Origin of the sequence: Pantoea septica, from assembly GCF_002095575.1 — a bacterium.
Classification (GTDB): Bacteria; Pseudomonadota; Gammaproteobacteria; order Enterobacterales; family Enterobacteriaceae; genus Pantoea; species Pantoea septica.
On record NZ_MLJJ01000008.1, the window covers coordinates 55,445 to 113,115 of the forward strand.

At 59.7% G+C, this 57,671-nt stretch carries 51 protein-coding genes, 3 tRNA genes and 1 pseudogene (1 of these 55 cut by a window edge); 17 read left to right on the top strand and 38 right to left on the bottom strand.

The window, feature by feature from the left end; genetic code table 11:
• Positions 1-63: 63 nt before the first annotated feature.
• Entirely contained in the window at positions 64-735 is a 672-nt protein-coding gene (locus tag HA46_RS06300; RefSeq protein WP_156943261.1) for an OapA family protein, read from the top strand.
• Between the two features lie 60 nt (positions 736-795).
• Here HA46_RS06300 and rplI read toward each other — a convergent pair whose 3' ends face one another.
• Genes rplI through rpsF form a run of 4 tightly spaced genes read right to left on the bottom strand, consistent with a single transcriptional unit; the run spans position 796 to position 2,236 of the window.
• On the bottom strand, positions 796-1,245 hold the full coding sequence (rplI, locus tag HA46_RS06305) for a 50S ribosomal protein L9 (RefSeq protein ID WP_033754882.1): 450 nt from the start codon (positions 1,243-1,245) through the stop codon (positions 796-798).
• A gap of 39 nt (positions 1,246-1,284) precedes the next feature.
• Entirely contained in the window at positions 1,285-1,512 is a 228-nt protein-coding gene (gene rpsR, locus HA46_RS06310) for a 30S ribosomal protein S18 (RefSeq protein ID WP_000135199.1), read from the bottom strand.
• A gap of 4 nt (positions 1,513-1,516) precedes the next feature.
• Positions 1,517-1,834 (bottom strand): primosomal replication protein N, encoded by a 318-nt coding sequence (gene priB, locus HA46_RS06315; protein WP_033754872.1) that lies wholly within the window; start codon positions 1,832-1,834, stop codon positions 1,517-1,519.
• A gap of 6 nt (positions 1,835-1,840) precedes the next feature.
• Positions 1,841-2,236 carry a 30S ribosomal protein S6 gene (gene rpsF / locus HA46_RS06320; RefSeq protein ID WP_033792326.1) on the bottom strand — a complete coding sequence of 132 codons (396 nt, stop codon included), beginning with the start codon at positions 2,234-2,236 and terminating at the stop codon, positions 1,841-1,843.
• A gap of 373 nt (positions 2,237-2,609) precedes the next feature.
• Between rpsF and HA46_RS06325 the strand changes: the two genes are divergently transcribed.
• Positions 2,610-2,816, top strand: a complete 207-nt coding sequence (locus HA46_RS06325; RefSeq protein WP_033754868.1) for a hypothetical protein — start codon at positions 2,610-2,612, stop codon at positions 2,814-2,816.
• Between the two features lie 46 nt (positions 2,817-2,862).
• Here the strand turns inward: HA46_RS06325 and yjfP are convergent, their stop codons facing one another.
• Positions 2,863-3,612, bottom strand: a complete 750-nt coding sequence (gene yjfP, locus HA46_RS06330; RefSeq protein ID WP_084883031.1) for an esterase — start codon at positions 3,610-3,612, stop codon at positions 2,863-2,865.
• Between the two features lie 155 nt (positions 3,613-3,767).
• On the opposite strand from yjfP, the gene HA46_RS06335 reads away from it, so the two are divergent.
• Entirely contained in the window at positions 3,768-5,699 is a 1,932-nt protein-coding gene (locus HA46_RS06335; RefSeq protein WP_033792328.1) for a methyl-accepting chemotaxis protein, read from the top strand.
• A 55-nt stretch (positions 5,700-5,754) separates the two neighbouring features.
• Positions 5,755-6,081, top strand: a complete 327-nt coding sequence (gene bsmA / locus HA46_RS06340; protein WP_033792329.1) for a biofilm peroxide resistance protein BsmA — start codon at positions 5,755-5,757, stop codon at positions 6,079-6,081.
• Here bsmA and HA46_RS06345 read toward each other — a convergent pair.
• From HA46_RS06345 to nnr, 15 genes and pseudogenes are all read right to left on the bottom strand, one after another.
• A complete protein-coding gene (locus HA46_RS06345) occupies positions 6,055-7,683 on the bottom strand; it encodes an isovaleryl-CoA dehydrogenase (RefSeq protein ID WP_033792330.1) in 1,629 nt (542 codons plus the stop codon). The genes bsmA and HA46_RS06345 overlap by 27 nt on opposite strands.
• An 85-nt stretch (positions 7,684-7,768) precedes the next feature.
• Entirely contained in the window at positions 7,769-8,503 is a 735-nt protein-coding gene (rlmB, locus tag HA46_RS06350; RefSeq protein WP_033754857.1) for a 23S rRNA (guanosine(2251)-2'-O)-methyltransferase RlmB, read from the bottom strand.
• A gap of 83 nt (positions 8,504-8,586) precedes the next feature.
• The gene (gene rnr / locus HA46_RS06355; protein ID WP_033792332.1) at positions 8,587-11,016 is read right to left on the bottom strand and encodes a ribonuclease R; all 2,430 of its coding nucleotides are present in this window, start codon (positions 11,014-11,016) and stop codon (positions 8,587-8,589) included.
• A gap of 16 nt (positions 11,017-11,032) precedes the next feature.
• A complete protein-coding gene (gene nsrR / locus HA46_RS06360; RefSeq protein WP_033754853.1) occupies positions 11,033-11,476 on the bottom strand; it encodes a nitric oxide-sensing transcriptional repressor NsrR in 444 nt (147 codons plus the stop codon).
• 217 nt (positions 11,477-11,693) lie between these two features.
• The gene (locus tag HA46_RS06365) at positions 11,694-12,992 is read right to left on the bottom strand and encodes an adenylosuccinate synthase (RefSeq protein WP_033792351.1); all 1,299 of its coding nucleotides are present in this window, start codon (positions 12,990-12,992) and stop codon (positions 11,694-11,696) included.
• Between the two features lie 165 nt (positions 12,993-13,157).
• The gene (locus HA46_RS06370) at positions 13,158-13,355 is read right to left on the bottom strand and encodes a DUF2065 family protein (protein ID WP_033792334.1); all 198 of its coding nucleotides are present in this window, start codon (positions 13,353-13,355) and stop codon (positions 13,158-13,160) included.
• A 57-nt stretch (positions 13,356-13,412) separates the two neighbouring features.
• Entirely contained in the window at positions 13,413-14,417 is a 1,005-nt protein-coding gene (gene hflC, locus HA46_RS06375) for a protease modulator HflC (RefSeq protein WP_033792335.1), read from the bottom strand.
• 3 nt (positions 14,418-14,420) lie between these two features.
• Complete coding sequence (gene hflK, locus HA46_RS06380; RefSeq protein WP_033792336.1) at positions 14,421-15,656, bottom strand: FtsH protease activity modulator HflK; 1,236 nt, start codon at positions 15,654-15,656, stop codon at positions 14,421-14,423.
• Positions 15,657-16,080: 424 nt separating this feature from the next.
• On the bottom strand, positions 16,081-17,361 hold the full coding sequence (gene hflX, locus HA46_RS06385) for a ribosome rescue GTPase HflX (protein ID WP_084883034.1): 1,281 nt from the start codon (positions 17,359-17,361) through the stop codon (positions 16,081-16,083).
• An 81-nt stretch (positions 17,362-17,442) separates the two neighbouring features.
• A pseudogene (hfq, locus tag HA46_RS06390) lies at positions 17,443-17,741 on the bottom strand (RNA chaperone Hfq).
• A gap of 102 nt (positions 17,742-17,843) precedes the next feature.
• Positions 17,844-18,794 carry a tRNA (adenosine(37)-N6)-dimethylallyltransferase MiaA gene (gene miaA / locus HA46_RS06395; RefSeq protein WP_033792354.1) on the bottom strand — a complete coding sequence of 317 codons (951 nt, stop codon included), beginning with the start codon at positions 18,792-18,794 and terminating at the stop codon, positions 17,844-17,846.
• Complete coding sequence (mutL, locus tag HA46_RS06400) at positions 18,787-20,649, bottom strand: DNA mismatch repair endonuclease MutL (protein WP_033792355.1); 1,863 nt, start codon at positions 20,647-20,649, stop codon at positions 18,787-18,789. The genes miaA and mutL overlap by 8 nt, the downstream gene beginning before the upstream one ends.
• A 48-nt stretch (positions 20,650-20,697) precedes the next feature.
• Positions 20,698-22,341: an N-acetylmuramoyl-L-alanine amidase AmiB gene (amiB, locus tag HA46_RS06405; protein ID WP_084883038.1), complete on the bottom strand. Its 1,644-nt coding sequence runs from the start codon at positions 22,339-22,341 to the stop codon at positions 20,698-20,700.
• Positions 22,338-22,802 carry a tRNA (adenosine(37)-N6)-threonylcarbamoyltransferase complex ATPase subunit type 1 TsaE gene (gene tsaE, locus HA46_RS06410; RefSeq protein ID WP_084883042.1) on the bottom strand — a complete coding sequence of 155 codons (465 nt, stop codon included), beginning with the start codon at positions 22,800-22,802 and terminating at the stop codon, positions 22,338-22,340. Before tsaE ends, amiB begins: the two co-directional genes overlap by 4 nt.
• A gap of 6 nt (positions 22,803-22,808) precedes the next feature.
• Entirely contained in the window at positions 22,809-24,323 is a 1,515-nt protein-coding gene (nnr, locus tag HA46_RS06415; protein WP_084883045.1) for a bifunctional ADP-dependent NAD(P)H-hydrate dehydratase/NAD(P)H-hydrate epimerase, read from the bottom strand.
• Here nnr and queG point away from each other — a divergent pair.
• Positions 24,322-25,461: a tRNA epoxyqueuosine(34) reductase QueG gene (gene queG / locus HA46_RS06420; protein WP_084883048.1), complete on the top strand. Its 1,140-nt coding sequence runs from the start codon at positions 24,322-24,324 to the stop codon at positions 25,459-25,461. The two genes, nnr and queG, sit on opposite strands and share 2 nt — an antisense overlap.
• A gap of 348 nt (positions 25,462-25,809) precedes the next feature.
• Here the strand turns inward: queG and HA46_RS06425 are convergent.
• The 4 genes from HA46_RS06425 to orn form a co-directional block, all read right to left on the bottom strand.
• Positions 25,810-25,885, bottom strand: a tRNA-Gly gene (locus HA46_RS06425).
• A gap of 27 nt (positions 25,886-25,912) precedes the next feature.
• Positions 25,913-25,988, bottom strand: a tRNA-Gly gene (locus tag HA46_RS06430).
• A 27-nt stretch (positions 25,989-26,015) separates the two neighbouring features.
• Positions 26,016-26,091: transfer RNA gene (locus HA46_RS06435), tRNA-Gly, on the bottom strand.
• A gap of 154 nt (positions 26,092-26,245) precedes the next feature.
• On the bottom strand, positions 26,246-26,794 hold the full coding sequence (gene orn, locus HA46_RS06440; protein WP_033792359.1) for an oligoribonuclease: 549 nt from the start codon (positions 26,792-26,794) through the stop codon (positions 26,246-26,248).
• 102 nt (positions 26,795-26,896) lie between these two features.
• On the opposite strand from orn, the gene rsgA reads away from it, so the two are divergent.
• The 3 genes from rsgA to mscM all read left to right on the top strand — a co-directional run bounded on the left by rsgA (position 26,897) and on the right by mscM (position 32,331).
• Complete coding sequence (gene rsgA, locus HA46_RS06445; RefSeq protein WP_033792360.1) at positions 26,897-27,940, top strand: small ribosomal subunit biogenesis GTPase RsgA; 1,044 nt, start codon at positions 26,897-26,899, stop codon at positions 27,938-27,940.
• 138 nt (positions 27,941-28,078) lie between these two features.
• A complete protein-coding gene (gene asd, locus HA46_RS06450; protein WP_033754823.1) occupies positions 28,079-28,975 on the top strand; it encodes an archaetidylserine decarboxylase in 897 nt (298 codons plus the stop codon).
• A gap of 20 nt (positions 28,976-28,995) precedes the next feature.
• Positions 28,996-32,331 carry a miniconductance mechanosensitive channel MscM gene (gene mscM / locus HA46_RS06455; RefSeq protein ID WP_084883051.1) on the top strand — a complete coding sequence of 1,112 codons (3,336 nt, stop codon included), beginning with the start codon at positions 28,996-28,998 and terminating at the stop codon, positions 32,329-32,331.
• A 115-nt stretch (positions 32,332-32,446) separates the two neighbouring features.
• Here mscM and mdh read toward each other — a convergent pair whose 3' ends face one another.
• On the bottom strand, positions 32,447-33,385 hold the full coding sequence (gene mdh / locus HA46_RS06460; RefSeq protein WP_084883054.1) for a malate dehydrogenase: 939 nt from the start codon (positions 33,383-33,385) through the stop codon (positions 32,447-32,449).
• Positions 33,386-33,805: 420 nt separating this feature from the next.
• Here mdh and argR point away from each other — a divergent pair, with 420 nt between their 5' ends.
• From argR to yhcN (HA46_RS06480), 4 genes are all read left to right on the top strand, one after another.
• Complete coding sequence (gene argR, locus HA46_RS06465; RefSeq protein WP_033792363.1) at positions 33,806-34,276, top strand: transcriptional regulator ArgR; 471 nt, start codon at positions 33,806-33,808, stop codon at positions 34,274-34,276.
• A 484-nt stretch (positions 34,277-34,760) separates the two neighbouring features.
• Entirely contained in the window at positions 34,761-35,024 is a 264-nt protein-coding gene (gene yhcN, locus HA46_RS06470; protein ID WP_033792364.1) for a peroxide/acid stress response protein YhcN, read from the top strand.
• A 92-nt stretch (positions 35,025-35,116) separates the two neighbouring features.
• Entirely contained in the window at positions 35,117-35,383 is a 267-nt protein-coding gene (locus HA46_RS06475; protein ID WP_033792365.1) for a YdgH/BhsA/McbA-like domain containing protein, read from the top strand.
• A 94-nt stretch (positions 35,384-35,477) separates the two neighbouring features.
• Positions 35,478-35,741 carry a peroxide/acid stress response protein YhcN gene (yhcN, locus tag HA46_RS06480; RefSeq protein WP_033792366.1) on the top strand — a complete coding sequence of 88 codons (264 nt, stop codon included), beginning with the start codon at positions 35,478-35,480 and terminating at the stop codon, positions 35,739-35,741.
• A 62-nt stretch (positions 35,742-35,803) separates the two neighbouring features.
• Here the strand turns inward: yhcN (HA46_RS06480) and HA46_RS06485 are convergent, their stop codons facing one another.
• From HA46_RS06485 to aaeX, 5 genes are all read right to left on the bottom strand, one after another.
• Positions 35,804-36,073: a barstar family protein gene (locus tag HA46_RS06485; protein ID WP_033792367.1), complete on the bottom strand. Its 270-nt coding sequence runs from the start codon at positions 36,071-36,073 to the stop codon at positions 35,804-35,806.
• 50 nt (positions 36,074-36,123) lie between these two features.
• Complete coding sequence (locus HA46_RS06490; RefSeq protein ID WP_084883057.1) at positions 36,124-37,584, bottom strand: NAD-dependent succinate-semialdehyde dehydrogenase; 1,461 nt, start codon at positions 37,582-37,584, stop codon at positions 36,124-36,126.
• Between the two features lie 112 nt (positions 37,585-37,696).
• The gene (gene aaeB, locus HA46_RS06495; protein ID WP_084883060.1) at positions 37,697-39,652 is read right to left on the bottom strand and encodes a p-hydroxybenzoic acid efflux pump subunit AaeB; all 1,956 of its coding nucleotides are present in this window, start codon (positions 39,650-39,652) and stop codon (positions 37,697-37,699) included.
• Between the two features lie 11 nt (positions 39,653-39,663).
• Positions 39,664-40,596, bottom strand: a complete 933-nt coding sequence (aaeA, locus tag HA46_RS06500) for a p-hydroxybenzoic acid efflux pump subunit AaeA (protein ID WP_033792370.1) — start codon at positions 40,594-40,596, stop codon at positions 39,664-39,666.
• A 7-nt stretch (positions 40,597-40,603) separates the two neighbouring features.
• Complete coding sequence (aaeX, locus tag HA46_RS06505) at positions 40,604-40,807, bottom strand: p-hydroxybenzoic acid efflux pump operon protein AaeX (RefSeq protein ID WP_033792371.1); 204 nt, start codon at positions 40,805-40,807, stop codon at positions 40,604-40,606.
• 272 nt (positions 40,808-41,079) lie between these two features.
• On the opposite strand from aaeX, the gene aaeR reads away from it, so the two are divergent.
• The gene (gene aaeR / locus HA46_RS06510) at positions 41,080-41,997 is read left to right on the top strand and encodes an HTH-type transcriptional activator AaeR (RefSeq protein WP_033792372.1); all 918 of its coding nucleotides are present in this window, start codon (positions 41,080-41,082) and stop codon (positions 41,995-41,997) included.
• Positions 41,998-42,102: 105 nt separating this feature from the next.
• Here aaeR and tldD read toward each other — a convergent pair whose 3' ends face one another.
• From tldD to csrD, 8 genes are all read right to left on the bottom strand, one after another.
• Positions 42,103-43,548, bottom strand: coding sequence for a metalloprotease TldD (gene tldD / locus HA46_RS06515; protein ID WP_033792373.1), 1,446 nt, complete (start codon positions 43,546-43,548; stop codon positions 42,103-42,105).
• Positions 43,549-43,674: 126 nt separating this feature from the next.
• Positions 43,675-47,493 (bottom strand): AsmA2 domain-containing protein YhdP, encoded by a 3,819-nt coding sequence (gene yhdP, locus HA46_RS06520; RefSeq protein ID WP_084883063.1) that lies wholly within the window; start codon positions 47,491-47,493, stop codon positions 43,675-43,677.
• Between the two features lie 146 nt (positions 47,494-47,639).
• Entirely contained in the window at positions 47,640-49,109 is a 1,470-nt protein-coding gene (gene rng, locus HA46_RS06525) for a ribonuclease G (protein ID WP_033792375.1), read from the bottom strand.
• 1 nt (position 49,110) lies between these two features.
• Entirely contained in the window at positions 49,111-49,692 is a 582-nt protein-coding gene (locus tag HA46_RS06530; protein ID WP_033792376.1) for a Maf family protein, read from the bottom strand.
• A gap of 8 nt (positions 49,693-49,700) precedes the next feature.
• The gene (gene mreD / locus HA46_RS06535) at positions 49,701-50,189 is read right to left on the bottom strand and encodes a rod shape-determining protein MreD (protein WP_033754780.1); all 489 of its coding nucleotides are present in this window, start codon (positions 50,187-50,189) and stop codon (positions 49,701-49,703) included.
• On the bottom strand, positions 50,186-51,205 hold the full coding sequence (gene mreC / locus HA46_RS06540; RefSeq protein WP_033754778.1) for a rod shape-determining protein MreC: 1,020 nt from the start codon (positions 51,203-51,205) through the stop codon (positions 50,186-50,188). Before mreC ends, mreD begins: the two co-directional genes overlap by 4 nt.
• A gap of 147 nt (positions 51,206-51,352) precedes the next feature.
• Positions 51,353-52,396 (bottom strand): rod shape-determining protein MreB, encoded by a 1,044-nt coding sequence (mreB, locus tag HA46_RS06545; protein ID WP_003855260.1) that lies wholly within the window; start codon positions 52,394-52,396, stop codon positions 51,353-51,355.
• 311 nt (positions 52,397-52,707) lie between these two features.
• Positions 52,708-54,657, bottom strand: coding sequence for an RNase E specificity factor CsrD (gene csrD / locus HA46_RS06550; RefSeq protein WP_033792377.1), 1,950 nt, complete (start codon positions 54,655-54,657; stop codon positions 52,708-52,710).
• A 277-nt stretch (positions 54,658-54,934) separates the two neighbouring features.
• Between csrD and msrP the strand changes: the two genes are divergently transcribed.
• From msrP to accB, 4 genes are all read left to right on the top strand, one after another.
• Entirely contained in the window at positions 54,935-55,939 is a 1,005-nt protein-coding gene (gene msrP / locus HA46_RS06555; RefSeq protein WP_033792378.1) for a protein-methionine-sulfoxide reductase catalytic subunit MsrP, read from the top strand.
• On the top strand, positions 55,940-56,542 hold the full coding sequence (gene msrQ, locus HA46_RS06560; RefSeq protein WP_033754766.1) for a protein-methionine-sulfoxide reductase heme-binding subunit MsrQ: 603 nt from the start codon (positions 55,940-55,942) through the stop codon (positions 56,540-56,542).
• Positions 56,543-56,764: 222 nt separating this feature from the next.
• Entirely contained in the window at positions 56,765-57,217 is a 453-nt protein-coding gene (gene aroQ, locus HA46_RS06565) for a type II 3-dehydroquinate dehydratase (RefSeq protein ID WP_084883083.1), read from the top strand.
• Between the two features lie 21 nt (positions 57,218-57,238).
• Positions 57,239-57,671: the 5' portion of an acetyl-CoA carboxylase biotin carboxyl carrier protein gene (accB, locus tag HA46_RS06570; RefSeq protein ID WP_033792380.1), read on the top strand. It continues 35 nt past the right edge of the window; 433 of the gene's 468 nt are visible here — the first part of the coding sequence; it begins with the start codon at positions 57,239-57,241; the stop codon falls past the right edge of the window.

Sequence of the window (57,671 nt, forward strand, 5' to 3'; positions counted from 1 at the left end):
TTGCCCATACTATAACTCTGGACGAGGGCAACCTCGGCAGCGTACTGAAAGAAGAGAAGATACATGGGTCAAATCGCCCCACAACGCCGCAGGACGCGCGCGCCACGCACTTTGCGCACACTGCGCCAACGATTCGCCTGGCGGCCTGCTAAACCGTCGCGCGCCGCTGGCGATGAGGAGGATTCACGAATGGCTTCAGAGGCGCCTTCCCGCTTGCCCGCCTGGCTCAGCACGGTCTGGCACTATACGGATAATATTCGCTGGATGTCCCCGCTACCGCCCGCACACCGGCGCGGCATCGTTATCGCCCTGCTGGTGATGCTGCTGGCGTTTTTGTGGCCCTCCAGCTCGCCGCAGTATCCTGTTGAACGGCAGCAGACGGCAGGCGGCGAAAAAGAGGTGCCGATGCAGGCGGAGATTTACGACCAGAAAGCGCCGCAGCAAAACGCGCAGCCGCCGAAAGCAGATTCTCAGGGCGAGTGGCGCAACTACACTATCGCCTCAGGCCAGACGCTGGCGCAGCTGTTTCGCGACAATAATCTGCCGGTGGGCGACGTGTTCGCCATGGCGCGCGTAGAGGGCAGCGATCAGCCGCTGAGCGCGCTGCAGAGCGGGCAGCAGGTGAAAATTCGACAGAATGCACAGGGCGTGGTGACGGGACTGACCGTGGACGGCGCCAGCGGGCCGGTGCTCTTTACGCGTCAGCCGGATGGCAGCTTTATCCGCGCGCAGTAGCCGTGCGGCAAAAACAAAAAAGCCGGCGCAAGGCCGGCTTTTTCGCATTACCGAGTAAAATTACTCAGCAACTACATTCACAACCAGTTTAGCGAAAACTTCGCTGTGAACCTGGAAGTCAACTTCATGCTCACCGGTGGTGCGCAGAACGCCGTTCGGCAGACGAACTTCGCTCTTAGCCACTTCAACGCCAGCCGCAGTTACAGCGTCAGCGATGTCGCGAGTACCGATAGAACCGAACAGTTTACCTTCGTCGCCTGATTTAGAGGCGATGGTCACTGAACCCAGTGCATTGATTTTCTCAGCGCGTGCGTTGGCAGCAGCCAGAACGTCAGCCAGTTTGGCTTCCAGTTCAGCGCGGCGAGCTTCGAAATATTCAACGTTTTTCTTGGTAGCCGGGACAGCTTTGCCCTGCGGTACCAGGAAGTTGCGCGCGTAGCCCGCTTTAACGTTGACCTGATCACCCAGGCTGCCCAGGTTTGCTACTTTATCAAGCAGAATAACTTGCATTACCTTATCCTCTTAAAGTCGTTAATGGACAGTTGCCGATTACTGATGACGATCAGTGTACGGCAGCAGAGACAGGTAACGCGCGCGCTTGATAGCACGAGCCAGCTGACGCTGGTATTTTGCGCGAGTACCGGTGATACGGCTCGGTACGATCTTGCCGCTTTCAGTGATGTAGTTTTTCAGCGTTGCGATATCTTTATAATCGATCTCTTGAACGCCTTCCGCGGTGAAACGGCAGAACTTGCGACGACGGAAATAACGTGCCATTTGGCTAGTCTCCAGAATCTATCAATTCAATCTGCTCGGCATGCAGCACCATTTTACTCTGTCCATTTCGCGCCTGATGGCAGCTAATGAAGCCTTCGAGAATGAGCGGCGTGCCGACCGTTATATGTTGAGTAATCTCCTGATGAAGCGTGCCGCTGATAATCACGGGCATTCTGCACCAGGCTTGCCGGTGGAAACCGGCTTCTTCCTGCACTGAGCGGTGCTCAAGCACGAACTGACAGTGAGGAATTCCTGACGGGCTCACTTTTCGAACCGGCGTCTTGCACACGGTGCCAGACAGGCGCAGTCGATTGGCCGTCACGGATGATTACTCTTCAGAATCCCCAGCATCTGACTCGTCAGAGGTTTCGTTAGCAAAATCTTCACGACGCTCACGGCGCTCGTCTTTCGCTTTAACCATCGGAGATGCTTCGGTTACCGCGTGCTTAACGCGCATAACCATGCTGCGGATAACGGCGTCGTTGAAGCGGAAGTTCGTTTCCAGCTCGTCGATCACTTCCTGCGGCGCTTCTACGTTCATCAGAACATAGTGAGCTTTGTGCAGTTTGTTGATCGGGTAAGCCAGCTGACGGCGGCCCCAGTCTTCCAGACGGTGAATCGTGCCTTCTGCACCAGTGATAGCACCAGTGTAACGCTCGATCATGCCCGGAACCTGTTCGCTCTGGTCAGGATGGACCATAAATACGATTTCGTAATGACGCATCGAAATTGCTCCTTACGGATTATTCAGCCTCCTGTCAGGGTCAGCTGCGGCCCACGGAAGCAAGGAACGTTATAGGTCGTGAAACATTCGTTGAATGTAACGCGCCCCTGAATGCAGCTGAAAAATTGACGCGTAATCATACTGACGCAGGGCGCTAAACTCAAGCGCACATTTCATTAAATGGCAATTAAAGAGGCTTTGCGTGCTAAAGCATGAGATTCAGCGGGTTGCGCGGGCCTTTATCAATTTTTCTGATGAAGGCGTTCAACGCCGCCGTCTGGCATTGGCGGCGGCGCGCGCTAAAATTAACCATGATGGCGCTTTTTTAATCAGTAGCGTCGCAGAGTGTGTTCCCATCAGTGAGGAGTCGGGCATGAAAACGTTCGTCATCGCCACTTTACTGGGTCTCTTCCTGTCTCCACCCGCCCTTGCCAGCCAGACTGACTGTGCGCAGCAGATGAGAAGTAACAGCAGCAAAGCGGCCTCAGGCTATGTCTACGTCAATCGACTGGACGCGCCGGGCAATACGCACGCCAGCGCAACGACCAGCGCGGCGCAGCGATTGTCGAATCAGTTGTGATCTCTGCAGGGCAACGGGCTGACGGCTCGCCGCCAGCCCGGCTGCATCATAAATTCCGCTTAAAGAAGTCCACCAGCGCGCGCAGCGCGAAAGGGGTGATTTTGTGGCTGATGCCTTTTTCCGCGAAGAAGGTCATCTTCTCCGCCTGGCCTCTCCCCTGCAGCGCTTCCGCCAGCCGCGCGGTTTCCGCGAAAGGCACCACGTCGTCCGCTTCGCCATGCCACAGCAGCAGCGGCCGATTCGCCAGCGCGTCCAGCTTTTCGCTGGGATCGTAAGCCGCCAGCGGCGCCATTAGCCGATCGAACTGCGCCCGATCGTCAGGGGAGCTGACGCTTACCGGCGGAAAAAGCGAGTGGCTGAGCCGCATAAAGTAAGCCGATCCCATCAGGCAGGCGACGCTGCGGATCTGCGGATAGCGCGCCATCGCGCCCAGCGCGGTCATGCCGCCCAGCGACGCGCCCGCCACGGCGAAGCGGTCGCCGTCGACCAGACCCGCGGCGCGCAGCGCGTTCTCCAGCTGCGGCAGCTCGTCGATATTGCGCTGCAGAATCTGCCAGAAACGAGAAAGCCGCACCGCGTCGTTGCCGTTGTCGCGCGCGCCGTGCAGATCGGCGTCGGGCATCACGGCGCGAAATCCCGCCTGCGCCAGCGCCACGGCCAGATAGGCGTACACCTCTTTAGAAGAGGTGAAGCCGTGATACAGCAGCACCGTCGGCAGCGCCGCCTCGCGCTGGCCCGCTGGCGCGGCGTGCAGCACCTGAATGCCCGCCAGACGTTCCGTATTCAGTTCAATCATGCTCGCTCCGCTGTGGATGTCGTCTCCGCTGAGTTTACGTGCCCCGCGCTTAATCTGCGAACGACTTCACACATCCGCTGTTCGATTTAGGGCGTAAACCTTTTGCTGCCGATGCCGTTAATCGTATTTCCACTAAACCGATCCAAAGGTATTTTATGAAGCGTCTCTCTCTCAGCCCCATGAGTCTTGGAGTCAAGCTGTCTGTACTGACGTCTCTCAGCGTCGCGCTGCTGCTGTTCGTCCTGACACTGACTCAAAGCCACAACGCAGCCCGCCAGCTGGAAAGCCTCGCCACGGATGATATGCACAATCAGGTGCAGGGCATCAGCGAAATGGCGTCGATGTTCAACGCCACCCTCACCGAAGAGGTCAACAACTACACCCAGCTGTTCGCCAGCTTTTTGCCGCAGCGCTTTAGCCGCGACGACAGTTCGCGTATTCAGGTCGGAGAGTTTTCGACCCCGACCCTGCGCGCCGGTCTGAAAACCCTGAACCTCGATGAGGTCGCGGTCGACGACTTTTTACAGCGCACCACCGCCGTCTCCACCATCTTCGTGCGCGACGGCGACGATTACTACCGCATCTCCACCTCGCTGAAGAAAGAGGATGGCAGCCGCGCCATCGGCACCCGCCTCGATCGCGCCAGCGCGGCGTGGAAAAGCGTCAGCCGCGGCGAGATCTATCGCGGGCTGGCGACGCTGTTCGGCCACCGCTATATCACGCAGTATCAGCCGGTTAAAGACGAAAGCGGCGCGGTCGTCGGCATTCTGTTCGTCGGCGTGCAGATCGATAAGCAGTACGCGCTGATGCGCGATAAGGTGCTGGCGCGCAAGCTGGGCGACAGCGGACATTTCTACGTGCTGAACGGCGCGCCGGGCGCGGCGCAGGGACAATATCTTTTTGCCGCGCAGAATGAAGGCAAACTGCCAGGCTGGGACGCCAGCGTGCAGCAGGCGCTGCTGAGCCAGCCGCAGGGCGTGCAGGAAGCGGAGCTGGATGGCGAAAGCAAGATGCTGGCATGGCAGCAGCTGCCGGGCTGGAACTGGATTGTCGTGGGCGAGGTGAGCCGCGACACGCTGCTGGCGCCGATTACCCACAGCCGCAACCTGTTTATGCTGACCGGCCTGGTGCTGGTGCTGATTTTTGCGCTGGGCTTTGTGTTTTACAGCCGCCGCGCCATTACGCGTCCGCTGCAGCAGGTCATCCACCTGGCCGAAGAGTACGCGGCGGGCAACCTACGCGTTCACCTGGATACGCGCCGCCGTGACGAAGTCGGCCAGTTGATTACCGCCATCAACGGCATCGGCGACGGGCTGGAGAAGATTGTCAGCCAGGTGCGTGTCGCCGCACAGGAGATCAGCGACGGCACCGACACCATCGCCGCCAGCAGCCTCAATATCAGCGAGCAGATTGGCCGCCAGGCGAGCAGCGTCGAAGAGACCTCGGCGAGCATGGAGCAATTCGGCGCCACGGTGGAGCATACCGCCGACAACCTGCGCCAGGCGATGACGCTGGTGGCGGAGGCGAGCGGCCTGGTAACGCACGGCAGCCAGACGGTGAGCCGTTCGGTGAACACCATGTCGGCGATTCAGATCTCTTCCCAGAGCATTGCCGATATCACCCATGTTATTGAGTCGATCGCCTTTCAGACCAATATTCTGGCGCTTAACGCAGCGGTAGAAGCGGCGCGCGCCGGCGAACACGGTCGCGGCTTCGCGGTGGTCGCGGCGGAAGTGCGCGCGCTGGCGCAGCGCAGCGCGCAGGCGGCGAAGGAGATCGACAGCCTGATCGCCACCTCTATCAGCAACGTCTCGGAAGGGCATCAGCTGTCGCAGCAAACGCATGACGCCATGACACATATCGTGTCGCATATCGAGCAGGTGCAGGCGCTGATGAGCGAAATCAACGTCGCGGCACAGCAGCAGGCGGCAGGGATCGGTCAGGTGAATCAGGCGATGAACCAGATCAGCCAGGCAACTCATGAGAACAGCGAGCTGATGGCGCAGGCGGACGCGTCGGCGCAGAACCTGAGTCACAAAGGCCATCATCTGACGCAGCTGGTCAGCGTATTTCACCTGAAATCCTGACCCTCTTTGGGACGGTGGCTTACACTTATTGCACCGTCCCTCTGGAGTAAACCTTATGCGTTACGCTTACTTACTGACAATGGCGCTGCTGTTGAGCGGCTGTTCGGCACTGAAAACCACACCGCAGCCGCCGCCTGCGCCTACCCATCAGGCGCAGGAGATCACGCGCGCGCAGAGCGCCGGACTGCCGAGGCTCGGCAGCGTCAGCACCCAGGTGCGCGGCTCGCCGGATGACGCGCAGCGCGCGCTGGCAGCGGAAGCCAATCAGCGCGGCGCGGTCTACTATCAGGTCATTATGGTGGACGAAACGGTGACGCCGGGATACTGGTACGCCACGGCGATCCTTTACGGCGCGTCACCCGCCGCTGGCGCGCAGCAGTAAGCGCTCCGCCACCTGACTCTCCAACGGTCGGATGCCGCGCGCGTCGAGCCACTGCCGGCACCAGGCGTCCGCCAGCGGCGGCTCGGCATATTTCAGCAGCTGCGCGCCGGTGGCCAGCAGAAACAGCCGTTGGGCGATCTCCCGCGCCTGACTCTCCTGCAGTCGGTTCAGGCGCAGCTTTAGCTGTCGCCAGGCGGCGTCAAACAGGCGATTCACGCCTCTGACCGCTTCGAACTCCTGATGCAGCATCTCTGCCGCAGCGGGCTGTTTCCGCAGCACGCGCAGCACGTCGAGACACATTACGTTGCCCGATCCTTCCCAGATGCTGTTGACCGGCATGTCGCGATAGAGGCGCGGCAGTTCGCTCTCTTCGCAGTAGCCTACGCCGCCCAGCACCTCCATCGCCTCGGCGACGAAGGGCATGCCTGCCTTGCAGACGGCGTACTTGGCCGCCGGAGTGAACAGCCGGGCGAACGCGCATTCATGCGGCTGCGCCGGCTGCGACCAGGCGCGCGCCAGCCGCATTAACAGCGCCGTCTGTCCCTCAAGCTGCAGCGCCTGCGCCGCTAAAACCTGACGCATCAGCGGCTGATCCACAAGATTTTTGCCCATCACCTGGCGTTGATGCGCATGGTACAGCGCGACGGAGAAAGCGCGGCGCATCTGGCCGTGGCTGCCGAGCGCGCAGTCGAATCGGGTCATGCCGCCCATTTTCAGGATCAGCCGCACGCCGTCGCCCTCTTCCCCCACCAGCCAGCCGGTGGCCTCCTGAAACTCCGCTTCGCTGCTGGCGTTGGCGCGGTTGCCCAGCTTATCTTTGAGCCGCTCAAGGCGAATGGCGTTGCGCGTGCCGTCCGGCAACAGACGCGGCAGGAAGAAGCAGCTTAAGCCGCTGCCGCTTTGCGCGAGGATCAGATGCGCGTCGCTCTGCGGCACGGAGAAGAACCATTTGTGGCCGGTGATGCGCCAGATGGAGCCGGGCGCGCGATCCGCCAGCGGCTCCGCGCGCGTGGTGTTGGTCGTGACGTCGCTGCCGCCCTGCTTTTCCGTCATGCCCATGCCGATCAGCAGGCCGCGCTTCTGATCGCCAGGCAGCGCGTGGGTGTCGTAGCGATCGCTGAGCAGCGGGTCGCGCCAGCCGCTGAAGGCGTCGGGCAGCCAGCGCTGCAGCAGCGGTACGGCGGCGTGCGTCATGGTCGCCGGACAGAGCGTGCCGGCGTCGACCTGTGCGTGGAGGATAAAGCGCGCAGCGCGCGCCACCATGGCGCGATCGAGCACGTCGGGCTGCCAGCTGAGATTATGCAGTCGGCTGGCGCAGACGCCCTGCATCAACAGGTGCCACGCGGGATGAAAACGCACTTCGTCGATGCGTACGCCGCGCGCGTCGTAGCGCAGCAGCTCCGGCGGCGCGGCGTTGGCCAGCCTTCCCAACTCCAGCGACTCGGCCCCGCCAAGCTGCGCGCCTACCGAGGCCAGCCATTCGCGATCCCACTCGGCGCCTTCGCGCGCGAGCGCTTCGCGCAGCGGCGTGTCGGAAAGAAAGAGATTGCTGTTGCTGAGAGGCTGCGGCTGATTAAAAACGGTATGGGTTGTCCAGGTCATAACCACTCCTCGCGATGCGTATCCCGCTAAGTATGGGAGAGCGACGCGCAGTTATGCCTGGCACTGAGGGGTTTTGCGGCGGCGATCACGCCCCGCGCTGGCGTACCGCTTCGAACAGACAGACGCCGGTGGCCACAGAGACGTTAAGCGATGAGACGCTGCCCGCCATCGGAATGCTGATCAGCTCGTCGCAATGCTCGCGCGTCAGGCGGCGCATGCCTTCGCCTTCCGCGCCCATCACCAGCGCCATCGGCCCGGTCATTTTGCTCTGATAGAGCGTATGATCCGCTTCGCCAGCCGTGCCGACCACCCAGATGTTGTACTCCTGAAGCAGACGCAGCGTGCGCGCCAGGTTGGTGACGCGGATCAGCGGCACGTTCTCCGCCGCGCCGCTGGCGACTTTTTTCGCCGTGGCGTTCAGCGAGGCGGAGCGGTCTTTCGGCACGATCACCGCGTGCACGCCTGCGGCGTCGGCGCTGCGCAGGCAGGCGCCGAGGTTGTGCGGGTCGGTCACGCCGTCCAGCACCAGCAGCAGCGGTTTTTCCAGACTTTGCAGCAGATCCGGCAGGTCGCCCTCCTGGTACTGACGGCCGGGACGGATACGCGCCACGATGCCCTGATGCACGCCGCCTTCAACCTGACCGTCCAGCCACTGGCGGTTCGCCAGCTGGATAACGATGCCCTGAGCTTCCAGCGCCGCCACCAACGGCTGCAGGCGACGATCGTCGCGGCCCTTGAGGATAAAGACTTCCTGGAAGCGCTGGGGATCGCGCTCCAGCAGCGCCTGCACGGCATGGATACCAAAAATAATTTCGCTCATCGATCTGCTCAGTTAGGAATTGAATGGACTTCAGCGGACGCTCTCTGCGCGGCAGAAAGCGTCCGTTAACGCATCAGGCGGAATCAGGCCTGTTTTTTCGCGGCGCGCTTCGCCTTTGTGGCGGCGGCGATTTTACGGGTTTTTTCCGACGGGGTTTTGCTTTTTTTCTCTTTCTTCGCTTTAGCCGGTTTGTCCTTACCGTCGCGGAACGCTTCGTTCGGCTCGAAGTTGCCTTTTTTGCCGAGCTGACGACGGCGCTTCGGCGGCGCTTTGCCTTCGCGCTTCGCTTTTTCGCGCGCGGTTTTGCCTTCGCCGCGCGGCTGACGCTGGCTGGAGATCAGCGCGAAGTCGATCTTGCGCTCGTCGAGATGCACCGCCTCTACCCGCACTTCGACCGCATCGCCCAGGCGATAGGTGCGTCCGCCCGACTCGCCGATCAGACGCTGTCCCACCGCATCGAAACGGTAGTAGTCGTTGTCCAGCGTGGAGACGTGCACCAGGCCGTCGATAAAGAGATCGTTCAGGCGCACAAAGAAGCCGAAGCCGGTGACGCTGGAGATGACGCCGTTAAAGGTATTGCCGACCTGATCCTGCATAAAGTCGCATTTCAGCCAGTCGGCAACATCGCGCGTCGCCTCGTCAGCGCGGCGCTCGGTCATGGAGCAGTGCTGGCCGAGCTGCAGCATCTGCGCCATCTCGTAGTGGTAGCCGCCGGTCGCCGTGGTGTTGCCTTTCACCTCGCCTTCCGCCTGCGCCAGCAGATATTTAATGGCGCGGTGCAGCAGCAGGTCCGGATAGCGACGGATCGGCGAGGTAAAGTGCGCGTAAGACTGCAGCGCCAGGCCGAAGTGTCCGCGGTTTTCCGGATCGTAGACCGCCTGCTTCATCGAGCGTAGCAGCATGGTTTGCAGCATCTCCGCATCCGGCCGATCGGCGATCTGCGTCAGCAGTTCGGCATAGTCGACAGGCTCGGGTTTGGCGCCGCCCGGCAGCGAAAGGCCCAGCTCGTTGAGCACGGTGCGGAAGCTGGTGATGCTGTCGTCGCTGGGGCGATCGTGATCGCGGAACAGCGCCGGCTCCTGATGCTTCTCGACAAAGCGCGCCGACGCGATGTTGGCGAGGATCATGCACTCTTCGATCAGCTTGTGCGCGTCGTTGCGCACGGTGCGCTCTACGCGCTCGATGCGGCGTTCCGCATTGAAGATAAACTTCGCTTCTTCGGTCTCGAAAGAGATGCCGCCGCGTGATTCGCGCGCCTGTTCCAGCACCTTGTACATGTTGTGCAGCTCTTCCAGCGGCTTCACCAGCGGCGCGTACTGTTCGCGCAGCTCCGGGTTGCCCTGCAGGATATTCCACACTTTGTTGTAGGTCAGACGCGCATGAGAGTTCATCACCGCTTCATAGTGTTTGAAGCCGGTCAGCTTGCCTGTGGAGGAGATGGTCATCTCGCACACCATGCAGAGACGATCGACCTGCGGATTTAGCGAGCAGAGCCCGTTGGAGAGCACTTCCGGCAGCATCGGCACTACCTGCGACGGGAAGTAGACCGAGGTGCCGCGCTGCAGCGCTTCGTCGTCCAGCGGCGTGCCGGGACGCACATAGTAGCTGACGTCGGCAATGGCTACCCACAGGCGCCAGCCGCCGCCGCGCTTTTTCTCACAGTAGACCGCATCGTCGAAGTCGCGCGCGTCTTCGCCGTCGATGGTGACCAGCGGCAGCTGACGCAGATCGACGCGCCCTTTTTTCGCCGCTTCAGGCACCTCTTCGCTGAGCTTGCTCACCTGTTTTTCAACTTCCGGCGGCCAGCTGTGCGGGATTTCATGGGTGCGCAGGGCCATATCGACCGCCAGGCTGGTGCCCATGTCGTCGCCGAGTATCTCTGCGACTTTACCGATGGCTTTAGTGCGGCGCGTCGGGCGCTGCACCAGCTCTACCACCACGACCGATCCCATACGCGCCTGCAGGGTCTCTTCCGGCGGGATCAGGATGTCGAAGCTCAGACGGCTGTCGTCCGGCACCACGAAACCGGCGCCCGCATCGGTGAAGTAGCGGCCGACGATCTGGTTGTTGCGCGGCTCCAGCACGCGCACTACGCGCGCCTCGCGGCGGCCTTTGCGATCGGCGCCCAGCGGCTGCGCCAGGATGACGTCGCCATGCATGCACATTTTCATCTGCTCGGCGGAGAGATAGAGGTCATCTTTCTGCCCTTCCACGCGCAGGAAGCCGTAGCCGTCGCGGTGGCCGATAACCTTGCCGCGCAGCAGATCGAGACGTTCCGGCAGCGCATAACACTGGCGGCGGGTGAAGACCAGCTGGCCGTCGCGCTCCATGGCGCGCAGACGACGACGCAGCGCTTCAAGGTGCTCTTCGTCGGTGAGGTTCAGCTCTTGCGCCAGCTCGTCGCGGCTGGCTGGCTTTTCGCGTTTTTCCAGGTGAGCCAGAATAAATTCACGGCTCGGAATAGGGTTTTCATATTTTTCAGCTTCTCTTTGCTGAAAAGGATCGTTTGACATAGCGGTTCCTCCGATGTCATTTCAGATTCATTGCCACCGGCGGTTCGGACAATAAAATTTGGTATAAGGGTTCGTTCCCCTCGACTAAGTCTGCCAGCGTGTAGCTGTCCAGCTCTCGCAGGAACAGCTGTACCGCATCGTTTAGCGCCTTTTTTAAGCGGCAGGCTGGCGTAATGGCGCAGGTCGCGCAGTCTACTAACTGTAGCGGCTCCATTTTGCGCACTACATCGCCGATGACAATATTATGCGGATCCATCCCAAGACGGATGCCGCCGTTTTTGCCGCGCGTCGCGGCGATAAAGCCCGCCCGGCTGAGCTGGTTGATGATTTTCACCATATGGTTGCGCGACACGCCGTAGGTCTCGGTGACTTCAGTGATATTCGTCATTCTGCCTTGCGGCAAACTAGCCATATAAATCAAGGCCCGCAGACCATAATCGGTAAAACTTGTCAGCTGCACAATTACCTCGGTAGATCACCCATAGCGTGTTTATTCGTTCGTCCGCGTTGCGGTTGATTTTAATAGTAAACCGGCTTGCGGCTACTGTAGATGATAAACCAGAGTCGAATCCAGAGTGTGTTTTTTTCAGCCGGGCGGCGATGCAGCAAAGTGAAGGGAGAGTAAGCGGCTTGCTAAGCGGGAAACAGAGGCCGGCGCAGCGCCGGCCTCTGCAGGATTATGCGTCGAACGGATCGCGCAGAATCATGGTTTCGCTACGGTCCGGGCCGGTAGAGATAATATCAACCGGTACGCCCGTTACTTCTTCTACGCGCTTGATATAGTCGCGCGCGGCCTGCGGCAGACCTTCCAGCGTTTTCACGCCAAAGGTGGTTTCGCTCCAGCCTGGCAGGGTTTCATAGATCGGCTCGATGCCTTCCCAGTTCTCTGCCGCCAGCGGCGTGGTGGTCACTTCGCGACCGTCCGGCAGGCGATAGCCTACGCAGATTTTCACTTCTTTCAGGCCGTCCAGCACGTCCAGCTTGGTCATGCAGAAACCTGACAGGGAGTTGATCTGCACTGCGCGGCGCACGGCGACCGCATCCAGCCAGCCGGTGCGGCGACGGCGGCCGGTGGTTGCGCCGAATTCATTGCCTTTAGCGCACAGGAACTCGCCGATGTCGTCGAACAGTTCGGTCGGGAACGGGCCCGCGCCGACGCGCGTTGAGTAAGCCTTCACGATGCCCAGCACGTAGTCGACGCAGCGCGGACCGATGCCTGAGCCGGTCGCCACGCCGCCAGCGGTAGTGTTAGAGGAGGTCACATAGGGATAGGTGCCGTGGTCGATATCCAGCAGCGTACCCTGCGCGCCTTCGAACATGATCAGATCGCCGCGCTTCTGCGCCGTATCCAGCAGTTCGGAGACGTCAACCACCATGCTGGTCAGCACGTCGGCTACCGCCAGCACGTCGCTCAGCACTTTGTCGTAGTCGACCGCGTCTTCTTTGTAGTAGTTCACCAGCTGGAAGTTGTAGTAATCGACAATCTCTTTCAGCTTAACGGCGAAGGTCTCTTTGTTGAAAAGATCGCCGACGCGCAGACCGCGGCGTGCCACTTTATCTTCATAGGCCGGACCGATGCCACGACCGGTGGTGCCGATAGCTTTGGCGCCGCGCGCTTTTTCGCGCGCCAGATCCATTGCGACATGGTATTGCAGAATCAGCGGGCAGGCTTCAGAAATCAGCAGACGTTCGCGTACCGGTACGCCTCGCTCTTCCAGGCCTTTCATCTCTTTCATCAGAGCTTCAGGCGACAGCACCACGCCGTTACCAATGATGCTGGTGACGTTTTCGCGCAGGATGCCGGATGGAATTAAATGGAGGACGGTTTTTTCACCGTTGATGACAAGCGTATGGCCTGCATTGTGGCCACCCTGGTAACGCACCACGTAATTAGCGCGTTCAGTCAGCAGATCTACAATTTTACCTTTGCCTTCGTCACCCCATTGGGTGCCCAGTACGACGACGTTCTTACCCATTTTCAAAATCACCGATTGCTTAAAAATGGATTCTACCATCTGATCTTGCGGCTTTCAGCACTTTTAGCATACGTTTGCGCGCATTTTTCGCCTGGGTTTTGCGCACTACAACATCCTGGGGAATGGGCGCGCGCGAGGCACAATTTAGCGCTAACAGAAGAGAAATCAGCCGCCGTGCGCGCCAGTCATGTAGTAAATGACCACGCCCGCCACCACCAGTCCGCCGCCGAAACGGTGCAGCAGGCGATCGGGCAGCTGCGCCATGCTCAGGATCATACGACGCCAGATGCGCGGCAGAAACATCGGCCCCAGCCCTTCCAGCACCAGTACCAGCCCCAGCGCCATCCATATGGTGTTATTCATTTACCATTCCCAAAAAAAAGGCCGACATCATTGTCGGCCCGTAGGTTATAGCAGTTCTTATCGCGTCGCGTTAGAGGGCGCTTTCATATATCGGAAGAAATCGCTGTCCGGGCTGAGCACCATCACGTCCTGATTGTCGCTGAAGCTATTTTCATAGGCGCGCAGGCTGCGGATAAAGGCGTAAAAGTCCGGATCCTGGCTGAATGCGTCAGCAAAAAGCTTCGCTGCTTCAGCATCGCCGTCACCGCGCGTAATCAGCGCGGTGCGCTGCGCTTCCGCCAGCGTGCGTGTAACCTGATAGTCCGCCTGCGCACGCAGTTTTTCCGCCTCTTCCTGACCCTGAGAACGCTGGCTGCGCGCGACAGCTTCACGCTCGGCGCGCATACGATTGTAAATCGCGTCCGAGACCTCGGTCGGCAGATTGATCTGCTTGATGCGCACGTCGACGACCTGAATGCCCAGCGCCGCCATGCTGTTCGGGTTAATCGCCGGCTCTTTGCTGTTGGTTTCGCGCTCGACGCGCGCCGCCGCGCTGGCGATGGCGTCATCCGCCGCCGGCGTCTGCACTTCGTCGTCGCTGCCGGCGCTGCCGGTATTCAACGCGTCGCGCACGTCGGTGGTCAGACGGCCGCGAGAGTCCGTCACGATATCTTTCACATCAAGACGGCCCATCTCAGAACGCAGGCGGTCGCTGAATTTGCGCTTCAGCAGCACTTCCGCCTGGGAAACGTCGCCGCCGCCCGTCGCCAGGTAATAGCGGCTGAAGTCACTGATGCGCCATTTGATGTAAGAGTCGACAATCAGGTCTTTCTTCTCTTTGGTGACGAAGCGATCTGCCTGGTTGTCCATGGTCTGAATGCGCGCGTCCAGCGTTTTTACCGTTTCGATAAACGGCACTTTCATATGCAGACCCGGCGCGAACACCTGAGGTTTGTTTTCATCGTCGCGCAGCACTTTGCCGAAGCGCAGCACAATGCCGCGTTCGCCTTCCTGCACCACAAACAGTGAAGCGTAGAGCGCCACCAGTACAACAATAATGACTACAATTATGGGCTTACGCATCGATTACTCTCTCCCTTCGCGCTGGGTATCGTTGCGCAGAGCATTGGCCCGACGCTGATCCATGATGCTGTCTGGATTGTAGGCTGACGTATCGCTACGGCTGGCAGTGCTGCCAGGCGAAGCGGGCAGCGTGCTCAGACTCGCGCCTTTGTGGCCGCCCTGCGCTGCGCCGCTTGCGCCGCGCATCAGCTGGTCGAGCGGCAGCACCATCAAATTATTGCCGCGATCGTTAACCAGCACTTTGCGGGTATGGCTCAGCACGCGTTCCATGGTTTCGATGTAGAGACGCTCTTTAGTGATGTCCGGCGCCGCCTTGTACTCAGGCAGCAGCTTGGCGAAACGCGCCACTTCACCCTGCGCTTCCAGCACGGTACGTTCTTTGTAAGCGCGCGCCTCTTCGAGGATACGCTGCGCCTGACCATTCGCGCGCGGCTGCACTTCGTTCGCATAGGCTTCCGCCTCGCGCACGTACTGCTCGCGGTTTTCACGCGCGGCGATGGCGTCGTCGAAGGCCGCTTTTACCTCTTCCGGAGGACGCGCCGCCTGGAAGTTGACGTCAAGCAGCGTGATGCCCATGTTGTAAGGGCGGATGGTTTCGTCGATTTCGCGCTGCGTGTCGCTACGCACCACGGTACGGCCTTCGGTCAGAATGCGATCCATCGTAGAGCGGCCGATAACGCCGCGCAGCGCGCTGTCGGTCGCCTGGCGCAGGCTGTCGTCCGCGCTGGTGACGGCGAACAGGTAGCGTTCAGGATCGGTCACGCGGTACTGCACGTTCATCTCGACGCGCACCACGTTCTCATCCGAAGTCAGCATTACGCCGGAGGCAGCAAGCTCGCGCACCGCTTCGACGTTTACCGCTCGCACCTGGTCGATAAAGGTAGGTTTCCAGTTCAGGCCTGGCTCCACCAGATGACTGAACTTGCCGAAGCGCGTGACGACGCCGCGCTCCGCTTCTTTAATGGTGTAGAATCCACTGGCGGCCCAGATTACAACCGCCGCGACAGCGACGATTCCGAAGAGTTTGCCACCGCTGCCGCCGCTGCGCTGGCCATTGTCACTCTGTTTGCCACCGCCCAGTCCGCCGAGCTTTTTGCTCAACTTACGGAAGATATCATCCAGATCCGGCGGTCCCTGTTCACGACCGCCTTTGTTTCCCCCAGAGTTGCCGCCTTTATTATTGCTGCTTCCCCACGGGTCGCGGTCCTGTCCGTTATTACCGGGCTGATTCCACGCCATGTTCTACTCCATTTATTGTAAGTGCGCTGTTTACCCTGCAGCTTTCAGGCTGTAGCTGTGTTGGCCGCCTTCGCTCATCCCAGTCACTTACCGATGTAAGCTCCTGGGCATTCACTCAGTTGCCGCCTTGCTACAGCCTGAAATCTTTGGGTAAACCCTGCTTTTCGCGGCTGTAGCTGTGTGGGCCGCCTTCGCTCATCCCAGTCACTTACCGATGTAAGCTCCTGGGCATTCACTCAGTTGCCGCCTTGCTACAGCCTGAAATCTTTGGGTAAACCCTGCTTTTCGCGACTGTAGCTGTGTGGGCCGCCTTCGTTCATCCCGGTCATTTACTAATGTAAATGCGGGAAAGAAACTTCCCAGAAAAACGGCGGCCGCCTGCTACACCATACCAGCTATTGCGTAAGGACGTTTGGGCAACGTGTCAAACTATGTAATCAAGCAGCGCCGGTTCCTGCTTGCACAGGCGTCGCCAGTCAACCATCGGAAGACGCACGCGTAGACCGATGCCGCCGTCTTCTTCATTCCATTCATCTTCAATGGCCTGCAGCTGATAGAAGCGGCTGCGCAGGCGCCCCGCTTCCGGCGGGAGGCGCAGTTCGAACTGCGCGATTTCGCCCGACAGACGCTCGGAGAGCGCCTGCCATAGCAGCGGCAAACCTTCGCCGCTCTGCGCTGAAAGCCAGACGCGGATCGGCTGATTTTCTTCATTGCGATCGATGCGCGGAACGAAGCCGTCCAGCATATCGATTTTATTCATCACCAGCAGCGTGGGAATTTCATGCGCGTCGATCTCTTCCAGCACCGCATTGACCGCTTCGATATTTTCATTGACGCGCACGTCGGCGGCGTCGATTACATGCAGCAGCAGCGTCGCCTGCCGCGTTTCCTGCAGCGTCGCTTTAAACGCGGCCACCAGATCATGAGGCAGATGACGAATAAAGCCGACGGTATCCGCCAGCACCACGTCGCCGACGTCCGCCACGTTCAGACGGCGCAGCGTCGGATCGAGCGTCGCAAACAGCTGATCCGCTGCATAGACGTTAGCGGAGGTGACGGCGTTAAACAGGGTGGATTTACCGGCGTTGGTATAGCCGACTAGCGACACGGTCGGCACGTCCGCTTTGGCGCGCGCCTGACGTCCTTGATCGCGCTGTTTTTCTACACGTTCAAGGCGGGACAAAATCTGACTGATTCGATTGCGCAGCAAACGACGGTCGGTTTCCAGCTGGGTTTCGCCCGGGCCGCGTAAGCCGATGCCGCCTTTCTGACGTTCAAGGTGCGTCCAGCCGCGTACCAGTCGGGTAGCAAGATGGCGCAGCTGGGCCAGTTCGACCTGCAGCTTACCTTCATGCGTTCGGGCGCGTTGGGCGAAGATATCCAGGATCAGACCGGTACGGTCAATGACGCGACATTCACACAGGCGCTCCAGGTTGCGTTCCTGCGCAGGGGATAAGGCATGATCGAATAATACGACCGATGCTCCACTTGATTTTACCGCATCGGCAATTTCAGCTGCCTTTCCTTCACCGACAAAATATTTAGGATGTGGCGCTTTACGACTGCCGGTAATGACCTGCAGCGCTTCCACACCCGCAGAAGAGACCAGGGTTTCAAATTCCTGGAGATCTTCCATCTCTTTGTCTTGGGAGAACCAGATGTGTACCAGTACGGCCTGCTCACCGGCTTCATAACGGTCAAACAAGCTATAACCTCGCTTAGAAAATAGAAGACCAGGACGGAAAACAGTCTGCGTTCCCCCGCCCTGGCTTGTACAGGTAGCGCGTTATTCCGCGTTATCGCTGTCTTGTTGTGGCTGCGATGGCGCCCGCCGTGGTGGTAGTTGTTGCTGCCGCCACCGGTATTGTTGCTGTGATGAGAAACCGGGCGTGATGGAACCACGGTAGAAATGGCGTGCTTGTAAACCATCTGGCTTACCGTGTTCTTCAACAAAATCACGAATTGATCGAAAGACTCAATTTGTCCCTGCAGCTTGATACCGTTGACCAAATAAATCGAAACCGGAACACGTTCACGACGCAGTGCGTTCAAAAACGGGTCTTGTAATGATTGCCCCTTAGCCATTCTATCTTTTCCTTATATGCTTGTTGTTTATTACTTGTAGAACCGAAGTTCTGAAAAAACTGCGTAAAAATTTGCGCACGATAACCAGCCAATTGTACACAATCACCCATGCTTCGCACTAAGAACCTGAAGCACCTCATCACGCGCAGATTCTGGGCTGTCGCTGTCAAGCCAGCGTACATTTTCCCAGCCGCGTAACCAGGTCATCTGGCGTTTAGCGAGCTGCCGGGTTGCGCAAATTCCCCGATAAACCATCTCGTCGTAATCGATCTCGCCAGCCAGGTATGACCACATCTGACGATAACCGACACAGCGAATGGAAGGCATATCCGTATGCAAATCACCTCGTGCAAACAGGGCCCGAGCCTCCGCTTCAAATCCTGACGCCAGCATCTGCTGAAAGCGTAGTTCGATGCGCTGATGCAGCAGTTCACGGGTCGCGGGGGCGATGGCGAACTGATACACATCGTAGGGTAACGCTTCGCCGGATGTTTTAGTCAGTTCCGTTAAAGTTTTACCCGAAATAAAAAAAACTTCCAGTGCTCGCGAAAGTCTCTGCGGATCATTCGGATGAATACGACTCCCGGCTATCGGGTCGATGTCGCACAGCTGACGATGCAGCGCCTCCCACCCTTTTTCGCGCGCCATTTGTTCAATGCGCTGACGTATCTCAGGATCGGCCGAGGGGAGCGGCGATAATCCTTCCAGTAACGCCTTGAAATAGAGCATGGTTCCACCCACCAGCAGCGGAATACGGCCGCTCTCAACGATCTCCGCCATAGCCGCCAGCGCATCCCGGCGAAAATCGGCGGCGGAATAGGCTTCCGAGGGATCGCGAATGTCCAGCAGGCGATGCGGCGCCTGCGCCAGCTCTTCTGCCGAGGGTTTGGCCGTGCCGATATCCATCCCGCGATAGATTAAGGCAGAGTCGACGCTGATAAGTTCCACCGGCAGCTGCTTTCTTAACGCTATCGCCAGCGCGGTTTTGCCCGAGGCGGTCGGCCCCATTAAAAAAATAGCCTTCGGTCGGCCAGCCGGGTTTTGTTCACTCATGGGTTAATGCAGCAAGCGCGCTCTCAATGTCCAGGGCCTGAATCAGGCCAGAAGGCGGCGATTTCAGCAGTTGCGGACAGAGCCGTTCCAGCTCCGCCAGCAGAGTAATCGCCTGCGAGTGATTCCAGTGGGGCGCGTCAGTATCGCAACGTCGCGCCAGCCATTGAGCCAGCTGAGGGGCGCCGCTCTCCGGCTGCTGGGCGAGATAGCCTAGCAGCTCTGGAATCAAGATTTGTAAATTTTGCGTGCGCAAGGGTAAAGGCACCGCGCGCAGGGTTACGTGGTCGCCTTCCGGCTGCAGATCGATGCCCATCTCATTCAGCAGGCTCTGCCTCTCTGCGGCGATCTGGCGCTCCGGCCGCGCGACTTTCATGCGCACCGGGATGAGCAGCGGCTGCGACTTCAGCCCCGTCTCGCCCGGCTGTAGCTGCGCGTGCCGCACCCAGCGCGCGGCCACCGGCAGCGATAGCAGCAGCAGCGCCTGCTCCTGCTCCAGTAGCGCATAGCGCTCCCGCACCACCGTTAACACGCGGCCGAAGCTTTGCGCATGCGAGGAAAGCGGCGTCTCGGCTGGCTGCGCGCGCGGTGTGACCGCCGGCTCAGCCGGCGTGCGCTGACCTGCGGCTGGCGTTTTCAGCAGTTGCTGATAGACCGCGCCTTCGCGCTTGCTGTAGCCATTCTCTTTATTCTGCCAGCCCGGCTGCGCGGTTGGCGGTGATGCTGGCGCCGACGCGCCGCCTTCGCTGCGGCGCGGCGCGGCGGGCTGGGAAAAGTGGTTGCCGCCCGCCGCCTGGCGATTTTCCGGCTGCCAGCGCGGCGCCGGCTCTTCCGCCTGAATCGACGACAGGGTCGGCGCGCTGCTCTCCTGCAGCACGCTCATCACGCCCTGAAAGATAAAGTCGTGCACCAGCCGCGACTGATGGAAGCGCACTTCATGCTTGGCGGGATGCACGTTGACATCCACCTGATGCGGATCGATTTCCAGATAAAGCACATAGGCTGGCTGCTGGTCGGCCTGCAGCTGCGTCTGAAACGCCTGACGTATCGCATGATTGATCAGTTTGTCGCGCATCATGCGGCCGTTGACGTAGCAATACTGAATATCGGTCAGCTGGCGCGAGCCGGCCGGATCGGCGACCCAGCCGCGCAGCAGCAGATCGTCATGCCGCCAGTCGATGCGCAGCGCATGCTGCATAAAGGTCGTACCGCAAATCGCTCCCAGCCGCCGTTCGCGCTGCGCCTCATCATTGACCGCGCGATACTGGCGCATCAGCTTGCCGTTATGGCTGAGCGAGATGGAGACGTCAAAACGCGCCAGCGCGATGCGGCGAATCACCTCGTCGATATGGCCAAACTCGGTTTTCTCGGTGCGCATGAATTTGCGACGCGCGGGCGTGTTGTAGAAGAGATCGAGCACCTCCAGCGTGGTGCCGCACGGATGCGCCGCGGGCTTAACCGTGACCGCCATCTCGCGGCCTTCGGCGTACGCCTGCCAGGCCTCGCTCTGCGCTTCGGTGCGGGAAGTCAAGGTCAGGCGCGAAACTGAACTGATGCTGGCCAGCGCTTCGCCGCGAAAGCCCAGGCTCATAATCGCCTCCAGATCGTCGAGCGAGGCGATTTTACTGGTGGCGTGGCGCGCCAGCGCCATCGCCAGCTCCTCTTTGCTGATGCCGCAGCCGTTATCGCGAATACGGATTAGTTTCGCGCCGCCTTTTTCAATGTCGATGTCGATGCGCGTCGCGCCGGCGTCGAGGCTGTTTTCCACCAGCTCTTTGACCACCGATGCTGGACGCTCGACCACTTCGCCCGCCGCAATCTGGTTAGCCAGCTGCGGCGGTAAAATTTGAATGGGCATGGTGATTATCCTTGTAGGGCCTGGCCCGGCGCCTGGCCGGGCTGGCCGTCAGGAGGCGGGTATTTTCAGGGTTTGCCCCAACATCACGTTTGAGGACTTCATATTGTTCGCCTGGATGATCGCCTGCGGACTGACGCCATAATGCGCGGCGATAGCCGTCAGCGAGTCGCCCCGCACCACTTTATGACGCGCCGGGCCGCGCGCGGCTACCGTATTGCTGGCTGGCACCTTCAGGCGCTGTCCGACCCAAACCACATCGCGCTTCAGCCGGTTCATGTCGCGCAGCGTCCCCATGCTGACGCCATATTTCGCGGCGATGCCGGAGAGCGTTTCGCCGCGGGTAACAGTATGACGCTGCACCGCGCCGGTATACTGCGTGGCGCCGGTCGCCGGATTACTGGCGACGCTCACCGTCGGCGATGAGCCGAGCGGACGGTTTTCCTCCTTTGGGAGCGATTGCAGCGGGTGCGCCAGGAAATAATTGCGCAGGCCTTTGTAGATAGCCATCGCAATTTTATCCTGGTAAGCGCTACTGCCGAGCAGTCGCTCCTCCGAGGCATTACTGATGAAGCCGGTTTCCACTAACAGCGAGGGGATATCCGGCGAACGCAGCACGCCGAGGCTGGCGTGCTCCGGCAAACGCTTATGCAGCGGCGAAACGCCGCGCAGCTGCTGCAGCACTTTCATCGCCACGTCATAACCGACGCGCTGCGAATGGCCAAACTGCAGATCCAGCACCGCCTGGCTCAGGTAGGGATCGGCCTGGCTGTTCGCCAGCAAATCTCCTGCCCCGCCCAGCAGCTCGGACTGTTTCTCGCGCTGCTCCAGCCAGTTCGCCATTTCGCTATTGGCGCGACGGTTCGACAGCACCCATACCGACGCGCCGGTGGCGCTGTGGCTCGGCGCCGAGTCGGCGTGAATGGAAACCAACAGGTTGGCGTTCTCTTTACGCGCCACTTCAGAACGGCCCATCACCGAAATAAAGTAGTCGCCGTCGCGCGTCAACACGCCTTTAAACATCGGATCCTTGTTCAGCAGCACCTTCAGCTTGCGCGCGATGGCGATGGTGACGTTCTTTTCATGCAGTCCGCGCTGGCCGGTGGCGCCGGGATCCTGGCCGCCGTGGCCGGCGTCGATCGCCACAATCACCGTATCGTTGCTAGTGGGTAGCGCATTGCCTGGACGCGTGGTGGTGTTGGTATTGCTGACCGCCGTTACCTGGTTAGCGTTGAACGGGTTCACGGCGGGTCGGCTCGGGGTCGTCGTGGTCGCGGTCGACACCGGCGCGGCGCGGCTGACGGGCTGTTTGCCCTGAATAGTGAACACCACGTTGTAGCTGCTGCCGTTGCGCTGGGTCACCGCGCGGGTTTTGCCCGCCTGCGTCAGCTCGAACACCAGCCGAATGCTCTGCTTATCCTTGGGCGTGCTGGTGCGAATGCGCCTGACGATATTTTCGCCGCTGAAGTTAAGCGGCAGCCCCTGAATCACGCCGCTCTGACGAATATCCAGCACTACGCGATCCGGGTTGCGCAGCGGAAAGAAGCCGTACACCGGCTGTCCGGCGAAGCTCAGAGTTACCGTCGCCTTGCTGTCGCCGTTTTCGACTTTGATATCGGAGAGGCTGGCCGCCAGCGCGGGCACCGTCGCCAGACAGAGTATTAGCAGCAGCGCGCTTTTCATCCGTGCGATCATGCCTGCGCCACCTGCTCTGTCAGCAATTCGCCCAGCGCGGAGTGCGCCTCAAGGCGCGCCTCGCGTGCGGCACCGACGTACCTTAGCGTTAGTGCCAGATCGGGCGGCGGCAAGACGCCCGCGCCCTGCTGCGGCCACTCTACCAGGCAAATAGCCTCGCCGGTGAAATAGTCGCGGATCCCCATGAACTCCAGCTCTTCCGGATCGGCCAGTCGATAGAGATCGAAGTGATAGAGCGCGCGCGCGTCGAGCTGGTATGGCTCTACCAGCGTGTAGGTCGGGCTTTTGACGTTGCCCTGATGGCCAAGCGCCTGCAAAAATCCACGGCTGAAGGTCGTTTTGCCCGCGCCCAGATCGCCATAAAGATAGATTACCGCCGCGCCGGTACAGGCGCGGGCCAGCTTAGCGCCCAGATCGAGGGTCGCCGCCTCATCGGGCAAGGAAATAACACAGGTCTTCATGCTTTATTATTGGGTCATCTCTGGATTAACAAACTGCCAAAGCAGCTCGAATAAATCTGTTGCCAACATGCCGCGCGTTCCGCGCCGCGCCGCCACTGCGTCCGCCGCCGCGCCGTGCGCCACGCAGCCTGCGCAGGCCGCGTCGAACAGCGCCAGCTGCTGCCCCATCGTCGAGGCGATAATACCACTTAATACGTCGCCCATGCCGCCGGAGGCCATGCCGGCGTTGCCGACGTCAGCGAAGGCCATGTCGCCCTGCTCGCTGGCGATAAGGGTGCCGGCGCCTTTCAACACCGCGACCCCGCCATAGCGCGCCGCGAGTTTTTGCACGGCGAGCAGGCGATCGCTCTCGACTTCGCTGGTCTTAATGCCCAGCAGTCGCGCCGCTTCGCCTGGGTGCGGCGTAATGATGCGATTCTGACGTTTCTCCGCATTGATTGCCAGCAGGTTAAGCGCATCAGCGTCCCAAAGCATCGGCTTTTCACTGGCGGCGACCGCTTTCAGCGCATTCTGTCCCCATTCCCGTTGCCCCAGGCCCGGACCGATAGCGATTACGTCCGCCCACGCCAGTCCGCTTTGCAGGCTGGCGTCGGTCAGCTCGTCCACCATGATTTCCGGACGCGCCGTCAGTACCGGCGCAATATTATCGCGATGCGTCAGGACGCGCACCAGACCCGATCCGGCACGCAGCGCTGCTTCGGCGGTCATGCGAATCGCGCCGGCGGTGCCGGTGTCGCCGCCCACCACCAGCAGGCGGCCGTGGTTGCCCTTGTGCGAGGTAGGCTTGCGCGGCTTCAGCCAGCGCGAAAGCGAGGTGGCGTCGTAGCGCGCCATCGGCGCGTTTTCACCGGCGAGAAAAGCGCCCAGGCCGAGATCGGCATAGCGCAGCTCGCCGATAAGGTCGCGCGCTTTGCCGGTGATCTGGCCGGGCTTCAGCGCGACAACGCTCAGCGTCTGCGTCGCAACGATCGCCTCGCCCGGCGCACAGCCGGTCGCCGCCGACAGCCCCGACGGCATATCGATGGCCAGCACCGGCGCGGCATGGCCGTTCGCCTGTTTAATCAGGCTGAGGTAAGGTTCGGCGGGCGCGCGGCTGATGCCTGTGCCCAGCAGCGCGTCGACGATCAGATCGACCTGCTCCGGCCAGAGGGCGTCAGCGGCATGGATCTCGCCGCCCGCTTCCAGCCAGGCCGCGCGCGCGCGCTGCGCCTCGTCGGGCAACGGTTTATCGCCGTCGCACGCCAGCAGCGTGACCGCATAGCCCGCCGCCTGCGCCAGTCGTGCCGTAACGTAGCCGTCGCCGCCGTTATTGCCATGCCCGCAGAGAATCAGCCAGCTGCGCGCTTGCGGCCACTGCGCGCGCGCCAGCTCGAACGCCGCCTGCCCGGCGCGCTGCATCAGCTCATAAAGCGTAATGCCCAGCGCGTCGGCGCCGTCGCGCTCCAGCTGAGGCAGAGCCTGCGCAGGCCAGACGGAATATGGTAAACTGCGACCGTTCGCTTTCGATTCCTGGTTACTCATGTCATACCCTCTCGATCTTCATCAGCTTGCTCAACAGATTAAACAATGGGGCAAGGATCTCGGCTTCCAGCAGGTCGGCATCACCGACACCGATCTCAGCGCGGAAGAGCCGCGCCTGCAGGCGTGGCTGGACAAACAGTATCACGGCGAAATGGAGTGGATGGCGCGCCACGGCATGATGCGCGCGCGTCCGCATGAACTGCTGCCCGGCACGCTGCGCGTTATCAGCGTACGCATGAACTATCTTCCGGCCAAAGCCGCCTTTGCCAGCACGCTGAAAAACCCGCAGCTCGGCTATGTCAGCCGCTACGCTCTGGGACGCGATTACCACAAAGTATTGCGCAATCGCCTGAAAAAGCTTGGAGAAATGATTCAGGAAAAGTGCGGCGAGCTCAATTTCCGCCCCTTTGTGGATTCTGCGCCGCTGCTGGAACGACCGCTGGCGGCCAAAGCGGGCCTCGGCTGGACCGGTAAACACTCCCTGATCCTGAACCGCGAGGCGGGCTCATGGTTTTTCCTCGGCGAGCTGCTGATCGATCTGCCGCTGCCGATCGACGCGCCGCAGGAAGAGCAGTGCGGCCGCTGCGTCGCCTGCATGACCATCTGTCCGACCAACGCCATCGTCGAACCCTATGTGGTGGATGCGCGCCGCTGCATCTCCTATCTCACCATTGAGCTTGAGGGCGCCATTCCGGAAGCGCTACGCCCGCTGATGGGCAACCGCATTTACGGCTGCGACGACTGTCAGCTGATCTGCCCCTGGAATCGCTATGGGCAACTCAGCGACGAAACGGACTTCTCGCCTCGCGCCGCCCTGCATGCGCCGGAGCTAATGACGCTGTTCCAGTGGGATGAGAAAACCTTTTTACGCGTGACGGAAGGCTCGGCGATACGCCGCATCGGCCATCTGCGCTGGCTGCGCAATATCGCCGTGGCGCTAGGCAATGCGCCCTGGCGCGCTGAAATCGCGGGCGTGCTGGAGAGGCGGCTGGGCGAAAACCCGCTGCTTGACGAACATATTGAATGGGCGCTGCTTCAGCAGCAGGAAAAACGGCAGGCGCTGACGATTGACGTGCAGCCCGCGCAGCAAAAACGGCTAGTACGCGCGATAGAGAAGGGTTTGCCGCGTGACGCATGATTGACCAGCGGCGATCGCCAGCCACTTTTCCACAAGCTGTGTATAAAAATAAAAAGCTGTTGTCATTCAACTGACACAGAGCGCATCAGAGAAGGTTTTAACAAAATGAAATACCTTCACCACCTGTCAATTCAAGTAGTTAAGCGAATAATGTGTACAAATAAGAATGTGGATAGCATGCGGAGACAGAGAGAAAGTTGTGGATAACTCTGTTTAAAATAGTTTTACAGATCGCCCTGAGCAGCGGTGAAACTCGGCTGAGGTGCTGTGGATAACCTGATAAGCGCAGCGTGACGCGGCGATCGCCAACGGCCCAACTAAGCGAATGATTTTTAGTGATGTAAAATTTGGAGCGGGAAACGAGACTCGAACTCGCGACCCCGACCTTGGCAAGGTCGTGCTCTACCAACTGAGCTATTCCCGCACTGGAAAGGTACTGCTAAACAAATTTTGGAGCGGGAAACGAGACTCGAACTCGCGACCCCGACCTTGGCAAGGTCGTGCTCTACCAACTGAGCTATTCCCGCTTAGGAAAGGTACTGCTAATCAAATTTTGGAGCGGGAAACGAGACTCGAACTCGCGACCCCGACCTTGGCAAGGTCGTGCTCTACCAACTGAGCTATTCCCGCGCCTTGTACCGTCGTATAAATTCTTCATCGGTACGGGGTGCGCATTATACGAGAAATTGCTGCTGCTGCAAGAGTCTAAAAGCAAAATTTTGCGCTTTCGATTCGTTTGCCGATTAAAGCAGCAACCTGCTGTTTTCCTGCGCACCTTTTAAGGCTAAAGCTGCAAAAAGTGCTCGCGATAGTATGCCAGCTCGGCGACCGATTCGCGAATATCATCCAGCGCCTGATGCGTGCCCGCCTTTTTGAAGCCTGGCAGAATTTCCGGCTTCCAGCGACGCGCCAGCTCTTTTAAGGTGCTGACGTCGAGATAGCGATAGTGGAAGTAGGCTTCCAGCTCTGGCATGTATTTGAAAAGAAAACGGCGATCCTGGCCAATGCTGTTGCCGCAAATCGGCGAGCTGTTAGCAGGCACCCACTGCTTAAGGAATTCAATGGTCGCCAGTTCGGCGCGGCGATCGTCGAACTCGCTGGCTTTTACGCGCTCCACCAGCCCGCTCGCGGTATGGGTGCGCACGTTCCAGTCGTCCATCAGCGCCAGCTGGGCGTCGGACTGATGCACCGCCATTACCGGCCCTTCCGCCAGAATATTGAGATTCGCGTCGGTCACCAGCGTGGCAATCTCGATAATGCGGTCGCGCTCCGGATCCAGTCCGGTCATCTCCAGATCGATCCAAATCAGATTATTTTCATTTCCTGTCGCCATGCTTTTTCCCGCCGTAGCCGTAGTCGTCATCAAGAGTGAATAAGGTGTATCATAGACGTTTTGCCCAACCGGGCGAAGTCTGACGAAAGCCTGAGAGGATGCGTGAGCAAAAATAAACTGTCGAAAGGTCAACAACGTCGCGTCAGCGCTAACCATCAGCGTCGTCTGAGCCAGCGCGATGCGCCGGAAGCTGACGACAATCTGTTCGGTGAAGCGGCGGAAGGCGTCGTGATCAGCCGTTTCGGCATGCACGCAGACGTCGAAGACCGCGCGGGCGAGGTGCATCGCTGCAACCTGCGCCGCACTATCCGTTCGCTGGTGACCGGCGACCGCGTCGTCTGGCGCCCGGCGCTCGGCGGCGGCAAAGGCATCGTCGAAGCGGTGCACGAACGCAGCAGCGTGCTGACGCGTCCCGACTATTACGACGGGCTGAAGCCGATCGCCGCCAATATCGACCAGATCATTATCGTTTCGGCGATTTTGCCTGAGCTGTCGCTTAATATTATCGACCGCTATCTGGTGGCGAGCGAAACCCTGGGCATCGAACCGCTGCTGGTGCTGAACAAGACCGACCTGCTGGATGACAAGGCGCGCGCCTTCGTTGACCAGCAGATGGATATTTATCGCCGTATCGGCTATCGCGTGCTGATGGTCTCCAGTCATGCCAAAGCGGGCCTGGCGGATCTCGAAGCGGCCCTGACCGATCGCATCAGCATCTTCGCCGGACAGTCCGGCGTCGGCAAGTCGAGCCTGCTGAACGCCCTGCTCGGCCTGGACGCGGCGGTGGAAACTGCCATCGTCACTAACGACGTCTCTGACGTTTCCGGGCTGGGCCAGCACACCACCACCGCGTCGCGCCTGTACCACTTTCCTCACGGCGGCGACGTGATCGATTCGCCGGGGGTGCGCGAGTTCGGCTTATGGCATCTTGAGCCGGAACAAATTACCCGCGGATTTGTCGAATTTCGTGAATTTCTCGGCGGTTGTAAGTTCCGCGACTGTAAGCACGGCAGCGATCCCGGCTGCGCTATTCGCGCCGCCGTCGAAGCGGGCCAGATAGACATTTCACGCTTCGACAACTATCACCGTATTCTGGAGAGTATGGCGCAGGTGAAAACGCGCAAGAATTTCTCCTCCAGCGAGTGATGCTCGCTGCTTACCGCGGCATTGACCCTGCATCGCCTCTGTAACGGAAGGGATCACGGGGAAATTCGCCATCTGACCGGGGCGCTGATATGATTCGCCCCCTTTTTGATTGACGCGAAACAAAGCCAGGAGGCTAAGGTGTTTGATCGTGTAAAACTCGGCCTGAATCATGTACTGCCGAAAAAATGGTTAACGGAACTTGCCGGTTGGGGTGCCAGCCGTCGTGGCGGCTGGTTGACCAAACTGGTGATTGATATCTTCGTCTGGTTCTACAAAGTGGATATGTCGGAAGCGCGAAAGTCCGATACCGCCAGCTATCGCACCTTTAACGACTTCTTTGTTCGCCCGTTGAAAGATGACGCGCGTCCGGTCGATCCCGACGCCAACCTGATCGTGCTGCCCGCCGACGGCGCCATCAGCCAGCTGGGCCGCATCGAAGGCGACCAGATTTTCCAGGCGAAAGGCCATCACTATACGCTCGACGCGCTTCTGGCGGGTCAGGAAGCGATGGCGGCGCAGTTCCGCGACGGCCATTTCGTCACCACTTACCTTGCGCCGCGCGACTACCACCGCGTGCATATGCCGTGCAACGGCATCCTGCGCGAGATGATCTACGTGCCGGGCGATCTCTACTCGGTCAACCCGCTGACGGCGCGCAATATCCCGAATTTGTTCGCGCGCAACGAACGCGTTATCTGCTATTTCGATACCGATATCGGTCCGATGGTGCAGATCCTCGTGGGCGCCACTATCGTCGGCAGCATCGAAACCAGCTGGGCCGGCACCATTACGCCGCCGCGCGAAGGCGTGATCAAACGCTGGCACTATCCGGCTGCGGATAGCGAAGGCGCCGTTGTGCTGCTGAAAGGCCAGGAGATGGGCCGCTTTAAGCTCGGATCCACCGTGATCAATCTGTTCGCGCCGGGACGCGTGAAGCTGGCAGAAAGCCTGGAAGCCGAAAGCAAGACTCGCCTCGGCCAACCGCTGGCTATCGCGCTGCCGCAGACCGACCCCGTCGACGTTATCGCCGACTAACCGCTGAGAGTGTTTTTGCTGTGCGATCGTTTCTCATCCTGCTGCTGAGCCTCTGGCTCAGCACCTCAGCGCTGGCGGCCACCATGCCGGACGCCAGCCAACTTAAACAGGCGCTGGACGAGGCGAAAGCGGCAAAAAGCTCTCCCGCGCAGGCGGAGCAGGTGCAGTCTCTTGAGGCTGCCCTTAACTATCTTTCCGAACGCGATGCGTCGCTGGAGCGCGCAAAGCAGTATCAGCAGGTCATCGACGACTTCCCCCGCCTCGCGCGCGAGCTGCGCCAGCAAATCACCTCGCTAGACGACGGCAGCAAAAGCGTGCGCAGCACCAGCAGCATGAGCAGCGCTCAGCTCGATCAGGAAATCCTGCAGGTCAGCAGCCAGCTGCTGGAAGAGGGCCGCCAGGCGCAGCAGGAGCAGGACCGCGCACGCGAGATCAGCGACTCGCTGTCGCAGCTTCCTCAGCAGCAAACCGACGCGCGTCGCGCGATGACCGAGAGCGATCGTCGCGTTCAGAGCGGCTCCGCCGCCGCGTCGCCGCAGAGTCAGGCGCAGCTGTGGGCGCGCCAGGCGGAAAACGCGGTCAATAAAGCGCGCGTGGACGAGCTGGAGCTGGCGCAGCTCTCCGCCAATAATCGTCAGGAGCTGGCGCGCATGCGCGCCGATCTGCATCAGCGCAAAGCGGCGCAGCTCGACAACTATCTGCAGGCGCTGCGCAATCAGTTAAACGAACAGCGCCAGCGCGAGGCGGAACTGGCGCTGGCGCGTACCGAGCAGCTGGCGGAAAACAGCGGCGACCTGCCGCCCGTTATCAGCGATCAGTTCCGCGTTAACCGCGACCTTTCCGCCGCACTGAACCAGCAGGCGCAGCGTATGGATCTGGTGGCCTCTCAGCAGCGGCTGGCGACCAATCAGATTATCCAGGTGCGTCAGGCGCTGGGCACCCTGCGCGAACAGTCACAGTGGCTCGGCGCCTCCAATCTGCTGGGCGAAGCGCTGCGCGCGCAGGTGGCGCGCCTGCCTGATATGCCCAAGTCGCAGCAGATCGACAACGAAATGGCGCAGCTGCGCGTGCAGCGCCTGCGCTACGAGGATCTGCTGCAGCAGCAGGAGACGCTGCGCAAAGCGCATCAGCCCGACGGAAAGCCCTTCAGCGCCGAACAGCGTCGTATTCTGGACGCGCAGCTAAAAACCCAGCGCGAGCTGCTTAATTCGCTGATCTCCGGCTGCGATACGCTGATCCTTGAGATTACCAAGCTCAAGGTCGCCAACACCCAGCTGCAGGATGCGCTGACCGACGTGAAAGACGCCACCCACCGCTACCTGTTCTGGACGGCGGACATCAGCCCGATCGGCCTGAACTATCCGGTGGAAGTGGCGCGGGATCTGTCGCGCCTGCTGTCGCTCGATACCCTGGGCCAGTTAGGCAAAGCGCTGGCGATGATGGTCACCAGCCGCGAGACCGTGCTGCCCTTGATCGGCGCGGTGCTGCTGGTCGGCTTCAGCCTCAGAACGCGCCGTCACTTCAACGCCTTTCTGGCGCGCTCGGCGAGCAAGGTAGGCAAAGTGACGCAGGATCGCTTTCGTCTGACGGTGCGCACCGTTTTCTGGTCGATTCTGGTGGCGCTGCCGCTGCCGGTGCTCTGGGCGGCGCTCGGCTATGGGCTGCAGCACGCCTGGCCCTACCCTATCGCGGTGGCGTTCGGCGACGGCATTACGGCGACGCTGCCGCTGCTGTGGGCCTTTATGATCAGCGCCGCGTTCGCCCGGCCGAACGGCCTGTTTGTCGTGCATTTTCGCTGGCCGCAAACCCGCGTAGCGCGCGCGACACGCTACTACTCGCTGACCATCGGCCTGATCGTCCCGCTGATTATGCTGCTGATCGCCTTCGCCAATATGGAGGATCGCCAGTTTTCCGCTTCGCTTGGTCGACTCTGCTTTATTCTGATCTGCGGCGCGCTGTCGATCGTTACCGTGAGCCTGAAGCGCGCCGGCATCCCGCTCTATCTGGATAAAGAGGGCAACGGTGAGAATCTGGTGAACCGCGTGCTGTGGAACCTGATGATCGCCATTCCGCTGGCGGCCGCCCTCGCCTCGATGATCGGCTACCTGGCGACCGCGCAGGCGCTGCTGGCGCGGCTGGAGACCTCTGTCGCCATCTGGTTCCTGCTGCTGGTGATCTACCACATTATCCGTCGCTGGATGCTGATCCAGCGTCGGCGCATCGCCTTTGACCGCGCGCGTCAGCGCCGTGCCGATATGCTGGCCAACCGCGCGCGTCACGAAGACGAGAAAGAATCCGCCGCGCAAAACGGCGAGGTCGAGGTAGATGAGCCGATTATCGACCTCGACGCCATCAGCGCGCAGTCGCTGCGGCTGGTGCGCTCGATCCTTACCCTGATTGCGCTGGTGTCGGTGATCGTGCTCTGGTCGGAGATTCATTCCGCCTTCGGCTTTCTCGAGAATATTCGACTGTGGGACGTCAGCACCACGGTACAGGGCGTTGAGAGCATTCAGCCTATTACGCTGGGCTCGGTGCTGATTGCGATTCTGGTGTTGATTATCACCACCCAGCTGGTGCGCAATATGCCTGCGCTGCTGGAGCTGGCGCTGCTGCAGCACCTTAATCTGACGCCCGGCACCGGTTACGCCATTACCACGCTGACCAAATATGTGCTGATGCTGGTCGGCGGCCTGATCGGCTTCTCGATGATCGGCATCGAGTGGTCGAAGCTGCAGTGGCTGGTCGCCGCGCTCGGTGTAGGACTCGGTTTTGGCCTGCAGGAGATTTTCGCCAACTTTATTTCCGGCCTGATTATCCTGTTCGAAAAGCCGATCCGTATCGGCGATACCGTCACCATCCGCGATTTGACCGGCAGCATTACGCGCATCAATACGCGCGCCACCACCATTATCGACTGGGACCGCAAAGAGATTATCGTACCGAACAAGGCCTTTATTACCGAGCAGTTCGTCAACTGGTCGCTTTCCGACTCGGTGACGCGCGTGGTGCTGACGATTCCTGCGCCCGCGCATGTGGACAGCGAAGAGGTGACGACGGTGCTGAGGCAGGCATGCGAACGCTGCAGCTATGTGCTGGACGTGCCGGCGCCGGATGTCTTCCTGGTCGATCTGCAGCAGGGCATTCAGCTGTTTGAGCTGCGTATTCACGCGGCAGAGATGGGCCACCGCATGCCGCTGCGTCACGAGCTGCATCAGCTGATTCTGAAAGGCTTTGCCGAGCACGGTATCGAAATGCCCTTCCCGCCTTTCCAGGTGCGTATGGAGACGCTGGGCAAGAAGACGCCAGCCAGCAACGGCGCGCCGGCAGCGCGCACCTTTAAGTCTGGCGGTCTGTAGCGCGGCGGTGAAGGGGTAAAGGCGCGTAATGAAGGGAAGTGGAAAGCGGTTCGCATGCTGCAGAGGCCCGTTAAGTCGGGCCTCGTCAGCGGTGAAAAGAGTCTGAACGCAGCGCTTACTGCTTCACGAACTCCTCGCCCTGCGCGATATCTTTTTTCAGCGTCTCCAGCATGCCGTTTAACGCCTGCTGTTCAAAATCGCTCAGCGCGCCGATAGCACGTCGCTCGGCGATGCCGTTCTTGCCCAGCAGCAGCGGCTGCGAGAAGAAGCGGGCGTACTGGCCGTCGCCCTCTGCGTAAGCGCACTCCACCACGTTCGCCTCTCCCTGAAGCGCGCGCACCAGGGAGAGGCCGAATCGCGCCGCGGCCTGTCCCATCGACAGCGTCGCGGATCCGCCACCCGCTTTGGCTTCGACCACTTCCGTCCCGGCATTCTGGATACGATTCGTCAGGCTGGCGACCTCGTCGGCGCTAAAACTTACGCCTTTCACCTGCGACAGCAGCGGCAGAATAGTGACCCCGGAGTGGCCGCCGATTACCGGCACCTCAACCTCGTCTGGCTGCTTGCCTTTTAGTTCGGCAACAAAGGTATTGGCGCGGATAATATCCAGCGTAGTGACGCCGAACAGGCGATTTTTGTCATAGACGCCGTGCTTTTTCAGCACCTCGGCGGCAATTGCCACCGTGGTATTGACCGGGTTGGTAATAATGCCAATAAGCGCTTTCGGCGCGGTTTGCGCAACCTGCTCGATCAGGTTGCGCACGATGCCTGCGTTAACGTTAAAAAGATCGGCGCGATCCATACCTGGCTTACGCGCTACGCCCGCCGAGATCAGGATGACGTCCGCACCGTGCAGTGCAGGCGTCGCGTCTTCGCCGCTAAAGCCCTGGATTTTGACTGCGGTAGGAATATGGCTGAGATCCACCGCCACGCCGGGCGTCACCGGCGCGATATCATAGAGCGAGAGTTCGGAACCCGCAGGAAGCTGGGTTTTTAACAGAAGGGCGAGCGCCTGACCGATTCCGCCAGCAGCGCCAAGAACGGCAACTTTCATTCTGTACTCCTTATTAAGGTGGGGCAGAGTAGAGCCGAATTTCCATCTGTGTCCAGACCTGAATCAACTTCTCAGACGATGACAAACCCACTGTTCATTATGCGTGCAACAGCACTTAATCTTTTGGGTTGCTACTTTGTCAGCACAACGCGCCTGAATGACCGACAACGATGTCGATGGCAGATAGAGCACGGCCGTGATAGCTATCCATATGACACCTCAATTGTATAACAATTCTGCAACCTTCGCTTTTCTCGCTCTAGCGTCATTTTGGTCTGCGCAAAAAATTTTGTTATCATTGCCGCCCGCAACCCGCGGCGCCTGCCTTTTTTATCGACTAATTGCATAAAAATTCATTCATATGCATAATAATGTATCTGCCGTCGGCGGGCGTTCGGCATTTTTCTTTACTGGTAGCTTATGCGAAACCCATCTAAGCAAGACGAATTGATTAAAGCGTTTAAAGCCTTGTTAAAACAAGAGAAATTCAGCTCTCAAGGCGAGATTGTACAGGCGCTGCAGGAGGAAGGCTTCGACAATATCAATCAGTCGAAGGTATCTCGTATGCTGACTAAATTCGGCGCGGTACGCACGCGTAACGCCAAAATGGAGATGGTTTACTGTCTGCCGGCGGAACTGGGTGTCCCCACCACCACCAGCCCGTTAAAAAATCTGGTGCTGGATATCGACTATAACGATGCGCTGATCGTGATTCGCACCAGTCCTGGCGCAGCGCAGCTGATTGCCCGTCTGCTTGACTCGCTAGGCAAAGCGGAAGGCATTCTTGGGACCATTGCCGGCGACGATACGATATTTATTACGCCCGCGCGCGCGTTTACGGTCAAAAAGCTGCATAGCGCGCTTCTCACGGTGTTTGAACAAGAGCTTTAACTCGCTTCTTTGTGACCGGCAGTGGCGCTGCCGGTCGCCTCGCCTGTTCCGTCAGCCCTCTCATTTCCCGTCATTTGCTGCTTATTCAGTCCGTTAACTTATTCTATTTCCGACTGACGCCCTGACCGTCTATGGCCATACGCTTCTGCCTGCTTAACCTTTTGCGCTATTTTACGCTGCTTTACACCACATGATTAGCGAGAACACCCAGATCTAAATCAATAACCAGCCACATTCACCACATCCTTTCGCACAAAAAGTTAAAGTCGCTTAATGCACTGTTTTTAATCGAGTTTACAGCGTAATGCATGTTTTTTAATCAATTTTTATAACCAGAAAGAATAAAAAAGAGTCATAAGGATAAAGAATCACAAAAAACATTATTAGGCGGGTATTAATTTCATACGTTATTAGTTCTATACTTCTTTTCGTGATGCAAATCACATCAAACAAAAAGACAAAAACAGACGACGAGGAAATAAATATGAAGATTAAAACTACTATCGCAACCCTGAGCATTCTATCTGCTCTGTCATTCGGCGCTTCTGCAGCAGAATCCATTAACGCGCAGCAGGCGCAAAACCTGCAGTCTATCGGCTCAGTAAGCGTAAGCGGCGTGGCCGGTTCTCCAATGCAGATCAAAGAAGAGCTGAACGCGAAGGCAGAACAGAAAGGCGCCAGCGCCTACCGCGTAATAGAGGCTTATAACAACGGCAACTACCACGCTACCGCCGAGCTGTATAAATAAGCGCGCTAGCCAGACGTCGTTGGACGGGCGACCTTATTGAAGCGCGCATTGCGCATCGGGTGGCCTTATCGATGAATTCAGGAGAGTAGACCATGAAAACCAAATCCCTTATCGCTTTAGCCACGCTGACCGCCGCGTTGTCGTTCGGCGCCAGCGCTGCCAGTCTGGTATCGAATCAACAGGCCGAAACGCTGCAGCCGCTGAACCAGACCATTAGCATCAGCGGTCATGACGGCGATCAGACCAATATCCGTCAGGCGCTTTCTCAGAAGGCCGACGCGCAGGGCGCAAGCCACTACCGCATCATTGAGAACAACCAGGACGACACCTATCACGTCACGGCTGAGCTCTATAAATAATTAACCGATCGGGCGCCCACGCGACGCCTGCTATATCGACGACCCGCATCATGATGTCAACCGCAGGTTGTTGATTGTAATGAGGAGACGAAAAATGAAAATCAAAACAACCATCGCAACCGCTAGCCTGCTTTCCGTAATCGCATTTGGCGCTCAGGCAGCGCAGCTGATTACCGGCGATCAGGCGCAGAACATGCAGCCTGCGGGGACAGTGACAATCAGTGGTACCGCGGGCTCGCCGATGGATTACCGCGCGCAGCTTTCGCAGAAAGCCGATGAACAAGGCGCCAGCGCCTATAAAGTGATCGAAGCGCGCACCGGCGACAGCTACCACTTCACTGCTGAACTCTATAAGTAATTCCTCGTCAACGACTGCTGACGAACCCTTTGGCCCCGCTTGTCGGGGCCCTTTTTGCTGGGTTACCTGACATTAAAGCGGAGCTGGCCTTCCAGCTCCTCTTCCGCCTCGTCAAATAACAGGATCAGCGCGCCATAGCGCCGTTTCTGCCCCTTTCCCAGATTGATAAATTCAATTTCCAGCGGCATCGGCAGCTCTTCGCCGGTGAGTACGTCCCACAACGCATCCAGATCGCCAATACGATAAAGGTCCAGGGCGAAGCGCTCGCTGAACTGGCGGAAAAAATGCGACTGGTCGACGATCTCGTCAAAGTCGAAACGCTCGGTTTTCATAGTGAAGGCTCCTGTCCTTCCTCACCGGGCGGCGCGAGGCCGCCCGAAGGTTAGCTTTCGCTCAGACCGCCGATATGCAGCGCCTTGACCTCCAGATACTCCTCCAGGCCGAGCACCGAACCTTCGCGCCCCAGCCCCGACTCTTTTACGCCGCCAAACGGCGCCAGCTCGGTCGATACCGCGCATTCGTTGATGCCGATCATGCCGCTTTCCAGCGCGGCGGAGACGCGAAAGACGCGCTGCAGGTTCTGCGTATAGAAATACGCCGCAAGGCCGAACTCGGTGTCGTTGGCGCGACGGATAACCTCCTGCTCGTCGCTAAAGCGGAAGCAGGCCGCGACCGGGCCGAAGGTCTCTTCCCGTGCCAGCTTCATCTCTTCGTGCGCGTCGGCGATCACCGTCGGCTGCCAAAAGTTGCCGCCCAGCGCATGTCGTTCGCCGCCGGTGACGATCCGTCCGCCTTTTGCCCTCGCGTCCTTGACGTGCTCTTCCACTTTATCCACCGCGGAAGCTTCGATCAGCGGGCCTACGACCACGCCCTCTTCTACGCCATTGCCGACCTTGAGCTTTTTCACTTCTTCAGCCAGCTGGTTAACAAAACGGTCGTACACGGCGTCGTGGATATAGAAGCGGTTGACGCTGACGCAGACCTGGCCGGCATTGCGGAATTTATTGGCGATGGCGCCTTTAACCGCCGCGTCGATATCCGCATCCTCAAAAACGATGTAGGGCGCATTGCCCCCCAGCTCCATCGACACCTTTTTCATGGTGTCGGCGGCGTTCCGCACCAGCGTTTTGCCAACCGCAGTCGAGCCGGTGAAGGAAATTTTGCGTACCGCCTTGCTGGCCATAATCGCATCGCTGATGGCGTGGGTATCGCCGGCCACCGCGTTAAGCACGCCGTCCGGTACGCCCGCTTTTTTCGCCAGCGCCAGCAGCGCAAAAGCGCTCAGCGGCGTGTTGTTTGCCGGCTTAATAATGCCGGTGCAGCCTGCCGCCAGCGCGGGCCCGAGCTTGCGCGTCAGCATCGCCATGGGAAAGTTCCACGGCGTGATCGCGGCAACGACGCCGATCGGCTCGCGCGTGGCGAGAATGCGCGAGCCGGGTTTGGCCGGCGGAATGATTTCGCCGTTAGCGCGCTTCGCCTGCTCGGCGAACCACTGAATAAAGCTGGCGGCGTATTCCACCTCGCCTTCCGCCTCTTTCAAAGGTTTGCCCTGTTCGGCAGTCATCAGCTGCGCCAGCCAGGCTTTGTTGTCTATCATCAGCTGATACCAGCGATAGAGGATCTCGGAGCGCGCTTTGGCGGTCTGCGCGCGCCAGGCGGGAAAAGCGCGCTCGGCGGCGGCGATCGCCTGTTCGGTTTCGGCTTTGCCCGCCTTCGCCACGGCGGCCAGCACTTCGCCGGTCGCAGGGTTCAACACATCAAAGGTGGCGGCGGCGCGATGCCATTCGCCATCGGCCAGATAGCCGGTCTGAAAAAACTCGCTGTCGTGCAGTGGGGTCGTCATGGGGTCGCTCCTGTCAGTTTCTCTTCCTGTCAGAAAAGTATAGATGGCAAAAGCGAGGGTTTTAGGGAAGGCGTGGCGCTGGAGCGGCCGCTGCGCCGGGCAGCGGCCAGATTCAGATTTGGATGAGGGTGTTCTGGTATTTGCTGAGCATATCGGCAAGGCGCTTCACCGGCTCGGTGACGCTGAGCGGCGCATCGTACTGCACCAGCTTCTGCTGATAGACCTCAAACTCCGCCAGCAGCTGTTCAAAGTAGTGGCGCCGTTTCTCATCGCTGCGCGCTGAAATCACGCGATCCGCCGTAGCGCGCAGCTGGCGATGGAAGGCCGACAGGTCGGCGTTGACCGGCACGTCCGCACTGCGCAGCCGCTGATGGCCGATAATCAGCGTCAGCGCGATGCGATATTTGTCGATATCGCCGGGAAACAGGTTTAGCAGCATAAACAGCTGTTGATAGAGCGCGGGAAGATGGTTTTCGCGACGGCGCGCCTGGTTGGTGGTCAGCGCCGATACCGCGGCATACATAAAGCGGTTCAGCAGCTTGCGTCCGGTGCGCGCTTTCGATTTGTCGCGAATAAGCAGGATGACCATCAGAGCGACGAAAGCGCCGATCATTTGCCCCAGCACGTTGTCGATGAACACGCTCAGGTGGAAGGTCATGGGATTATCCAGCACCAGCACGTTGATAGTACCGGCCAGCGCACCAAGGGTGCCTAGCTGACGACGCTGTATCAGGATGCCGCTAATGAAGCCGAGCAGGCCGATGGCGATGCAGAGCAGCAGCACGCTCTGCTGGGTGCTGGGCAGCAGGTACATAAAATAGAACGAGCTCAGCGGCACCGCAAAAATCATCCCGTAGAAAAAATCCTTCGCCATCATCAGCGGATTCGGCACGCGCATCGCCAGCGCGGTGATCACCGCCAGCATCACCATACAGCCGCTGCCGGAGGTCCAGCCGGTATAGAGCCAGAACAGCGAGCCGAGGGCCGTGGCGACAAAGGTGCGGATGCCGTTAATCATCGCGTGGTGGGTTTCAGCGGAGCGCGCCTGGATAACGATTTCGCGCTCGAGAATGCCCTCTTCCAGCGTCGTGATGCGGCTGTTGCTTTTAATCCCTTTCAGCAGCAGCAGATATTCCGTCGCCGCGCCGACCCAGCTCGCCAGCGTCACTGGCGCCTTGCCCTCTTCGCTGGCGCCAATTACCCGGCGCATCACCTTCATGCGCCGATGCACATCGGCAACGCTTTCCACCTTCTTCTCGATCAGCAGACGATACTGCGACGGAATATATTCCGGGCGCGAATTCTGAATGAGGAAGGTTTCCGCCGCCTGGGTAATCATGGTCAGCGACAGCGTGTTGAGCATCTGCAGCCGGCGGTTGGCGTTTTGCCAGCGCGACGACTCCATCATCAGCTGGCCGCGCATGGTGCCGAGCGCCGAGGTACGGCGCACCAGCGTGCTCCACGCCTTGTCGACCTCCTCTTTGTCTTCATGCGCCACGCAGAGCTGCAGCAGGCGATAATGCGCCACCAGCAGCGAATCGACTTCGCTGTCGATGACCTTTTTAATGGAGCGCGGCGAAAAGAGCATATCCGCCAGAATGGCGCAGAGTATGCCGAGCACAATTTCGCTGCAACGTTCGACCGCAAACTGCGGCACCAGCGTCAGGCCATTGTTGGCGTCGGCGGTCACCACGATAATCAGCGCGGTATAGCCCGCCAGCCCCAGCGCATAGGAGTTTTCCACCTTGATCAGCGAGGAGAGCCAGACGCAGACGCCCGCCCATATGCAGCAGAGCAGCAGCATCACCACCGGCGCGCGCACCGTGGCGATCATAATGGTCAACGCGGCGATACAGCCGATGAAGGTGCCGATAATACGCAGCACGCCGCGATAGCGCAGCGCGCCGGAGTAGGGATCGCCGCCGGCGACGAAAGCGGTGCCGCCCGCGACGATGCCGGCGGTCATCACCGCCCAGCGAGGCGTTTCAAGGTTAAGATGAAAGCCGATCATCAGCGCCGCCACCAGCGCGAAGGTCAGCTTGATCGGGAAACGCAGGAACTCGATCATATCGGCCCCGCTTAACCAAACTCACGCAGGCGATTGAAGAGACGCGACATCGGCGACACCTGCGTATCGGCGCGATCGCTTTGGCCGGTAATCACCACGGTCGCGGTGGTGCCCGCCGGGAAGCGATTGCCGGGCTGCCGATCGAGACGAATGCGCACCGGCACGCGCTGCGCCAGGCGTACCCACTCGAGGTTGGAGTCCACGGTCGCCATGCCTTTGCTGTCGACCGAGCTGCTGCTGTTGGTGACGCCAGCGGCGACGCTGTCGACGGTGCCGCGCAGCACCACGTTGCTGCCCAGCGGCGTCACTTCCGCGCGATAGCCCGGCTCGACGCCGTGCAGCTTGGTCTCTTCCAGATAGGCCAGCACGTAGAAAGAGTGCTGCTGCACCAGCGCCACCGCGACGGAGCCGCGGGTGATGAACTCGCCTTCATAGACGTTGAGGTTGGTTACCCAGCCGTCGGACGGCGCAGTGATGGCGGTGCGATCCAGATCGATCTTCGCCAGATCGCGCGTGGCGATCGATTTCGCCAGCTGATGTTCCGTGGTCTGCAGATCGTTGTTCGCCTGGTCGATCGCTTCGCGCGACATCGCCGAGGTGCCCAGCTGATTGCGGCGCGCCGCCTCACGACGTTTTTCGCTGACCAGCGCCTGATAGTACTCGACGTCGGCCTGCGCCTGATCCAGCGCTTTTTGATAGCGCGGTCGATCCACGACAAAAAGGGTATCGCCCTTTTTCACCAGCTGGTTGTCATGCACTGGCACGTCGGTAATCAGCCCCGTCACGTCCGGCGAAATCGCCACGACATCCGCCGCGAATTTGGCGTCGCGCGTCCATGGCGACTCGGTGTAAAACACCCAGGCGCGAAAGATGATAACAACAGCGATGATAACCAGCAGGATAGTAATCGCGTAACGCGCGATTTTTCTTATTAGCGATTTCACTTAAACCTCAGACGAATAGACGGGATACCAGGTAAAACACACAGCAGTAAAGCGCCGTGTTAAAAAGCGCCGGATGCCACACGAGATCGTAGATACCGCTTGGCGTCAGCAGCCGTTTCACCAACCAGAACAGCATTAGCGAGACGACTAATTCAATGAAGATGGGCGGGAAAGAGAGCCCAAATACGACAAAAACCGGAAGCACACTCATCAGGGATCCTTAGTACGACCTTGCCGGGATGATCCTTAGCCTGCCCGGCTGCAAGCCGCAACGGCTGGGTGGCGGATGACAGCATCCGAACCACTGCTGAGTAAATAATAGCGTATCATCGGGCGGCAACAGACGTTTTGCAGCAGGTCGGCTTAACCCTTCCCGGGCAAAAGCGAATCACCGGGGAATACCCGGGCGCGCATATAGTAACGCGCCTGACTATACGTTTTCTACAGAATGTGAGCTAAATCACTTTTTAACCAGAGTAAACAATGGAACGACTGAAAGGCATGTCAATTTTCGCCAAAGTGGTTGAATTAGGTTCTTTTACCGCCGCCGCACGCCAGCTTCACCTCAGCGTTTCGTCTATCAGTCAGATTGTGGCGAAACTGGAAGATGAGCTACAGGTTAAGCTGTTGAACCGCAGCACGCGCAGTATCGGCCTGACCGAGGCGGGCAGAATTTATTATCAGGGCTGCCGCCGCATGCTGGCTGAGGCCACGCAGGTGCACGAGCAGCTCTACGCGTTCAATAATACGCCGGTCGGCACGCTGCGCATCGGCAGCTCCTCTACCATGGCGCAAAACGTCCTTGCTGAAATGACCAGCAATATGCTGCGCGAGTATCCTGGCCTGAGCGTGAATCTGGTGGCGGGCATTCCGGCGCCGGATCTGATCGCTGACGGGCTCGATTTAGTGATTCGCGTGGGCGCGCTGAAGGACTCCAGCCTTTTTTCCCGCCGCCTCGGCGCAATGCCGATGGTGGTGTGCGCGGCGAAAAGCTATCTGCAGCAGCACGGCGCCCCGGAGAAGCCGGCCGACGTCGATAACTTCGCCTGGCTTGAGTACAGCGTGCGTCCCGATAACAATTTCGAGCTGATCGCGCCTGAAGGACTGGTTTCGCGTCTCTCGCCCCAGGGCCGTTTCGTCACCAACGATTCGCTGACGCTGATCCGCTGGCTCAAGGCTGGCTGCGGCATCGCCTATGTGCCGATGATGTGGGTGATTGAGGAGATTAACGCAGGGGAGATCGATATTCTTTTCCCGCAGTATCAGTCCGACCCGCGTCCGGTTTATGCGCTTTATACCGAAAAGGATAAGCTGCCGCTGAAGGTGCAGGTGTGCATCGACTATCTGACGGAGTATTTCCAGCAGGTGGCGGAGCAGTATCAGCAGCATCGCGCCAGCTAACGGCCTGCGCCGCGCCCAGCGATTGAAAGCGCCAGGTCCGGCATCCTTGCCAGAGGCGCGTGCGGGGCGCGTAGCCCTGCGCGCGCTGTCAGCGAGGGCCGACGATCAGGCGGTGCCGCCGACGGTGAGTTTATCCAGCTTCAGCGTCGGCTGGCCGACGCCGACCGGCACGCTCTGCCCCTCTTTGCCGCACACGCCCACGCCTTTATCCAGCGCCAGATCGTTGCCGACCATAGAGATTTGCTGCATCGCCTCAATGCCGGAACCGATCAGCGTGGCGCCTTTCACCGGCTTCGTCACCTTGCCGTTCTCAATCAGATAGGCCTCTGAGGTCGAGAAGACAAATTTGCCGGAGGTAATGTCGACCTGGCCGCCGCCGAAGTTAGGCGCGTAGATGCCATACTCGACGCTTTCGATAATCTCCTGCGGCGTCGATTTGCCCGCGAGCATATAGGTGTTGGTCATGCGCGGCATCGGCAGATGCGCATAGGATTCGCGGCGGCCGTTGCCGGTCGGCGCGACGCCCATCAGACGCGCGTTGAGCTTGTCTTGCATATAGCCTTTCAGCACGCCGTTTTCGATCAGCACGTTGTACTGGCCCGGCACGCCTTCGTCATCCACCGCCAGCGAACCGCGCAGCCCTTCGAGGGTGCCGTCGTCCACCACGGTGCAGAGCTCGGACGCCACCAGCTGGCCCATCTTGCCGCTGAATACCGAGGTCTCGCGGCGGTTGAAGTCGCCTTCCAGACCATGGCCGACCGCTTCGTGCAACAGTACGCCCGGCCAGCCTGCGCCCAGCACCACCGGCAGCGTGCCCGCCGGCGCGGCGACGGCGGAAAGATTGACCAGCGCCATACGCACCGCCTCTTTCGCCCAGGCGTCGGCGCGCACGTCGCCGTTTTCATCGGCGAGGAAGAATTCGTAGCCGACGCGCGCGCCGCCGCCGCTGGCGCCGCGTTCGCGTTTGCCGTTATCCTCTACCAGCACGCTGACGGAGAGGCGCACCAGCGGACGCACGTCCGTTGCCAGCGTGCCGTCGGTCGCCGCCACCAGCACCTGCTCGTAAACGCCGCTCAGGCTGGCGTTGACCTCCTGCACGCGCGGGTCTGCGGCGCGCGCCACTTTGTCCACGCGCTGCAGCAGGGCGATTTTATCTTCGCGCGTCAGGCTGTCGAGCGGATTAAGCGGCTGATAGAGCGCGCGATGCATAACGTTGGAAAGGGTATGCGCCTTGCCGTTACCCTGCTCGCGCACGATGCTGCGAGCCGCTTCCGCCGACTGGCGCAGCGCGTTCAGGGTAATCTGGTCCGCATAGGCGAAACCGGTTTTTTCGCCGCTGACGGCGCGCACGCCGACGCCCTGGTCGATATGCCAGGAGCCGTCTTTGATAATTTTGTCTTCCAGCACCCAGGATTCATGGAAGCTGGACTGAAAATAGAGGTCGGCATAATCCAGACGACGTTCTGAAAGCTGCCCTAACAGGGAAAACAGGTCCTGCTGATTAATATTGTTAGCAGTTAGCAACTGCTCACTTACCAGGTTCAGAGTCATCGTATCTCGCTCGTTTTATGCTCAGATAATGAGGGTGTGACACTCATTGTGCGTCAGGACCTGACGGCCCTGCGCTAATAACGTCAGATTTTACTAGCCTGCGGCAATTCCCCGGCGGCGTCAAATTCACTTCTTCTCTTCTTCGCGCGGTTTGCGCAGCACTTCATTGATTTGCGGCTTATCCAGCGGGCCGTCGATGTGATAGCGCAGCAGCGAGATCTTATTCCACAGCGGGCCCAGCACCTTACTCGCTGCGAAGACCGCCGCGCCCACGACCGGGTTAATCACAAAGGCGGTCGCTACGCCGACCGAAGCGGAGATTTCGGGCGCGACCACCGCCTCCATATCGATATTGCGCTTCACTAAATCGACCTTGCCCTGCATAGCGATATCCGCTTCAAGGCCATCCACCAGCAGGTTATCGGTGCGCATCACGCCGTTTTCAATCCACGCGGTGCCGTTGATCGAGTCGAAGTAGAAGCCGTCGTTATTAAATGTATCGTTAAAATCGAGACGCAGCTTGCGCAGCAGCGCATCGAAGCTCACCAGGCGCAGCAGCTGTCCCGCCGCGCCGGTATTGACGTCGGCGATCTGCCCTTTGCCGAAGTGGGTTTTAAGCGTGCCGCTCAGCGTCTCTTCCGAAGGCTGCCACGGCGCCGAGCGCCAGTGCAGATCGTAATCAACCTTAAACGAGGCGTCGCGCAGCGGCGTATTGACGCCAAACCAGTTGGTGGCGTTGTTGATATTGCTGCCGCTTAGCGAACCCTTCAGCGAGGTGCGCGGGGCGTCGGGGCTGTTGACCCATTCGCCGGCGACCTTGAGACGCGAGCTGCCGGTATCCACCAGCCCGTTAGTAAGTGCTAACGTATCACCTTTCGGCGCGACCTGCGCCTGAATGCGTCCGAACTTCTGCCCCCGCAGCCAGCATTCGGCGCAGCTCAGCTGCAGCGCGGGCCAACGGCTAAAATCGATTTTACTCGCCTGCTGCTGCTGGCGCGCCGCGCTGCTGTCGCCGCCGCTTTGCCATTCGGGATTGTAATAGAGGTAGTCGAGGGCGACGCGCCATGCGGCGTTTTGCGCCATCGCCAGCGTGCCGCGAATTTCGCGCCCTGTGATGCTGACGTTGCTGCTGCCCTTAGCCCCTTGCTCCAGCGTCGCGTCGATATCATGCCACTGCTGCCCGGCCAGGGTGACCGACGGCGTGCGCAAGGTAACGTCGCCCGGCAGGGCCACGCCGCCCATTTCGCTCGCGCCGCCGCCCTGAGCGGCACCGCCCGCCATCATCAGTCCGGCCCAGGCTTCCCCATCCAGCGCAGGCAGATTCAATACCATGCCCGCGCGATCGGGCAAGGCGGGTTTGCTGCGCGCATCGTTCAGCCAGACGCCGCGCTCGACGCGCAGCTGCGGCTCAAGAAGCCAGCGGCTGTTGAAGCGATGGCGGTTCGCCACGCTGCCGCTGAGTTCGAACTGTTTCAGATCGCCGCTGGCGCTGACCGCGATGGGCATCGCTTCGCCGCCAGCCTTGTTGAGCGGAGCCGGTAAGCGACTGCTTACTTCTTTCGCATCGCCTTTCAACTCCACGTCATAGCGCGCTCCGCCCTGATGCGGCAGCGTAATGTCAACCTTGCCCTGCCAGGGCAGATGGCCGCTAAGCTGGCTGGCGATCTGCGCGGGCACCTGCGACAGCTTCGCCGGCTGCCAGTCGCCGTCGAGCCGGATGTTGACGCCGAAGTCCTGCGGATTCTCTTTGGTGCTAAAGCTGACGCTGACCGGCTGACCGAACCAGTTCGCGCGCAGCGTATCGCTGTCCAGATTGCCGTTATTAAAGCGGAAACGGCCGGTGAGGTTTTCCAGGGTAGTGTCGAGCGGCTTAATATGCAAAGCGTTACCGTTGAGATCGACGTTGCCGCTGGCGTGCACCAGCTCGCCGTCGAGCGGAATATCAAGCTTCAGGTGCCCCTGAGTTTTTCCCTTTATCTCCAGCTGCTCCAGCGCTGCGCCCAGCGATGTTTTCAGCGGCGTATCCTGGAAATAGCGCGCGATCTGATCGCCGTTGCCGCTGATATCGCCGTCGATCAGCAGTTTCTCTTTCAGATAGTCCGGGATGACCGCGCTAAAATTGCTGACGTCTACTTCCCCCAGCCTGAAGCGCGGCGCCCGCATCCAAAGCCCGTCGTTGATAAAGTCGAGATCGATATCGAGCTGCGTCACGTCAGGCCAGTTGGGCTGAAACGCGTAGGTTCCGTGACGCAGCGGCACCCATACCTGAAACATGCCGTCGTTGTGACTGAAGGGGAACAGTTTCGGATTGCCGGCGAAGAGCAGCGTAGCGTTGTCAACCTGGCCGCCTTTGATAGCGCCGCTCAGATAGTGCGTTAGCGCCTTGCCCATCAGGGGCTGCGGAAAGTAGCGCCAGGCGTCTCCCGCATCAGTGACGCGGATGCCGGCGAGAATGTCGAGGCGCGGCTCGCGCCCGAGATTTTGCTGATAGCGGAAATCGCCGCGCGCCCAGAGCGATCGCGCCTGCACATCAAGATCGCGACCGTCGAGCGTTAATCCGTTCGCGTCGCGCAGCCAGCTTAGTGAGCCGTGCAGCTTGTGGATCTCCAGCGGCGCGTTGAACATAGCGCTATAGGCTACATCGGTGCGGCCCATTTCAACCTTGACCTGCCCATGGCTCAGACTGCCGCGCGCCTCGCCGCTCAGGTTGCTGACGCCCGGCAGCAGCTGCCAGGGCTGCCAGCGGAAGTCGCGCCATTTGACCTGCATCCGCGTCTGATCCGGCTGTTCCAGCGGAACATCCAGCGCCAGCCCTTCGATGGTGCCCTGCGGCTGCAGCGCGCGCCAGTTTTCGAACAGCGAGGGCGACAGCGGCGCGAAGAGCGGTACCAGCGGCGCGATGCGGTTCAGCGCCAGCTGCGTCGCCCTGACACGCACTTCGCCCTGATGTTCAGGGCCGAGCAGCTGTTTATCCTGCGGACGCCACAGCAGCGCGAAGTGCCCTGCCGGCCATGCCTCGCCGTCGGTGCTGAGGCGCGTCTGCGGCACGCTGACCATCCAGCCGTTTTGATAGCGCGAGAGATGCGCGGTCAGACCGTCGACCTGCAGATGATGCGCGCCCTCTTCGCTCTGCCAGTCCGCGCCGCCCTTGCGCAGCAGCAGATCGCCTGCGTAAAGCTCGCCTTCGCGCAGGCTAACCCAGGCCGCCAGGCTGAAACGCGCGCTGTCGAGCCGCGTGTTGTCGCGCATCCAGCGCCCCAGCCACGGCCGCACGTCGACGTCGTCCGCCTGCATCCAGATGCGACCGTCGTTGAGTAAGCCTTCGCTATCGTTTAAGTCGAGCCGCACTTGCACCACGCCGTGCTGGCCGGTAAAGCTGGAGAGGCTCACCTCGCCTTCCGCACGATGGCGATTCTTCTCGTTCAGCCAGGTGAGTTTCGGTATCGCCAGCTCTGCGCGCTGGCCGGAAGGGGTACGAAAAAAGATCGAGCTGTCGCGCAGGTCGAAGTGGTCGAACTGACGCAGGAAAAGTTCATTGATGCGGCCAGGCCTGAAGCTGTTTTTCTCTTTATCGCTGGAGAAAAGCGGACGGTTGCTGTCGAGGCGCAGCTGCCAGAAGGTGAGATCGCGAAACTGCCAACGCCAGTGAAGCAGCGACTGCCAGACATCAAGCGCCAGCGTGACGCGCGCGATATCGAGCCTGCCGTTCTCCTGCATATCGACGCGCAGATCGCGGATCTGCAGAGTCGGCCCGAAGGTTTCCCAGCGGCCGCTCAGCGCGTCGGCGGTTACGCTGACGCCGCTGGCGCGCGATACCGTCGACAGGATTTCGCTACGGTAGCTGTCGAGGTGCGGCATCGCCAGACGCAGCCCGCTGACCAGCAGCGCCACGATCACAATCGCGGTCGCGACCAGCAGTAACATAATCCTCGGCAGCTGCCTCACACACCTCTCCTTGTCTTCCGTATTGGACGGATGGTTATCTCTCATACTCAACCGTCGCCAGACAATCAGCGGTATGAATGCGCATTTTAACCTAAGCAAGGCCGCTTTTTTAGCCCGTCGACGAGGGATTTGCCGGAAGCGAGGGCTTACATCATGACGACGTCGAACTGCTCCTGGGTATAGAGCGGTTCAATATGCACCTTGACCTGTTTGCCCACGAAAATTTCCACCTCCGCCAGCGCGTGCGATTCATCGCTTTTCAGCGCTTCGCCAACTGCCGGAGAGACATAGACCAGAAAACGATCGGAGTCGTAGGCGTGGTGGACGCGAACGATTTCACGCATGATTTCATAGCAGACCGTTTCTACTGTCTTCAGCGTGCCGCGCCCTTTGCAGACCGGGCAATCCTCACACAGCACATGCTCGATGCTTTCGCGCGTGCGCTTGCGCGTCATTTCTACCAGGCCCAGCGCCGAAAAGCCGTGGATGCCGGTTTTTACCCGGTCCTTGCTTAGCGCCGCCTCCAGCGAATGCAACACGCGGCGGCGATGCTCTTCGTTGCTCATATCGATAAAGTCGATGATGATGATGCCGCCGAGGTTGCGCAGCCGCAGCTGGCGTGCAATCGCCTGCGTCGCCTCGACGTTGGTGTTAAAAATGGTTTCGTCGAGATTGCGGTGGCCGACAAAGGCGCCGGTATTGATGTCGATAGTGGTCATCGCCTCGGTCTGATCGATGATCAGATAACCGCCTGACTTCAGCTCGACCTTACGGTCCAGCGAGCGCTGAATTTCATTCTCGACGTCGAAAAGATCGAAAATCGGCTGCTTGCCGGCGTAGAGCTCCAGCTTGCCGGCCATTTCCGGGATGTATTCGCGCGTGAACTCCACCAGCAGCTCGCAGGTGAGCCGCGAATCTACGCGGATGCGATCCAGCGCCGCGCCGGCGAAATCACGCAGAATGCGCTGCGCCAGCGCCAGCTCGCCATAGAGCAGGCAGCGAGTCTGATTGCGTTTTTTCCGCTCGGTGACTTTGGTCCACAGGCGCTTCAGAAAAGCGGCGTCCTGCGCCAGCTCCTCTTCGCCGATGCCTTCGGCTGCGGTGCGGATAATAAAGCCGCCGAGATCGTCGCAATAGTCCGCTACCACCGCCTTCAGGCGTTCGCGCTCGCGTTCGCTTTCGATACGCTGAGAGACGCCGACGTGTGAGGCGCCGGGCATAAAGACCAAATAGCGCGACGGCAGCGTGATGTCGGTGGTGAGGCGCGCGCCTTTGGTGCCGAGCGGATCTTTCACCACCTGCACCATCAGATCCTGCCCCTGCCGCACCAGCTCGGCGATATCGCGCACGATAAAGTTTTTCTTCTCGTCGCCGGCGACGCACTCGGTGTGCGGCATAATATCGGAGGCGTGCAAAAAGGCGGCTTTATCCAGACCGATGTCGACAAAGGCCGCCTGCATGCCGGGCAGCACGCGACTGACGCGTCCTTTGTAGATATTGCCGACGATGCCGCGCCGCGCTTCGCGCTCGATATGTATTTCCTGCAGAATGCCGCCGTCGATATAGGCAACGCGCGTCTCGGAAGGCGTGACGTTGACCAGTAATTCAGCCGTCATGTTATCCCCTTACGGCACGCAGTGACTGAAAATGGCTGAATAACTCGCCTGTCTCAACCAACGGCAATCCGACGACCGCGTGATAGCTTCCATTAATTTTACGGACAAAGTTTCCACCTGTGCCCTGAATTCCGTAGGCGCCGGCTTTGTCCATCGGCTCGCCGGTCGCGATATAGTCGGCGATCTCCGTCGCGCTCAGCAGGCGAAAGGTCACGTCTGTCGTCACCAGGCAGTCGAGCGCGCGCTCGCGATCTGCCAGCGCAACGGCGGTCATCACCTGATGCGTCTGGCCGGAGAGCCGCGCCAGCATGCTGGCGGCGTCGGCGGCGTCGCGCGGTTTTTCCAGCACGTCGCCGTTGAGCACCACGATGGTGTCTGCGCCCAGCACCGGCAGGTCCTGTTCTGCCACGGCGACGCCAGCGCGCGCTTTATCATGCGCCAGGCGACGCACATAGCTTTCCGCCGTTTCATCAGGGCGGCGTCGCTCTTCAACATCGGTATGGAGACGTTCAAACGACAGGCCAAGCTGCGTCAGCAGCTCACGTCGACGCGGTGAACCGGAAGCCAGATAGAGGGATAGCATAAAATTCCTTACTGAACAGCGAACTGACGACGAATCTTTCTCATTAATAAGAATAGCCAGGGCCAGAGAATCCCGTCGATAACGCTGCTCCAGAAAATTTCCGGCCTGAACGATACGTTGATCACCAAAAATTCCGCCCAGAAGACAATGACATCCACGGCCAGCGACAGCACCATAACCATCAACGCCTGCTGCCACAACGCTAAGTTGCGGAAAAGCTGGAATTTAAAGGCGACCAGATAGGCGATGATGCTGAGCGCCAGCGCGCGCACGCCAAGGGTGGATCCGGCAATCAGATCCATCACCCCGCCCAGCACGAAGCCGGTGCCGACGTTGACGCGGTGCGGCAGCGCCAGCACCCAGTAAACCAGGATAAGCAGGATCCATGAAGGCCGGAACATATAGAGCTGTTCCGGCCAGGGCATGATCTGCAGCACGAGGGCGACAAGAAAGGACAGCCAGATAACCCAACGCCCCTGGCTGCGGTAACGACTCAAGGCTGGCCTCCGCGCGCGTTAGCAGGCGCGCTTTGCGTTCCGCCGCTGCTGGCTGGCGCTGGCGGCCCCATCTGCGCGGACGGCGCAGGCGGCCCCATCTCGCCCGCGGGCGGCAATACCTGCGGCATCATCTGCATCAGGCGTTCGTTGGCGACGCGATGCACTTCATCCGGCGCCATCGGCATGTCGCCGTTTTTATCCGCGCCCCACAGCAGCAGCAAATAGCGCAGGCGCTGCAGACCGGCGGTTGGACGCGCCTGAATCACGGTATAGGCGCGCTGCGTATCAACCTTGACGGAAGAGACCACCGCGACCGGATAACCTTCCGGAAAACGCCCGCCCAGGCCAGAGGTCACCAGCATATCGCCGACGCGAATATCGGTGTTGCCCGGCAGATGCTCCAGCTGCAAATCTTCGGTGCAGCCGTTGCCTGCCGCAATGACGCGAATATCATTGCGCAGCACCTGAATCGGCAGCGCATGCGACGCGTCGCAAATCAGCAGAACGCGGCTGGTCACCTGGCCGACGGCGATAACCTGACCGACGACGCCTTTGTCGCTGATGACCGGCTGCCCTTCATAGACGCCATTGACGCTGCCCTTGTCGATCACTACCTGATCGGTGTAAGGATCGGTGCCGGTAGAGATCACCTGCGTCACCATCTTGTGCTCGTCCTGACGCAGCGGCGAGCCCAGCAGTTCGCGCAGGCGTGCGTTTTCCTGCTTATATTGCCCCAGCATCAGCAGGTCGCTGTTTTTCAGGAAAAGCTCGCGGCGCAGGGCTTTATTCTCCAGCTCAAGCTGCTGGCGCGACGCCAGCGAACCGGAAATGCCGTCAAGAATCTGACGCGGGCCGTTGGCCAGGAAATAAAACGGACTGACCGATGTGTCCAGATAGTTGCGGATTTGGGTAAACGAACCCAGGCGGCTATCGGCGACGATAATCGCGATGGCTACTATCACCGCCAAAAACAGGCGCAACTGCAGGGAAGGTCCCCTGCTAAAAATCGGCTTCATATATTCTGCGTGTTCCTCGACAACAGGTAAGGAAATACGGCCATCGCCGTATTTCCCTGGGCTGGACGTCTGACGCCGACGCGCGCGGCGTCAGCTTCCACGCGACTCCCTGCGCATTTCGATTCAGGTCTCAGCCGATTGAGGCGATTATTCTTCGCTGAACAAATCGCCGCCATGCATGTCGATCATTTCCAGCGCTTTACCGCCACCGCGCGCCACGCAGGTCAGCGGATCTTCTGCGACGACGACCGGAATGCCGGTCTCTTCCATCAGCAGACGGTCCAGGTTGCGCAGCAGCGCGCCGCCGCCGGTCAGCACCATGCCGCGTTCGGAGATGTCCGACGCCAGTTCAGGCGGGCACTGCTCCAGCGCGACCATTACCGCGCTCACGATGCCGGTCAATGGCTCCTGCAGGGCTTCCAGAATTTCATTAGAGTTCAACGTAAAGCCGCGCGGCACCCCTTCCGCGAGGTTACGGCCGCGTACTTCGATTTCACGCACTTCGTCGCCCGGATAGGCGGAGCCGATCTCATGCTTGATACGCTCTGCCGTCGCTTCGCCGATCAGCGAGCCGTAGTTACGGCGCACATAATTAATGATCGCTTCGTCGAAGCGATCGCCGCCGATACGGACAGAGGATGAATAAACCACGCCGTTCAGGGAGATGACCGCCACTTCGGTGGTGCCGCCGCCGATATCGACCACCATAGAGCCGGTCGCTTCTGAAACCGGCAGGCCAGCGCCGATCGCGGCCGCCATCGGCTCTTCGATCAGGAAGACTTCGCGCGCGCCCGCACCCTGCGCGGATTCACGGATAGCGCGGCGTTCTACCTGAGTCGCGCCGACCGGCACGCACACCAGCACGCGCGGGCTGGGACGCATAAAGCTGTTGCTGTGCACCTGTTTAATAAAGTGCTGCAGCATTTTTTCAGTAACGAAAAAGTCCGCGATCACGCCATCTTTCATCGGGCGAATCGCTGCAATATTACCTGGCGTACGGCCGAGCATCTGTTTTGCATCATGGCCAACGGCCGCCACGCTCTTTGGGGAACCGGCACGGTCCTGGCGGATGGCAACCACGGAAGGCTCGTTCAGCACGATGCCTTGTCCTTTTACATAAATCAGGGTATTCGCGGTACCCAGGTCAATGGACAAGTCATTGGAAAACATGCCACGAAATTTTTTAAACATATCTAAAGGATAATCCTGCAAGCTGGGGGCGGAAAATAAAATCCGCTTACTTTACCAACCACGCGAAGCCGCCACAAGGCGCAAAAACGTTCTGCTTCGGTGAAAAAATAGACAAATTTGGCTTTACACGATCGTCAACGAGAACTCACGGGTGCAAAACGGCGATATTCGCCCGTTTTGCTGACTTCATGCGCCTGTTCAGGTGCGCTCGTTCGACATAAAATCTAACATTTCCGCCGCAGGATAGTGGCGATGCCACCGCCTTCTCCTACCGCCCAGATCCGGATTTAGAAGGCTGCCACCGGAAATGGCTAAATATGATAGCGTTGTGAATACTTTTTCACATTGCTGTTTACCGGCAGCGAAGGCGCGAAGAGATCGCCCTGCCCGCCCGATACGCCCAGGCCGATCAGCGTCTGCCATTCCGCATGCGTGCGTACGCCCGTGGCGAACACCTGCGTCTGGGCGGACTTGCACACCTCCAGCAGGCTCTGCACGAACAGCTGATTTTCGGTGCGGCGATCGATATTGCGCACCAGGCCAGGATCAAGCTTGATTAAATCGATGGGGAATTGCCTGATATAGGCGCTACTCACCACGGTTAAACCCGCCTGATCGACGGCGATACGACAGCCGAACGCCTGTAGCGCATGAAACACCGGCGCTAAGCGGTTGATGTGTTGACAGACATCTGCCTCCGCAAGTTCAAATAAAAATCGTTTTCTTTGCGCTTTGGTGCACTGCAGCAGCATGTTCTGCAGCCAGCTAAAGAAAGGACGCTGCAGCAGCGAGTCGATATTGATTGGCAGCGCCAGCGTTTCGTCAGGCCAGACGTCAGAGAGAGCGGCGATACGCGTGACCAGCTGACGGTCCCAGCCGTCCGCCATGCCGAACTGCAGCACCAGCGGCATAAACTCCGCCGCCAGCACCTCTTTATCGCCGTCGAAGATGCGCATCAGCAGTTCACGGTGATGCACGCTGCCGTCCAGCAGCACCGCCGGTTTCTGGTAGAGACGCGGACCGCCGCGGCTCAGCGTGTTTTCCAGCAGGGTTCGCCAGCGCACGCTGCCGCGCCCGGCATCAAGGGGATTCCCCTCGCCGTTGGACCAGTTGTTGCCGCCCAGCAGCGTCGCCCGTCGTGTCGCCATTTCGACGTTATCCATGACCTGCGACACGCTCTGCCCGCTGTGCCAGGCGCTGATGCCGATATGAATCAGATCGTCGCGGTTCACCATGCGCATCGGCGGCAGCGAATCGACGGCGTTAATGAGCTGATCCGCGATGCTGTTGGCCTCTTTCAGGCTGCGGTGCGGCAGCAGCACCGCAAAGTCGCTGCGAAAGTAGCGCGCCAGCAGCGCGCCGGGGTAGCGCAAGACGAAGGTCGAGAGCATATTGACCAGATCGTAGAGATACTCATCCACCAGCGTCGTTCCCAACGTCTCGTTGAGCATATCGAGATCGGGCAGGCGCACCATCATCACCACGCCGTGCGTGCCGACATCCTCCTGGTCTTCCAGCAGCGTCGCCAGCTGATTATCAAAAAAGAGCCGGTTGTTGAGGCCGGTGCGGCTGTCCTGCGCGGCGAAGGCGCGAATCAGCGTGTCGATGCGCAGGCGCTGCTCGCCCGCCTCTTGCAGATCGTTCAGCAGCACGTCGATGGCGCTGCTGGTGCGCGGCGGCCATTCATCGACATCGCCTTTGCGCAGCAACGTCCGCTCGCCCGCCAGGATCGCCTCGGCGCGTTTTTCCAGCCGCTCCATGCCGCGCCACTGGCGGTTGAGCCAGCAGTGCATCATAAAAAGCAGCAGGCTCATCACCAGCACCACAAAAAGCATCGCCGCCAGGGTGTAGACGCCGGTAAAGGACTGAAACCAGGTTTTGGCGGGATCGAGCGCCACAACGCGCATCGTTACGCCCGGCTGATGAATCAGCGGCACGTCGAACTGGATAAAGCGGTTCGTTTCATCCTCCAGCATCGGACTTTCATGCCGGCTGAGCTGAAACAGGATTTTGTCGTCGTTGCGCAGCTCGATCCGCTCGGTATTGATTACCGTCATCGTGTGCTGCAGCCAGCCGCGCAGCTCGTTGGGCGGCTGTTTGAGCAGCGCCTGGTCCACTTCGGTCGCCAGCGTCTGCACGCGGCCTTCGACGCGCTGATGGGTTAGCCAGTAAACGCTAAAAGCGCAGCCTACCAGCATCAAAAACATCGCCAGTAAGCTTAAAAATGTAATAAACGCAGATAGTTTGGTGGTTAATCGCATCCCTGTGCCTGTTCGCTGCGGTAATGACCTATTTACGCCCGCCCTGCGCCTGGCGCAAGCGCGAGCAAAATAGCATAAATCCCGCTATGCGGCAGCGCCGCTGCGTAAGATAAGCAAGTATATCCGTACCAGACAACGGTTAGCCCGGGTCGTTCAGCTTTTCGGGACATTCTCATCGGCGCGTGATGCCAGGAAATTTCATATTTTAGCGGCGAAAGTCGCCGCGTTCGGCAATAGTCATCATGCTGGAAAGCATATTCGAGCCGGGAGGTGAGCGATGAAACCCACAAAATATCTGACTGAAGCCGACGTTACGCCGGAAAGCATCTTTAATATGCGGCGCCGCCAGGTGCTGAAAACCCTCGGCCTGAGCGCCGCGGCGCTCGGCATGCCCGGCGTCGCGCAGGCGGACGTGCTGAGCTGGTTCAAAGGCAACGATCGCCCCGCCGCGCCGGCCGGACGCCCGCTGACCTTCAGCAAGCCGGAAAAGTATCAGGCCAGCCTGACGCTGACGCCGGAGGATAAGGTCGCCGGCTATAACAACTTCTATGAATTCGGCCTTGATAAGGCTGACCCCGCCGCCAATGCCGGCACGCTGAAAACCGATCCCTGGCAGCTGACCATCGACGGCGAAGTGGCGAAGCCGATCACGCTGGACATGGACGATATTTTCAAAAAGTTCGCGATGGAGCAGCGTATCTACCGCATGCGCTGCGTCGAGGCCTGGTCAATGGTGGTGCCCTGGGTCGGTTTCGAGCTTAATAAGCTGCTGAAGCTGGCGGAGCCCAACAGCAATGCGCGCTTCGTCGCGTTTCAGACGCTCTATGCGCCCGATCAGATGCCGGGCCAGAAAGATCGCTTTATCGGCGGCGGCCTGGACTACCCCTACGTGGAAGGACTGCGCCTTGACGAGGCGATGCACCCGCTGACTCTGCTCAGCACCGGCGTATACGGCAAAGCGCTGCCGCCGCAGAATGGCGCGCCGATTCGGCTGACCGTGCCGTGGAAATATGGTTTTAAAGGCATTAAGTCGATCGTCAAAATTACCCTGACGCGCGATCGCCCGCCGACGACCTGGAATCAGATCGCGGCCAACGAATATGGTTTTTACGCCAACGTTAATCCGCACGTCGACCATCCGCGCTGGTCGCAGGCGACCGAACGCTTTATCGGCCCCGGCGGCACGCTCAGCGTGAAGCGTCAGCCGACGCTGCTGTTCAACGGCTACGCCGACGAGGTGGCCTCGCTTTATCGCGGGCTCGATTTACGGGAGAACTACTGAGTGCGCCTGACGCTGAAACAGATCGTCTGGCTAAAGGCGGTCCTGCATCTGGCGGCGTTTTTGCCGCTGGTCTATCTCTTTATGGCGGCGAACCAGGGATGGCTGAGCGCCGACCCGGCGAAGGATATTCAACATTTCACCGGCAGAATGGCGCTGAAGCTGCTGCTGGGCACGCTGCTGGTGTCGCCGCTGACGCGCTACGCGAAACAGCCGCTGCTCATCCGCACTCGCCGCCTGCTCGGCGTCTGGACCTTCGTCTGGGCCTCTCTTCATCTGCTGAGTTACTACCTGCTGGAGCTGGGCGTCGACAACCTGGGTCTGCTGGGCCGCGAGCTGGTAACGCGCCCCTATCTTACGCTGGGCATCCTGACCTGGCTGATTCTGCTGGCGCTCGCGGCGACCTCGTTCCAGCGCGCCCAGCGCAAACTCGGCCGCCGCTGGCAAACGCTGCATAATTTTATCTATCTGGCGGCGATCCTCGCTCCGGTTCACTATCTCTGGTCGGTGAAGGTGCTTTCGCCTCAGCCGCTGCTTTACGCGCTGGGCGCGCTGGCTTTGTTAGCGTGGCGTTACAAAAAGTTTCGTCAGTGGTTGCCGCGCTAAGTTGTCTTCTCCCCGTTATTTCTGATAAAAGGTGTGGCCTTCGGGCCACGCTGGATCAACTTCGCAGATAAGACCAGTATTTTGCTGCGAATTGCCCCGAAACGGATATAATGCCCGGCTTTGTTGCGCGCGGCGTCGCCTTTTTGGGCGCGGCGGGTGACAAACGGAAGATAGCAAGGTATTTTACGCGATGCCTCAATGATTGCGGGAGATGGCAGCACGATGGCGCATAAATTTCACATTCTGCTTTTGAACGGTCCCAACCTTAATTTGCTGGGCACTCGCGAGCCGGAAAAGTATGGTCGCGCTACGCTGCAGCAGATCGTCAGCGATTTAACCGCGCAGGCGGAGCAGCTCGATGTGAAACTGAGCCATTTGCAGTCCAATGCGGAATATCAGCTGATCGATCGCATTCATGAGGCCAGAGGCAATGTGGATTACATTATCATTAATCCCGCTGCATTTACGCACACCAGCGTAGCATTGCGCGATGCCCTTCTGGCGGTAAGCATTCCCTTTATCGAGGTGCACCTCTCTAACGTGCACGCGCGTGAACCTTTCCGCCATCACTCCTATCTTTCTGACGTATCCGCCGGCGTCATTTGCGGTTTAGGCGCCGACGGTTACTCATGGGCTTTACAAACGGCAGTAAAACGCCTGTCTCACTCCAATTAAACAGAGTACGGAACCACACTCATGGATATTCGTAAAATTAAAAAACTGATCGAACTGGTTGAAGAATCCGGCATCGCTGAGCTGGAAATTTCTGAGGGCGAAGAGTCCGTTCGTATCAGCCGTGCACCTGCCAATGTGGGTTATCCCGTTATGCAGCAGGCTTACGCTGCGCCAGCTCCGCAGCCTGCGTTAGCTAACGCCGTCGCGCCGATCGCAGCGCCGGTGGTAGAGTCCGCCAAGCCTGCTGAAATCAGCGGCCATATCGTGCGTTCGCCGATGGTCGGCACCTTCTATCGCACCCCGAGCCCGGATGCGAAAGCCTTTGTTGAAATCGGACAGAAAGTTAACGCCGGCGACACCCTCTGCATCGTTGAAGCGATGAAGATGATGAACCAGATCGAAGCCGATAAATCTGGCGTCGTGAAAGCCATTCTGGTCGAAAGCGGCCAGCCGG

Coding starts and splice junctions, on each gene's coding strand:
- HA46_RS06300 (WP_156943261.1), top strand. CDS start 64: ATGGGTCAAATCGCCCCACAACGCCGCAGGACGCGCGCGCCACGCACT.
- rplI (WP_033754882.1), bottom strand. CDS start 1,245: ATGCAAGTTATTCTGCTTGATAAAGTAGCAAACCTGGGCAGCCTGGGT.
- rpsR (WP_000135199.1), bottom strand. CDS start 1,512: ATGGCACGTTATTTCCGTCGTCGCAAGTTCTGCCGTTTCACCGCGGAA.
- rpsF (WP_033792326.1), bottom strand. CDS start 2,236: ATGCGTCATTACGAAATCGTATTTATGGTCCATCCTGACCAGAGCGAA.
- HA46_RS06325 (WP_033754868.1), top strand. CDS start 2,610: ATGAAAACGTTCGTCATCGCCACTTTACTGGGTCTCTTCCTGTCTCCA.
- yjfP (WP_084883031.1), bottom strand. CDS start 3,612: ATGATTGAACTGAATACGGAACGTCTGGCGGGCATTCAGGTGCTGCAC.
- HA46_RS06335 (WP_033792328.1), top strand. CDS start 3,768: ATGAAGCGTCTCTCTCTCAGCCCCATGAGTCTTGGAGTCAAGCTGTCT.
- bsmA (WP_033792329.1), top strand. CDS start 5,755: ATGCGTTACGCTTACTTACTGACAATGGCGCTGCTGTTGAGCGGCTGT.
- HA46_RS06345 (WP_033792330.1), bottom strand. CDS start 7,683: ATGACCTGGACAACCCATACCGTTTTTAATCAGCCGCAGCCTCTCAGC.
- rlmB (WP_033754857.1), bottom strand. CDS start 8,503: ATGAGCGAAATTATTTTTGGTATCCATGCCGTGCAGGCGCTGCTGGAG.
- rnr (WP_033792332.1), bottom strand. CDS start 11,016: ATGTCAAACGATCCTTTTCAGCAAAGAGAAGCTGAAAAATATGAAAAC.
- HA46_RS06365 (WP_033792351.1), bottom strand. CDS start 12,992: ATGGGTAAGAACGTCGTCGTACTGGGCACCCAATGGGGTGACGAAGGC.
- HA46_RS06370 (WP_033792334.1), bottom strand. CDS start 13,355: ATGAATAACACCATATGGATGGCGCTGGGGCTGGTACTGGTGCTGGAA.
- hflC (WP_033792335.1), bottom strand. CDS start 14,417: ATGCGTAAGCCCATAATTGTAGTCATTATTGTTGTACTGGTGGCGCTC.
- hflK (WP_033792336.1), bottom strand. CDS start 15,656: ATGGCGTGGAATCAGCCCGGTAATAACGGACAGGACCGCGACCCGTGG.
- miaA (WP_033792354.1), bottom strand. CDS start 18,794: ATGAGTGAACAAAACCCGGCTGGCCGACCGAAGGCTATTTTTTTAATG.
- mutL (WP_033792355.1), bottom strand. CDS start 20,649: ATGCCCATTCAAATTTTACCGCCGCAGCTGGCTAACCAGATTGCGGCG.
- amiB (WP_084883038.1), bottom strand. CDS start 22,341: ATGATCGCACGGATGAAAAGCGCGCTGCTGCTAATACTCTGTCTGGCG.
- tsaE (WP_084883042.1), bottom strand. CDS start 22,802: ATGAAGACCTGTGTTATTTCCTTGCCCGATGAGGCGGCGACCCTCGAT.
- queG (WP_084883048.1), top strand. CDS start 24,322: ATGTCATACCCTCTCGATCTTCATCAGCTTGCTCAACAGATTAAACAA.
- nnr (WP_084883045.1), bottom strand. CDS start 24,323: ATGAGTAACCAGGAATCGAAAGCGAACGGTCGCAGTTTACCATATTCC.
- orn (WP_033792359.1), bottom strand. CDS start 26,794: ATGGCGACAGGAAATGAAAATAATCTGATTTGGATCGATCTGGAGATG.
- mdh (WP_084883054.1), bottom strand. CDS start 33,385: ATGAAAGTTGCCGTTCTTGGCGCTGCTGGCGGAATCGGTCAGGCGCTC.
- argR (WP_033792363.1), top strand. CDS start 33,806: ATGCGAAACCCATCTAAGCAAGACGAATTGATTAAAGCGTTTAAAGCC.
- yhcN (WP_033792364.1), top strand. CDS start 34,761: ATGAAGATTAAAACTACTATCGCAACCCTGAGCATTCTATCTGCTCTG.
- HA46_RS06475 (WP_033792365.1), top strand. CDS start 35,117: ATGAAAACCAAATCCCTTATCGCTTTAGCCACGCTGACCGCCGCGTTG.
- yhcN (WP_033792366.1), top strand. CDS start 35,478: ATGAAAATCAAAACAACCATCGCAACCGCTAGCCTGCTTTCCGTAATC.
- HA46_RS06485 (WP_033792367.1), bottom strand. CDS start 36,073: ATGAAAACCGAGCGTTTCGACTTTGACGAGATCGTCGACCAGTCGCAT.
- HA46_RS06490 (WP_084883057.1), bottom strand. CDS start 37,584: ATGACGACCCCACTGCACGACAGCGAGTTTTTTCAGACCGGCTATCTG.
- aaeB (WP_084883060.1), bottom strand. CDS start 39,652: ATGATCGAGTTCCTGCGTTTCCCGATCAAGCTGACCTTCGCGCTGGTG.
- aaeX (WP_033792371.1), bottom strand. CDS start 40,807: ATGAGTGTGCTTCCGGTTTTTGTCGTATTTGGGCTCTCTTTCCCGCCC.
- aaeR (WP_033792372.1), top strand. CDS start 41,080: ATGGAACGACTGAAAGGCATGTCAATTTTCGCCAAAGTGGTTGAATTA.
- tldD (WP_033792373.1), bottom strand. CDS start 43,548: ATGACTCTGAACCTGGTAAGTGAGCAGTTGCTAACTGCTAACAATATT.
- rng (WP_033792375.1), bottom strand. CDS start 49,109: ATGACGGCTGAATTACTGGTCAACGTCACGCCTTCCGAGACGCGCGTT.
- HA46_RS06530 (WP_033792376.1), bottom strand. CDS start 49,692: ATGCTATCCCTCTATCTGGCTTCCGGTTCACCGCGTCGACGTGAGCTG.
- mreC (WP_033754778.1), bottom strand. CDS start 51,205: ATGAAGCCGATTTTTAGCAGGGGACCTTCCCTGCAGTTGCGCCTGTTT.
- mreB (WP_003855260.1), bottom strand. CDS start 52,396: ATGTTTAAAAAATTTCGTGGCATGTTTTCCAATGACTTGTCCATTGAC.
- csrD (WP_033792377.1), bottom strand. CDS start 54,657: ATGCGATTAACCACCAAACTATCTGCGTTTATTACATTTTTAAGCTTA.
- msrP (WP_033792378.1), top strand. CDS start 54,935: ATGAAACCCACAAAATATCTGACTGAAGCCGACGTTACGCCGGAAAGC.
- aroQ (WP_084883083.1), top strand. CDS start 56,765: ATGGCGCATAAATTTCACATTCTGCTTTTGAACGGTCCCAACCTTAAT.